This is a genomic window from Pseudomonas sp. SMV7, assembly GCF_052041995.1.
Taxonomy (GTDB): domain Bacteria; phylum Pseudomonadota; class Gammaproteobacteria; order Pseudomonadales; family Pseudomonadaceae; genus Aquipseudomonas.
The window spans coordinates 1-55720 of the sequence record NZ_JBKGGT010000010.1 but is presented as its reverse complement, the minus strand read 5'-3'; the positions used below and the strand labels follow the sequence as shown (position 1 = coordinate 55720).

53 protein-coding genes (1 of these 53 cut by a window edge) are annotated in these 55720 nt (G+C 64.4%); 26 read left to right on the top strand and 27 right to left on the bottom strand.

All coding sequences use genetic code 11. The annotated features are described in order from the left end of the window. Window positions 1–258 carry the end of an iron-sulfur cluster carrier protein ApbC gene (gene apbC, locus ACLEJP_RS14135; RefSeq protein ID WP_440807257.1) on the top strand. Its footprint begins 837 nt before the window's first position, so 258 of the gene's 1095 nt are visible here — the last part of the coding sequence; its start codon lies off the left edge, out of view; its stop codon occupies window positions 256–258. 98 nt (window positions 259–356) lie between these two features. Here the strand turns inward: apbC and ACLEJP_RS14130 are convergent, their stop codons facing one another. After that, a complete protein-coding gene (locus tag ACLEJP_RS14130; RefSeq protein ID WP_003254922.1) occupies window positions 357–566 on the bottom strand; it encodes a cold-shock protein in 210 nt (69 codons plus the stop codon). Between the two features lie 329 nt (window positions 567–895). Here ACLEJP_RS14130 and dcd point away from each other — a divergent pair, with 329 nt between their 5' ends. Together dcd and ACLEJP_RS14120 are read left to right on the top strand one after the other, a co-directional pair. Then, a complete protein-coding gene (gene dcd / locus ACLEJP_RS14125) occupies window positions 896–1462 on the top strand; it encodes a dCTP deaminase (protein ID WP_003254920.1) in 567 nt (188 codons plus the stop codon). A 93-nt stretch (window positions 1463–1555) separates the two neighbouring features. Beyond that, a complete protein-coding gene (locus ACLEJP_RS14120; RefSeq protein ID WP_225778982.1) occupies window positions 1556–1783 on the top strand; it encodes a hypothetical protein in 228 nt (75 codons plus the stop codon). A 6-nt stretch (window positions 1784–1789) separates the two neighbouring features. On the opposite strand, the gene pdeM is transcribed toward ACLEJP_RS14120, so the two are convergent. The 5 genes from pdeM to ACLEJP_RS14095 all read right to left on the bottom strand — a co-directional run bounded on the left by pdeM (window position 1790) and on the right by ACLEJP_RS14095 (window position 8880). Beyond that, window positions 1790–2443: a ligase-associated DNA damage response endonuclease PdeM gene (pdeM, locus tag ACLEJP_RS14115; RefSeq protein ID WP_440807254.1), complete on the bottom strand. Its 654-nt coding sequence runs from the start codon at window positions 2441–2443 to the stop codon at window positions 1790–1792. Further along, a complete protein-coding gene (locus tag ACLEJP_RS14110) occupies window positions 2440–4893 on the bottom strand; it encodes a ligase-associated DNA damage response DEXH box helicase (protein ID WP_440807251.1) in 2454 nt (817 codons plus the stop codon). The genes pdeM and ACLEJP_RS14110 overlap by 4 nt, the downstream gene beginning before the upstream one ends. A 66-nt stretch (window positions 4894–4959) precedes the next feature. After that, complete coding sequence (locus ACLEJP_RS14105) at window positions 4960–6075, bottom strand: succinylglutamate desuccinylase/aspartoacylase family protein (protein ID WP_440807248.1); 1116 nt, start codon at window positions 6073–6075, stop codon at window positions 4960–4962. A gap of 133 nt (window positions 6076–6208) precedes the next feature. Continuing rightward, on the bottom strand, window positions 6209–7867 hold the full coding sequence (locus tag ACLEJP_RS14100) for an ATP-dependent DNA ligase (protein ID WP_440807246.1): 1659 nt from the start codon (window positions 7865–7867) through the stop codon (window positions 6209–6211). After that, complete coding sequence (locus tag ACLEJP_RS14095) at window positions 7864–8880, bottom strand: ligase-associated DNA damage response exonuclease (RefSeq protein ID WP_440807243.1); 1017 nt, start codon at window positions 8878–8880, stop codon at window positions 7864–7866. The genes ACLEJP_RS14100 and ACLEJP_RS14095 overlap by 4 nt, the downstream gene beginning before the upstream one ends. Before the next feature lie 231 nt (window positions 8881–9111). On the opposite strand from ACLEJP_RS14095, the gene ACLEJP_RS14090 reads away from it, so the two are divergent. Next, complete coding sequence (locus tag ACLEJP_RS14090; protein ID WP_440807242.1) at window positions 9112–9561, top strand: type II toxin-antitoxin system HicB family antitoxin; 450 nt, start codon at window positions 9112–9114, stop codon at window positions 9559–9561. A 44-nt stretch (window positions 9562–9605) separates the two neighbouring features. Here ACLEJP_RS14090 and ACLEJP_RS14085 read toward each other — a convergent pair whose 3' ends face one another. Together ACLEJP_RS14085 and ACLEJP_RS14080 are read right to left on the bottom strand one after the other, a co-directional pair. Continuing rightward, window positions 9606–12047, bottom strand: a complete 2442-nt coding sequence (locus ACLEJP_RS14085) for a penicillin acylase family protein (protein ID WP_440807240.1) — start codon at window positions 12045–12047, stop codon at window positions 9606–9608. Between the two features lie 85 nt (window positions 12048–12132). Next, entirely contained in the window at window positions 12133–13506 is a 1374-nt protein-coding gene (locus tag ACLEJP_RS14080; RefSeq protein WP_440807238.1) for a PLP-dependent aminotransferase family protein, read from the bottom strand. A gap of 155 nt (window positions 13507–13661) precedes the next feature. On the opposite strand from ACLEJP_RS14080, the gene ACLEJP_RS14075 reads away from it, so the two are divergent. After that, window positions 13662–14882, top strand: coding sequence for an MFS transporter (locus ACLEJP_RS14075; RefSeq protein ID WP_440807236.1), 1221 nt, complete (start codon window positions 13662–13664; stop codon window positions 14880–14882). On the opposite strand, the gene ACLEJP_RS14070 is transcribed toward ACLEJP_RS14075, so the two are convergent. Genes ACLEJP_RS14070 through ACLEJP_RS14055 form a run of 4 tightly spaced genes read right to left on the bottom strand, consistent with a single transcriptional unit; the run spans window position 14860 to window position 16523 of the window. Beyond that, window positions 14860–15057, bottom strand: a complete 198-nt coding sequence (locus ACLEJP_RS14070) for an SEC-C metal-binding domain-containing protein (protein WP_003258907.1) — start codon at window positions 15055–15057, stop codon at window positions 14860–14862. The genes ACLEJP_RS14075 and ACLEJP_RS14070 overlap by 23 nt on opposite strands. A gap of 7 nt (window positions 15058–15064) precedes the next feature. Further along, a complete protein-coding gene (locus ACLEJP_RS14065; protein ID WP_440807233.1) occupies window positions 15065–15547 on the bottom strand; it encodes an LEA type 2 family protein in 483 nt (160 codons plus the stop codon). A gap of 2 nt (window positions 15548–15549) precedes the next feature. After that, window positions 15550–16026: a YchJ family protein gene (locus ACLEJP_RS14060; protein ID WP_225778972.1), complete on the bottom strand. Its 477-nt coding sequence runs from the start codon at window positions 16024–16026 to the stop codon at window positions 15550–15552. A gap of 2 nt (window positions 16027–16028) precedes the next feature. After that, window positions 16029–16523 carry a DUF6231 family protein gene (locus tag ACLEJP_RS14055; RefSeq protein WP_440807230.1) on the bottom strand — a complete coding sequence of 165 codons (495 nt, stop codon included), beginning with the start codon at window positions 16521–16523 and terminating at the stop codon, window positions 16029–16031. A 158-nt stretch (window positions 16524–16681) separates the two neighbouring features. Here ACLEJP_RS14055 and ACLEJP_RS14050 point away from each other — a divergent pair, with 158 nt between their 5' ends. The 4 genes from ACLEJP_RS14050 (at window position 16682) to ACLEJP_RS14035 (ending at window position 19309) form a co-directional block, all read left to right on the top strand. After that, entirely contained in the window at window positions 16682–17374 is a 693-nt protein-coding gene (locus tag ACLEJP_RS14050) for an OmpA family protein (protein ID WP_289130291.1), read from the top strand. 90 nt (window positions 17375–17464) lie between these two features. Further along, window positions 17465–18184, top strand: a complete 720-nt coding sequence (locus tag ACLEJP_RS14045) for an OmpA family protein (RefSeq protein ID WP_440807228.1) — start codon at window positions 17465–17467, stop codon at window positions 18182–18184. A 98-nt stretch (window positions 18185–18282) separates the two neighbouring features. Then, window positions 18283–18558, top strand: a complete 276-nt coding sequence (locus ACLEJP_RS14040; protein ID WP_440807227.1) for a DUF1145 domain-containing protein — start codon at window positions 18283–18285, stop codon at window positions 18556–18558. Then, entirely contained in the window at window positions 18551–19309 is a 759-nt protein-coding gene (locus ACLEJP_RS14035) for a collagen-like protein (RefSeq protein WP_440807224.1), read from the top strand. The genes ACLEJP_RS14040 and ACLEJP_RS14035 overlap by 8 nt, the downstream gene beginning before the upstream one ends. A 62-nt stretch (window positions 19310–19371) precedes the next feature. Here ACLEJP_RS14035 and ACLEJP_RS14030 read toward each other — a convergent pair whose 3' ends face one another. Beyond that, the gene (locus ACLEJP_RS14030) at window positions 19372–19836 is read right to left on the bottom strand and encodes a CopD family protein (RefSeq protein WP_225778966.1); all 465 of its coding nucleotides are present in this window, start codon (window positions 19834–19836) and stop codon (window positions 19372–19374) included. Window positions 19837–19934: 98 nt separating this feature from the next. Between ACLEJP_RS14030 and dinG the strand changes: the two genes are divergently transcribed. The 5 genes from dinG to pdxH all read left to right on the top strand — a co-directional run bounded on the left by dinG (window position 19935) and on the right by pdxH (window position 27423). Further along, window positions 19935–22079: an ATP-dependent DNA helicase DinG gene (gene dinG / locus ACLEJP_RS14025; protein WP_440807221.1), complete on the top strand. Its 2145-nt coding sequence runs from the start codon at window positions 19935–19937 to the stop codon at window positions 22077–22079. Between the two features lie 79 nt (window positions 22080–22158). Next, window positions 22159–24393 carry a beta-agarase gene (locus ACLEJP_RS14020; RefSeq protein WP_440807220.1) on the top strand — a complete coding sequence of 745 codons (2235 nt, stop codon included), beginning with the start codon at window positions 22159–22161 and terminating at the stop codon, window positions 24391–24393. 141 nt (window positions 24394–24534) lie between these two features. Continuing rightward, window positions 24535–25680, top strand: coding sequence for a serine hydrolase domain-containing protein (locus ACLEJP_RS14015; protein ID WP_289130280.1), 1146 nt, complete (start codon window positions 24535–24537; stop codon window positions 25678–25680). 99 nt (window positions 25681–25779) lie between these two features. After that, the gene (locus tag ACLEJP_RS14010) at window positions 25780–26757 is read left to right on the top strand and encodes an OmpA family protein (RefSeq protein WP_440807216.1); all 978 of its coding nucleotides are present in this window, start codon (window positions 25780–25782) and stop codon (window positions 26755–26757) included. Window positions 26758–26775: 18 nt separating this feature from the next. After that, window positions 26776–27423 (top strand): pyridoxamine 5'-phosphate oxidase, encoded by a 648-nt coding sequence (gene pdxH, locus ACLEJP_RS14005; protein WP_440807213.1) that lies wholly within the window; start codon window positions 26776–26778, stop codon window positions 27421–27423. Window positions 27424–27534: 111 nt separating this feature from the next. On the opposite strand, the gene ACLEJP_RS14000 is transcribed toward pdxH, so the two are convergent. Next, window positions 27535–27768: a hypothetical protein gene (locus tag ACLEJP_RS14000; protein ID WP_289130271.1), complete on the bottom strand. Its 234-nt coding sequence runs from the start codon at window positions 27766–27768 to the stop codon at window positions 27535–27537. A 147-nt stretch (window positions 27769–27915) separates the two neighbouring features. Between ACLEJP_RS14000 and ACLEJP_RS13995 the strand changes: the two genes are divergently transcribed. Beyond that, the gene (locus tag ACLEJP_RS13995) at window positions 27916–28380 is read left to right on the top strand and encodes a glycine zipper 2TM domain-containing protein (RefSeq protein WP_009684613.1); all 465 of its coding nucleotides are present in this window, start codon (window positions 27916–27918) and stop codon (window positions 28378–28380) included. Between the two features lie 70 nt (window positions 28381–28450). Here the strand turns inward: ACLEJP_RS13995 and nhaA are convergent, their stop codons facing one another. The 8 genes from nhaA to ACLEJP_RS13955 all read right to left on the bottom strand — a co-directional run bounded on the left by nhaA (window position 28451) and on the right by ACLEJP_RS13955 (window position 37449). Further along, window positions 28451–29626, bottom strand: coding sequence for a Na+/H+ antiporter NhaA (gene nhaA, locus ACLEJP_RS13990; RefSeq protein ID WP_440807211.1), 1176 nt, complete (start codon window positions 29624–29626; stop codon window positions 28451–28453). A 251-nt stretch (window positions 29627–29877) separates the two neighbouring features. Continuing rightward, window positions 29878–31485 (bottom strand): NAD(P)/FAD-dependent oxidoreductase, encoded by a 1608-nt coding sequence (locus tag ACLEJP_RS13985; RefSeq protein WP_440807209.1) that lies wholly within the window; start codon window positions 31483–31485, stop codon window positions 29878–29880. Window positions 31486–31588: 103 nt separating this feature from the next. Then, window positions 31589–32263: a COG3650 family protein gene (locus ACLEJP_RS13980; RefSeq protein ID WP_440807208.1), complete on the bottom strand. Its 675-nt coding sequence runs from the start codon at window positions 32261–32263 to the stop codon at window positions 31589–31591. 241 nt (window positions 32264–32504) lie between these two features. After that, window positions 32505–33206 carry an ABC transporter ATP-binding protein gene (locus ACLEJP_RS13975; RefSeq protein WP_013973921.1) on the bottom strand — a complete coding sequence of 234 codons (702 nt, stop codon included), beginning with the start codon at window positions 33204–33206 and terminating at the stop codon, window positions 32505–32507. Next, window positions 33207–33974 carry a high-affinity branched-chain amino acid ABC transporter ATP-binding protein LivG gene (gene livG / locus ACLEJP_RS13970; protein WP_170031819.1) on the bottom strand — a complete coding sequence of 256 codons (768 nt, stop codon included), beginning with the start codon at window positions 33972–33974 and terminating at the stop codon, window positions 33207–33209. Next, entirely contained in the window at window positions 33971–35227 is a 1257-nt protein-coding gene (locus ACLEJP_RS13965; protein WP_289130253.1) for a high-affinity branched-chain amino acid ABC transporter permease LivM, read from the bottom strand. The genes livG and ACLEJP_RS13965 overlap by 4 nt, the downstream gene beginning before the upstream one ends. Then, entirely contained in the window at window positions 35224–36147 is a 924-nt protein-coding gene (gene livH, locus ACLEJP_RS13960; protein ID WP_025340356.1) for a high-affinity branched-chain amino acid ABC transporter permease LivH, read from the bottom strand. Before livH ends, ACLEJP_RS13965 begins: the two co-directional genes overlap by 4 nt. 186 nt (window positions 36148–36333) lie before the next feature. After that, window positions 36334–37449, bottom strand: coding sequence for a branched-chain amino acid ABC transporter substrate-binding protein (locus ACLEJP_RS13955; RefSeq protein ID WP_440807205.1), 1116 nt, complete (start codon window positions 37447–37449; stop codon window positions 36334–36336). Window positions 37450–37807: 358 nt separating this feature from the next. Here ACLEJP_RS13955 and ACLEJP_RS13950 point away from each other — a divergent pair, with 358 nt between their 5' ends. Both ACLEJP_RS13950 and ACLEJP_RS13945 read left to right on the top strand, forming a co-directional pair. Further along, window positions 37808–38119, top strand: a complete 312-nt coding sequence (locus ACLEJP_RS13950; protein ID WP_289130246.1) for a DUF2288 domain-containing protein — start codon at window positions 37808–37810, stop codon at window positions 38117–38119. Window positions 38120–38305: 186 nt separating this feature from the next. Beyond that, window positions 38306–39193, top strand: a complete 888-nt coding sequence (locus ACLEJP_RS13945) for an NAD(P)-dependent oxidoreductase (protein ID WP_440807204.1) — start codon at window positions 38306–38308, stop codon at window positions 39191–39193. Here ACLEJP_RS13945 and ACLEJP_RS13940 read toward each other — a convergent pair. Further along, the gene (locus tag ACLEJP_RS13940) at window positions 39093–41354 is read right to left on the bottom strand and encodes a putative bifunctional diguanylate cyclase/phosphodiesterase (protein WP_440807202.1); all 2262 of its coding nucleotides are present in this window, start codon (window positions 41352–41354) and stop codon (window positions 39093–39095) included. The genes ACLEJP_RS13945 and ACLEJP_RS13940 overlap by 101 nt on opposite strands. Before the next feature lie 244 nt (window positions 41355–41598). Beyond that, window positions 41599–44445, bottom strand: a complete 2847-nt coding sequence (gene rapA / locus ACLEJP_RS13935) for an RNA polymerase-associated protein RapA (protein ID WP_440807199.1) — start codon at window positions 44443–44445, stop codon at window positions 41599–41601. Window positions 44446–44620: 175 nt separating this feature from the next. On the opposite strand from rapA, the gene ACLEJP_RS13930 reads away from it, so the two are divergent. The 7 genes from ACLEJP_RS13930 (at window position 44621) to ACLEJP_RS13900 (ending at window position 49483) form a co-directional block, all read left to right on the top strand. Then, the gene (locus ACLEJP_RS13930; protein WP_289130236.1) at window positions 44621–45316 is read left to right on the top strand and encodes a M949_RS01915 family surface polysaccharide biosynthesis protein; all 696 of its coding nucleotides are present in this window, start codon (window positions 44621–44623) and stop codon (window positions 45314–45316) included. A 65-nt stretch (window positions 45317–45381) separates the two neighbouring features. Next, a complete protein-coding gene (locus tag ACLEJP_RS13925) occupies window positions 45382–45708 on the top strand; it encodes an aspartate-semialdehyde dehydrogenase (RefSeq protein WP_440807197.1) in 327 nt (108 codons plus the stop codon). A gap of 68 nt (window positions 45709–45776) precedes the next feature. Continuing rightward, entirely contained in the window at window positions 45777–45938 is a 162-nt protein-coding gene (locus ACLEJP_RS13920) for a hypothetical protein (RefSeq protein WP_440807194.1), read from the top strand. A 135-nt stretch (window positions 45939–46073) separates the two neighbouring features. Continuing rightward, the gene (ccoM, locus tag ACLEJP_RS13915; RefSeq protein ID WP_289130230.1) at window positions 46074–46190 is read left to right on the top strand and encodes a cytochrome c oxidase subunit CcoM; all 117 of its coding nucleotides are present in this window, start codon (window positions 46074–46076) and stop codon (window positions 46188–46190) included. A 235-nt stretch (window positions 46191–46425) separates the two neighbouring features. After that, window positions 46426–48414 carry an FUSC family protein gene (locus ACLEJP_RS13910; protein WP_440807191.1) on the top strand — a complete coding sequence of 663 codons (1989 nt, stop codon included), beginning with the start codon at window positions 46426–46428 and terminating at the stop codon, window positions 48412–48414. Then, on the top strand, window positions 48401–48607 hold the full coding sequence (locus tag ACLEJP_RS13905; protein ID WP_440807188.1) for a DUF1656 domain-containing protein: 207 nt from the start codon (window positions 48401–48403) through the stop codon (window positions 48605–48607). Before ACLEJP_RS13910 ends, ACLEJP_RS13905 begins: the two co-directional genes overlap by 14 nt. Window positions 48608–48619: 12 nt before the next feature. After that, on the top strand, window positions 48620–49483 hold the full coding sequence (locus tag ACLEJP_RS13900) for an efflux RND transporter periplasmic adaptor subunit (protein WP_440807186.1): 864 nt from the start codon (window positions 48620–48622) through the stop codon (window positions 49481–49483). An 87-nt stretch (window positions 49484–49570) separates the two neighbouring features. Here ACLEJP_RS13900 and ACLEJP_RS13895 read toward each other — a convergent pair whose 3' ends face one another. Continuing rightward, window positions 49571–50329 (bottom strand): SDR family NAD(P)-dependent oxidoreductase, encoded by a 759-nt coding sequence (locus ACLEJP_RS13895; RefSeq protein WP_440807184.1) that lies wholly within the window; start codon window positions 50327–50329, stop codon window positions 49571–49573. A 112-nt stretch (window positions 50330–50441) separates the two neighbouring features. Between ACLEJP_RS13895 and ACLEJP_RS13890 the strand changes: the two genes are divergently transcribed. Together ACLEJP_RS13890 and ACLEJP_RS13885 are read left to right on the top strand one after the other, a co-directional pair. After that, window positions 50442–51350 carry a LysR family transcriptional regulator gene (locus ACLEJP_RS13890; protein WP_440807181.1) on the top strand — a complete coding sequence of 303 codons (909 nt, stop codon included), beginning with the start codon at window positions 50442–50444 and terminating at the stop codon, window positions 51348–51350. Window positions 51351–51472: 122 nt separating this feature from the next. Then, entirely contained in the window at window positions 51473–51802 is a 330-nt protein-coding gene (locus ACLEJP_RS13885) for a DUF2025 family protein (protein ID WP_440807178.1), read from the top strand. Between the two features lie 19 nt (window positions 51803–51821). Here ACLEJP_RS13885 and ACLEJP_RS13880 read toward each other — a convergent pair whose 3' ends face one another. After that, window positions 51822–54407 carry a bifunctional diguanylate cyclase/phosphodiesterase gene (locus tag ACLEJP_RS13880; protein WP_440807176.1) on the bottom strand — a complete coding sequence of 862 codons (2586 nt, stop codon included), beginning with the start codon at window positions 54405–54407 and terminating at the stop codon, window positions 51822–51824. 134 nt (window positions 54408–54541) lie between these two features. After that, window positions 54542–55438 (bottom strand): formate/nitrite transporter family protein, encoded by an 897-nt coding sequence (locus ACLEJP_RS13875; RefSeq protein WP_440807175.1) that lies wholly within the window; start codon window positions 55436–55438, stop codon window positions 54542–54544. Window positions 55439–55720 lie beyond the last annotated feature (282 nt).

Here is a 55720-nt window from a genome sequence, read left to right as displayed (position 1 = left end):
GGCCATGCCGAGCACCTGTTCGGTGAAGGCGGTGGCGAAAAGCTGGCCAGCCAATATGGTGTCGACCTGCTGGCCTCGTTGCCGCTGTCGATGCTCATCCGCGAACAGGCCGACAATGGCAAGCCGACCGCCATCGCCGAACCGGAAAGCCAGATCGCCATGGTCTACCAGGAACTGGCGCGCCAGGTAGGGGCGCGGATCGTGCTGCAGGAAGCGGCTGCACCGGCGATGCCGAGCATTACCATCAGCGAGGATTGACCTGCCAGGCCGAGGCCAGGCGCCTCGGTCATTCTTTCAGGCATGAAAAAACCCGCCGGAAGGCGGGTTTTTTTTGAAAGCTAAAAAGCTCGATCGACTTAGGCGATCTGAACTTCTTCAGCCTGCATGCCTTTCTGGCCGCGGGTAGCGACGAAAGTAACAGCCTGGCCTTCTTTCAGGGTTTTGAAGCCGTCAGCTTGGATGGCTTTGAAGTGCACGAACAGGTCATCGCCCGACTGAGGAGTGATGAAGCCGTAGCCTTTCTCATCGTTGAACCACTTAACAACACCGGATTGACGGTTGGACATTTTTCTGTCTCCTTGGACAATTTGATAACGGTCAGGAAAAACCCTGCCCGGGACTGAGCGCAAAGAGAGCAGAAAATTCAGCGATGGGCCGATCAGGATCGTGCATCAAACTAGAGATTCTCGGTGTCACGTGCAGCACAGTGGCGTCACCTTACCCCACTTTCCGCAACCTGCCAATGGTCAGAAGGCGCTTTAGGCGAATTCGGATCGACGGCGGCGCGAACCCCCGCCCGGCGCGGGATGAGGCATGGAACTTTAACCTGGGCGCAGGGACCGGTAAGATGCGCGTCTGGTTTTTCCCCCTCGCAACTCTTCTAGGACACCCCGCCATGAGCATCAAATCGGACAAGTGGATTCGCCGCATGGCGCAGGAACACGGCATGATCGAACCGTTCGTCGAGCGCCAGGTGCGCGGCGAGCAGGACAACCGGGTGATTTCCTTCGGCGTCTCCAGCTACGGCTACGACGTACGCTGCGCCGACGAATTCAAGGTGTTCACCAACATCAATTCGGCCACCGTCGACCCGAAGAACTTCGATGCCGGTAGCTTCGTCGACATCAAGAGCGACGTCTGCATCATCCCGCCGAACTCGTTCGCCCTGGCGCGCACCGTCGAGTACTTCCGCATTCCACGCGACGTGCTGACCATCTGCCTGGGCAAAAGCACCTACGCCCGGTGTGGCATCATCGTCAACGTCACCCCGCTGGAGCCCGAGTGGGAAGGCCACGTGACCCTGGAGTTCTCCAACACCACCACGCTGCCGGCGAAGATCTACGCCAATGAAGGCGTGGCGCAGATGCTGTTCCTGCAGTCCGACGAAGAATGTGAAGTGTCGTACAAGGACCGCGGCGGCAAGTACCAGGGCCAGCGGGGCGTCACCCTGCCGCGTACCTGAGCCGACAGGCGCGGGGAATTACCCGCGCCTTTGGCACTCCAACAGGGTAATGCCGGTGCGCACGATGCGCAGCGGCCTTGTCAGGAGCAGCCAATGAAACTCCATCCCGCAATCAGTGCCAAGCTGGCAGTCCTGCAGCCCAACCATGTGGGGTTGTTGTCCTGGTCACTGCTGGCGCACCCGCTGCCGATGCAGGCGGGGGGCGTGCCCCACCAGCCTGACCCCGATACACCACAGCCGCCGGAGCCGGGCGAAACTCCGCCCATGGAGCCGGGCGAGCCGACCCTGCCTGACGAACCGCCTCCGGGGCCTGTCGCCTGAACGTCGCTAAATTGCCCATACCCGCCCTGCGCCGGCGAGGTACACGCGGCTGGTGGCGGTGGGGGCGATTTCCCAGCCCCCGGTGAATTCACCGAACGCCGGCAGCAGGCTCACCTGGCCATCGATCAGGAAGCACGGCAGGCGCAAGCGCTGCCGCGCCTTGCCACGCAGGACGAAGACCGGGTGGACATGGCCTGCCAGTACCGGGTGGGTCGGGTGAGGTCGCGGTTCGTGCTGTAGCGCGAAGGGTTCCAGCAGCCAGGGTTCGTCCATCACTTCGATGCCGAGCGAAGCGGGTGGATCGCCGACGTTGTGGTCATGGTTGCCGCGTATCAGCACGATCTTCAGCGTCCTGTGTTGTTCGCGCCACGCCTGCAGCCTGGCCAGCGTCGCTGGCGCCCTGGCTGCGCGCGCATGCAGGAAGTCGCCCAGGATGATCAGTTGCTCGCATGCCTGCGCGGCCAGCAATGCATCCAGGCGGGCAAGCGTCGCTGCCGTGGTGCCACGCGGTACCGGTTGGTGCAGGGCACGATAGCTCGCCGCCTTGCCGATGTGCACGTCCGCCACCAGCAGGGCGCGGCGTGCCGGCCAGTAGATGGCCTTGTCGGGAAGCAGCCAGAGCTGCTCGCCACAGTGCTCGATGGACAGCAGGCCGGTCATTCACCAGTACCCGCTGCACGTTCCAGCTCGGCGACCATCCGTGCAATCCGGTCCGCCAGTTTCTCCGTGCTCAGGGTCTCGCGCATGCCCTCCACCAGCAAGGCAAACGCCAATGGCCCCGGCCGCTTCAGCAACTGCAGGTCGAGCCGCAACCGCCCCATTTTCAGCAGTTGCCGATGCAGGCGCTCGATCTCCAGTTCTTCGTTCAACACTTCGTCCCGCGCCTGGCCCAGCAGCAAGTTGCCAGCGTCATGCTTGCGGAAGACCTCGTAAAACAGGCCACTGGAGGCCTGAATCTGCCGCAGGCTTTTCTGCGCCGCCGGGTAGCCGCCAAACACCAGCCCGGCAATCTGGGCGATCTCGCGAAAACGCCGCAATGCCATTTCTCCCGCATTGAGGCTGGCCAGCACATCGTCCAGCAGGTGCTCGGTAGCCAGTGCCTGCGGCAGATGGGTCGCCCAATCCACCTGGCCGGGGCTGAGCAGCTCGAACCCATAGTCGTTGACGGCGATCGAAACCGACAGCGGCTGTACGCGGCTCACCCGCCAGGCAATCAGGTTGGCCAGGCCAAGGTTGGCCATGCGCCCGGCAAACGGATACAGGAACAGATGCCAACCCTGGCGGGATCTGAAGGTTTCGGCCAGCAGCGTGTCGATGGCAGGCAGCGCCGACCATTGTGCCTGCAAGGCCAGCAGCGGGCGTGCTGCACGCATTTCCGGGCCCTCGAAACGGCCGTGCGCTGCTGCATCGAGCTGCTCGACCAGGGCGTCGGCCAGTTCGCTGGAAAGCGGCATGCGGCCGCCGTTCCAGCGGGCAACCGCGGCCTTGCGTGCGCTGCTGCGGCGTACGTAGGCGGTCATGTTCTCTACACGCACCAGTTCCAGCACACGCCCGGCGAACACCAAGGTATCGCCAGGCCGCAAGCGGGCGATGAACGCCTCTTCGACGCTGCCCAGCGCTTTGCCCCCGCCGCCCTTGCTCCAATACTTGAGCTGCAGGCTGGCGTCGCTGACGATGGTGCCGATGCCCATGCGGTGACGGCGTGCCAGGCGTTCGCTGGCAACCCGGTAAACGCCGTCGGCCTGGCGCTCGACGCGCTGGTAATCGGGGTAGGCGCTGAGCGAGCTGCCACCATGGCAGACGAAGTCCAGCGCCCATTGCCACTGGCTGTCGTGCAGCGCCCGAAATGCCCAGGTGCTGCGTACCTCTTCGAGCAACAGTTCGGCGTGAAAGCCACTGCCCAGGGCCATGCTGACCAGGTGCTGCACCAGCACGTCCATGCACAGGCGTGGCGAATGACGGGCCTCGATGTGCCCGGCGGCCAGGGCCTGCCTGGCGGCGGCTGCCTCCACCAGTTCCAGGCTGTGGGTGGGCACCAGGGTAACCCGCGAGCGTCGCCCCGGTGCATGGCCGGAGCGCCCGGCCCGCTGCATCAGGCGGGCAATGCCCTTGGCCGAACCGATCTGCAGCACGCGCTCGACTGGCAGAAAGTCCACGCCCAGGTCCAGGCTGGAGGTGCAGACTACCGCTTTCAGGCTGCCCTGCTTGAGGCTGCGCTCGACCCAGTCACGTGTCTCACGGGCCAGTGAGGCATGGTGCAGGGCGATCAGCCCGGCCCAGTCGGGGCGCGCTTCGAGCAGGGCCTGGTACCAGAGTTCGGCCTGGGCCCGGGTGTTGGTGAACACCAGGCAACTGCTGCTGGCATCGATCTCCCGGCTGACCTGGTCGAGCATTTTCAAGCCCATGTGCCCGGCCCACGGAAAGCGCTCGATGGCCGTAGGTAGCAGGGTATCGACCTGCAGCGGTTTGTCTTGCCGGCCTTGTACCAGCAAACCACCCTGAGGCAGCAATACCTCCAGCGCATGCTGCAGGTTGCCGAGGGTGGCGGACAGGCCCCAGGTGGGCAGGCCCGGGCGCCAGCGGCGCAGGCGGGCCAGGGCCAGTTGCAGTTGTACCCCGCGCTTGTTGCCCAGCAGTTCGTGCCATTCGTCCACCACTACCAGGCGCAAGGTGGCGAAGTCGTCGCGGGCCTGTGCGCGGGTCAGCAGCAGGGTCAGGCTTTCGGGGGTCGTGACCAGCACGCTGGGCAGGCGCCGCGCCTGGCGGGCACGTTCGGCACTGCCGGTATCGCCGCTGCGCACGCCCACGCTCCACGGCAAGCCGAGCTCGTCCAGCGGCGCCTGCAGGGCGCGGGCGGTATCGGCGGCCAAGGCGCGCATCGGCGTGACCCACAGCACCTGCAACGGCGCGGCCTGTCGCCCCTGGGCTTCGGCCTTGAAGGCGCGCAGCGCGGCGAGCCATACCGCGTAGGTCTTGCCGGCGCCGGTACTGGCATGCAGCAGGCCGGATTCGCCGCGTGCCACGGCAGCCCAGACACGGCGCTGGAAAGCGAACGGCTTCCAGCCACGCTGGGCGAACCAGGCAGTGGCGAGGTCGGTGACGGCGGGCATGGGGCAGGGGTCCTTGGCGGGCTGTGTCTCTACAGACAACCCGCCAGCTGCAATGGTTTTACCTGGTCAGTTAGCCAGCAGGTAGCCGCTGCGGCACACCTGCTCGCCGGCCACGTGGGCGATGACCATGCCGGCGGTAGCCATGCGCCGCACGCTGCGCGCATACAGCAGGCCCGGCTGCTGGTTGCGCACGGCGGTCACCCGGTCGCTGAGCGGGTCGATGACTTCGGCTATCAGTTGGCCAGCCTCGAGGGTTTGCCCAGGCTTTGCGTGGTACACCAGCAGCCCGCCCAATGGCGCCACCACGGGTTCGACCGCGGCCAGGGGTGTAGCCGGGTTGCGCAACGCGGGCAGGGCAGTGGCGGCACCTTCGATGACCCCCGTGTGGGTCAGGAAGTCGAGAAGCGCCTGGCAATCCTTGCTCGCCAGCTCATGGCTGACATCGGCCTGGCCACGCAACTCGACCGTCACCGAGCAGCAGCCCAGCGGGATCGGGAAGCGCTTGCCGAAGCGCTGTTGCAACTGCCACCAGACCAGGCTGAAGCATTCATCGAACGACTGCCCGCCCGAGTCGGTGGCCAGCAGGCTGGCCTGCGCGCCCAGGTAGCGCGCCAGCGGTTCGATCTGCGGCCAGGCGTCTGGCGTGGTGTACAGATGCTCCACGGCTTCGAAGTCGCAGTGCAGGTCCAGCACCATGTCGGCATCGCAGGCCAGGCGTTGCAGGATCAGGCGCTGGGCCTGCAGCGGCGTGCGCGCCGGGTGCGCGTCCAGCCCGCGGCGCAGGTACTCGCGGATCAGGGCGAGGTTATGGTCCGGGTCTTGAGTCAGGTGTTCCTCGATCTGGTCGCCGATGCTATCCGACAGGTCGACGAAGTTGCGGTTGAAGTTCTCGCCGCTTTGCAGTTCGAAACGCCCCAGCGGTGCGTCCAGCAGCACCTGTTCCAGGCCGACCGGGTTGGCCACCGGTACCAGGATGACCTCCTGTTGCAGCCGGCCTTGCTGTTCCAGTTCGGCCAGGCGGCGCTTGAGGTGCCAGGCCACCAGCATGCCGGGCAGTTCGTCGGCATGCAGCGAGGCCTGGATATACACCTTGCCGCCACCGCGTGGGCCGTAGTGGAAGCTGTGCAACTGGCGGGTGATACCCGGAACGGGGGAAAGCAGGTCGTGGGTTGAATGGTGCATGGTCGTCCTGATTGCGTGGCGAAAACGGTCTGCGACACGGGTCGGCACACAGATAGAAGCATAGATTCCGTGACTGCGCCTCATCCGCTACCTGTTGGACGAGCGCGTGGGCTTCTTTGCGGTCCGAATCGTCTCAAGCCAGCAGTGCCTGCAGGGTCGCCAGGTCATCCGCCTCTTCAACCGGCTTGTCCAGCCGCCAGCGCAGCATCCGCGGGAAGCGCACGGCGATGCCACTCTTGTGCCGCCGGGACAGGGCGATGCCTTCGAAGCCCAGCTCGAACACCAGCGTCGGCGTCACGCTGCGCACCGGGCCGAAGGTTTCGACCGTGGTCTTGCGGATGATGGCATCGACCTTGCGCATCTCGTCGTCACTGAGCCCTGAGTAGGCCTTGGCAAAAGGTACCAGCGCCCGCCCCGGGGTGCCGGCCGGCGCGTCCCATACGGCGAAGGTGTAGTCGCTGTACAGGCTGGCCCGCCGGCCATGGCCGCGCTGGGCGTAGATCAGCACGGCATCGACGCTGAACGGGTCGATCTTCCATTTCCACCAGGTGCCCATGTCCTTGGTCCGCCCTACGCCATACAAGGCCTCGCGCTGCTTCAGCATCAAGCCTTCCACCCCCAGGCTGCGTGACTGTTCGCGCTGGCGGGCAAGGTCGGCCCAGTCCGTGCCCACGAGCAGGGGCGAGAGTACCACGGGTGCCAGTGGGTGCTCCTCAAGCACCTGCTCCAACTGGCGGCGGCGCGCGTGCTGCGGCCGGCTGCGCCAGTCTTCGCCTTGCCATTCCAGCAGGTCGTAGGCCTGTAGTACTACCGGCGCATCGCTCAGCAGTTTCTTGCCCAGGGTCTTGCGGCCCAGGCGCTGCTGCAACAGGGCAAAGGGCTGTACCGCCAGTTCATCCGCCGAACTGCCCGGTTTCCACACCAGGATCTCGCCATCCAGCACGACCCCGTCGGGTAATGTCTGCGCCAGGCTGTGCAGCTCGGGGAAGCGCTCGGTGACCAGTTCCTCGCCACGCGACCAGACCCACAGCTGGCCTTCGCGCTTGACCACCTGGGCGCGAATGCCGTCCCACTTCCATTCGATCTGCCATTCGCTCGGTGGGCCGAGCAGCGCATCGAATTGTTCGCTCGGCACTTGCAGCGGGTGGGCCAGAAAGAACGGGTAGGGCTGGCCACCACGCTGGTCATGTTCATCGTCTGATGCCGGGGCGACCAATTGTTGGTAGCGGGCGGCAGTGGGGCGGTGACTGATGTCGGTGTAGCCGACCAGACGCTGGGCCACGCGTTTGGCATCCAGCCCGGCCAGTTGCGCCAGGGCGCGTGTGACCAGCAGCTTCGAGACGCCAACGCGAAAGCTCCCCGTGATGAGCTTCAGGCACAGCATCAGGCTGGGGCGGTCCAGCTGTGCCCACAGCGGCGGCAGGCGTTGCTGGAGCTGTTCGACGGGCAGGCCGCGCAATGGCAGCAAGTGCTGTTCGACCCAATGGGCCAGGCCATCGTCGCCCACCTGATGGCTTTCCGGCACCAGCAGGGAAATGGTTTCGGCCAGGTCGCCAACGGCCTGGTAGCTTTCCTCGAACAGCCAGTCCGGCAGCCCCGCCAACTTACAGGCCAGCTCGCGCAACACGCGGGTAGGCACCAGCTGGCGCGGGCGACCACCGGCCAGGAAGTATACCGCCCAGGCGGCATCTGCAGCCGGGGCGGTGCTGAAGTAGTCACGCAAGGCTTGCAGCTTGGCGGCGCTGGAGGTGGTCGCATCCAGCCTCAGGTACAGGTCGGCGAACGCTTTCATGCGTCTGGCTCCACGGCGACAGCTTCGTCTTCCTCGCCGTATTCGGTCGCGAAGGCCCGGGCATCGAGGCCTTGTTCGTTCAGATAGCGCACCAGTACGTTGACTGACCCGTGGGTGACCATCACCCGTTCCGCGCCGGTCTGGCCGATGGCCCAGAGCAACCCCGGCCAATCGGCATGGTCCGAGAGCACGAAGCCACGGTCCACTCCGCGCCGTCGGCGGGTGCCGCGCAACAGCATCCAGCCACTGGCGAAGGCATCGCTGTAGTCGCCGAAACGGCGCATCCAGCTGCTGCCACCGGCCGATGGTGGGGCCAGGACCAGCGCCTGGCGCAGCAGCGGGTCGTTGCGCGGGATATCACCGGCGTAGCGGGTCTCTGGCAAGTAGACGCCAGCCTCCCGGTATACCCGGTTCAGCGGCTCTACGGCGCCATGTACGAGGATCGGGCCAATGCTGGCGTCCAGCCCGTGGAGGATCCTTTGCGCCTTGCCGAAGGCGTAGCAGAACAGCACGCTGGCTTTGCCCTGTGCGCAGTTGGCCCGCCACCAGGCGTTGATGGCGGCGAAGATCTCGCTTTGGCTGGGCCAGCGGTAGATGGGCAGGCCGAAGGTCGATTCGGTGATGAAGGTGTGGCAGGGCACCGGTTCGAACGGTGCGCAGGTGGCATCGGGTTCTACCTTGTAGTCACCAGAGGCAACCCAGACCTCGCCCTGGTATTCCAGGCGCACCTGCGCCGAGCCCAGCACATGCCCGGCCGGGTGCAGGCTCAAGGTTACGCCATGGTGCAGCAGGCGTTCGCCGTAAGGCAGGGTCTGCAAGTTGATGTCCTGGCCCAGGCGGCTGCGCAGGATGCCGGCGCCGGGGCTGGCGGCCAGGTAATGGCCATTGCCGATGCGGGCGTGGTCGCCGTGGCCATGGGTGATCACGGCTCGGTCCACGGGCCGCCACGGGTCGATGTAGAAGTCACCGGGCGGGCAGTACAGGCCTTCGGGGCGGGCGATGACGAGGTCCATGGCAGGCATGCTGGTTGTCGAGGGTACTTGTTAGGAGCTTGGGACTGTCTCGAGAGTTCGAAAGGTTTTATCAAGCGAAATGGACTACGCGCCTTTCAGAAATGCCGAAAGGCCTTTCGCAGTTAACTGTGTGGTCAGGGGTAATCGCCAGACGATTTTCCCCGACCACGGCGCGAAGGAAATAAGCGAAGGCCTGAGACGAAAGATCCTCAAAGACTTGGGATTGAAAGCATGAAGGGTTTAGAGGAACACGTGATGATATTCGAGTATCCGGTAGTCGTTCACCAGGAGCAGGGCAGTGTCTGGGTGAGTTGCCCCGCTGTGCCTGAGATGGCCTGCGCTGGTGACACTGTGGAAGAAGCACTGTTCGATGCGGTGGACGCCTTGGAGTCCGCGCTTTCATTCTATGTAGATCAAAGGCAGGCTATCCCGCTACCGGCAACGCCAACGGCAGGTCAACCCGTCGTACGTCTGCCAGCCCTGACGGCTGCGAAGGCGGCGTTATGGAACATCATGGTGGCCCAAAAAATCAGCAAGACCGAGATGGCGCGCCGACTAGGGGTGAATCGCCCCCAAGTCGACCGTCTGATCGATCTGTTGCACCGCTCCAAGATCGAGCAGGTCGAACACGCCCTGCATATGTTGGGGCAGCGGATCGAGCTTTCGGTCGTAGCTGTTTAGTGCAATGCCTGAGCCGCCCCAGTTGGCGGCTCAGGCCGTCTGGGTTACTTGCCAGGCACCAGCGTCAAACGCTGATTGCCATACGCCCGGCCGAAGTTCTGCTGCTGCAGCGGCAGGCTCATGAAGCGCCCCTTGAACCAGGCATCCAGCCCGTCACTGTAATGGGCGCTGGCCGGGTTGCCGGACTGTCCGCTGCTGGTCAGTACCTGCAACGGCTCGGCCTGGCCGAAGTCGACGATCATCCGTGCCGAGGCCGGCAGGCGGGTATCGAAGTCGCTGCCCCAGGCGTAGGGCGTCAAAGCCAGGGTGGTGAAATCACCACCGGCAGCCTGTGGCGATCGGCTGATGGCATCGCCCAGGCCGTGGTAGGCCGGTGCCGGCCAGCGGTACTGGTGCAGCTTGCCCCACTGCCAGGCGCGGCGGTCGGCCCCCAGCTGCGTGGTACCGGCATCGATGGCGCCAGCCAGGCTGCGCGCCAGGATGGCCGGCTTGTCTTCCTTCTGCGGGGTGTTACGGTCATCCCAGAACGGGCTGTCGTCGCGTCCCAGCAGGTGGTCAGCCTGCGCCGAGAACGACAACCGCGCATTGCTGACGAAGGCCTGCCAGGCCGGGCCGGATTCCGGGCCGAGGTCGTCGAGGAAGGTCTGTCGCGCCACTTCCTGGAGGAACAGTTGGTACAGGGCGGCATCGGCCGACACCGGGCTCAGGCGGCCGTCGAAGGCCTTGAGCCGGGCCAGTGCGTCGCGGGCCTTGTCACGCTGTGCGGCGGGCAGGGCATCGATCGCCTGCTGCAGCGGCTGGGCCATGCCCGGGGCATCGAACACCTGCTTGAGCTTGTCGGCCAGCAGGGTGACCTGGTCATTCTGCAGGGCCATCAGGCTGCGGCTGTCGTGGCGGCCATTGCCGGCCAGTTGCGCCAGGCGTTCGGCCCGCTCGGGGTAGTACCAGGTGCTGGACAGCTGCATGCCATAGCCGCGCGGCAGGCTGCGCTGGTTGGCGTGGCCGATCCAGCCGGCTGGCGGGTCCTGGTCGTAAGGGTGCAGCATCGGGTCGGCAAAGCCGTCCCAGTCGTAGCGCCCGTCCCAGCCCGGCGATGGCAGCAGGCCCTGGCCTTCGCGGCGGTTGGGGTAGCGGCCGCTGACTTGCCAGCCGATGTGCTCGGGCTCGGCGAAGACGAAGTTGAGGGCGGCGGCAGTCACTTCACGGGTGCTGTCGAAGGCGCGCTCCACGCTCTGGGCGCGGGTCAGGTCGAACAGCGCGTCGAGGCTGCGATCTTCCTTGAACTGCGGCAGGTTCAGCGCCAGGCCCAGGCTGGCATTGCCCGGTTGCGCCAGCAGGGTGCCGTGGCGCGTGTCGTACATCACTTCGCGCAGCGGGCGCTGGCCGCGGACGAAGAAGGTTTCGCTACGGGCGCGGGCCGGCAGCCATTTGCCGTCGGCCAGGTAGCTCACCTGGCCGCCCTGGTGGCGCAGTTGCTCCAGATACAGGTCCTGGTTGTCGGCCATGACCGCGCTGCTGCTCCAGGCCAGCTTGCCGTTGTATCCGGCCAGCACGATGGGCAGGCCGGGCAACGACAGCCCGGCGACCTGATACTTGCCGGTATGGATCTGCACCGGGCTCAGGGCCCAGGCGGCGCGGCTGTCGCTGGCCAGCAGGCTCTTGCCACTGCGGCTGCGTTGTGGCGCCAGGGCCAGGTTGGCCGAACCGGGGCTGCCCAGCAGGTCGAGGTCGGCCAGCTTCTGGCTGGCGGCGGCCAGGGCTGGCAGGCCCGGCAACTGGCTGGCCAGGTTCAGGCCCTTGAGCTTGTCCACCTCGGCTTCGGCCAACGGCTCGTCCGGGGCACCGGGCAACAGCCAGGCCAGCTTGTCGCTGCCGGCTTTCTGCGCCAGGACCAGGGCGCTCAGTTCTTCCTGCAGGTTCACCGACTGGCTGAAGGCGTACAGGCTGAAGATCAGTGCCGAATCCTCGGGCTTCCAGTATTCCGGGCGATAACCACTGCTGGCCAGGCTGGCGGGCAGCCGGTCGCGGTAACGGAACAGGTAAGCGTTGACCCCACGTGCATACACCTCGAAAAAGCGCTTGAGCCGTGGCGATGCTTCGGCGTACTGCTGGGCGGCGCTCTGCTTGAGGTTGGCAGCGCGCATCAGCCGGTCGATGTCCAGCGCGTCGCTGCCGGCCAGCTCGGCCAGGCGGCCTTGGGCGAGCAGGCGCATGGCGACCATCTGTTCGATGCGATCACCGGCGTGCACGTAGCCCAGGCTGAACAGGGCGTCATGGAAGCTGCTGCTTTCGATCAGCGGCGCACCCATGGCGTTGCGCCGTACCGAGACGTTCTGTGCCAGGCCCTTGAGCGGCTGCACACCGCTGGCCGGTGGCACGCTGTCCTGATAGCCGCCCGTCTGGCAGCCGGCCAGCCCGAGCATGCCGAGCAGCGTGGCAGCGGTTGCGAACCGCGGGCGGAAGGGAGGAAAGGCGGGGGCGGCCATGACAAGGGCTCCTGCAAGGCGTGGCGGGTTTGGAAAGGCGCTAAGGTAGTAAGCGCGCAGGCGCCGTGCAAGGTCCCCGGGCGCTTTATTTGCCAGCGCCGGTACAAACCTTGAAGTGCATGGCCAAAGCATCGGAAAAATGCGTGCAGTTGATGCGTGCATGGCCTTGATAGTCCCGGGTCACGGCGAAGGCCGAGCCCGGCATCAGGAGCACCTTGTGCTGCTCCAGGCGCTGCATGAACGGCTGCAGGTCGGCCAGCTCAGGGTGATAGACCCACAGGAACATGCCGCCTTGCGGCGTTACGTCGAACTGCCAGCCACGCGCGCGCAACAATTGCTGGGTTTGCGCCTGCTGGCGGATCATGCGCTGCTGCAGGTCTTTCATGTGCCGGGCATAGGTGCCATCGGACAAGATGGTGTTGACGAAACGTTCGCAAAACGCTGGCACGGCAACGCAGGTCAGCAGCTTCAGGCGCGTCAGGGGTTCGATCAGCGCAGCCGAACAGGCGATGTAACCAACGCGCAGTGACGCGGACAGGCACTTGGAGAAACTGCCGATGTAGATGACCCGCTCGAGGTTATCCAGTTCGGCAAGGGTCTGGCGTACGCCGGGACTGAAGTCGCCATACACGTCATCCTCGACGATCAGAAAGTCGTGCTCAGTGGCCAGGCGCAGGATGTTGAAGGCACTGTGCGGGCTGATGTTGCCGCCGGTCGGGTTATGGAAGTTGCTGTTGCAGAAGAATGCCTTGACCTTGTGCCTGCCCAGGTGGGCTTTCATGTCCGCCACGTCCGGCCCGTCCTGGGTACGCCGCACGCCGAGCACATGGCCACCGGCCAGCTGGATCAGCTTGATCAGGTTGCCATTGCCGGGCTCGTCGACGAATACGTGGTCGCCAGGCTTGATCAGCAACCGCGCGACCAGGTCCAGCGCTTGCGTGGCACCCAGGGTGGTCAGCAACTGGCTTGGCCGGGCCTCGATACGGGTCAGGCGCTGCAGGTGCATGCACAGTTGCCTGCGCATGGGCAGGTAGCCCTGGATGTCGCCATATTCCGCCAGCGAGCTCTGCTCCAGCCGCGCGGTGCGGCGTATCGCCTTGGCCAGCAGCTCGGTGTCCCGCCAGGCCGGTGGCAGCCAGCCGCTGCCGAGCTTGGTGTAGTGCCGGCCACTTTGCAGCAGCGTGAACAATGGGTCGTCGGCCATGCTTGCCGGGGGCTCGGCAGGGCCGCTGTCTGGTGTACCTGGCTGGCGGCTGCTGCAGGCGACAAAGTAGCCGCGGCCTGGGATGGCGGTCAGCACACCTTCGCTGACCAGCCGGGCATAGCTGGAGACGACATCGTGGTAACTGCAGTCGGCCGCCGCGGTCAGCTTGCGGATGGACGGCATGCGCTGGCCAGGCAGCCACTCACCGGCTTCGAGGCGCTGTTTCAATTGGTCACGCAGGTTGTTCGGGCGCATGGCGGATCCGCCGACTGTTAGAAAAAACAGCCTAACAGTTAACCGGAAAGTGCGTCGACTGTTTGCATTTCAGGGCGCGGCAGGTGCCACCATTCACCCGTCGGCGCCATTACAGGGTGCCGGATACCGACCGTCCAGCCACCTGAGCACATGCCATGTCGAGCACACTTCCGCGGCGCACCTACCTGTATTTCACGGCGCAATCGATCAACCTGACGACTGCGGTCATGTCGGTGACCATGGCCGCCACTGTCGGGGCGGCGCTGGCGCCTGCCAGCACCTGGTCCACGGTGCCTTACGGTTTCCAGTTCCTGTGCATGATGCTGGCCACCTACCCGGTCTCCAGGCTGATGAGCCGAATCGGCCGCAAACGCGCATTCATGCTCGGCTCGATACCGCTGGCCGTATCCGGTATCAGCGGTTACCTGGCCGTGCAGGAACAGCACTTCGCGACGCTGGTGATCAGCCATTCGGCGCTGGGTATCTACATTGCGTTCGCCAACTTCAACCGTTTCGCCGCTACCGACAACCTGGCGCAACAGCTCAAGCCCAAAGCGCTTTCCCTGGTCGTGGCGGGCGGGGTGATTGCCGCCGTGGTCGGGCCGGCACTCACCGAATGGCTCCGTGACGTTGACGGCTATCCACTGTTCGCGCTGTGTTACGCCGCCTTGCTCGGCCTGGCAGCAGTGTCCTTGCTGGTCGCGGCCTGCCTGCCCGGCGATGGCGCACGGGCCAGCCTGGTGCAGGTGGAAAGACCGGCCGGCGCAACCGCCGCACCGCTCGGCCCGGTGCTGGCCGTGGCCATGGCAGTGGCTGCGCTGGGATATGGGGTCATGAATCTGCTGATGATCCAGGCGTCCCTGCACATGGAACACATGCGGGAGGACTTCGCCGACGTGCGCCTGGCCATTCAGTGGCATGTGGTCGCCATGTTCGCACCCTCGTTCTTCACGGGGGCGATCATTCACCAGATCGGGATCAGGGCGACCATCTGCGCCGGCCTGGGGCTGTTGATCGGCTGCGCAGCCATGAACCTGGGGTCGCACAGCTACGCCATGATGACCCTGTCGCTGATCGCCCTTGGCCTGGGCTGGAACCTGACCTACGTGGGCGGTGGGGCGTTGCTGGCGCAAGCGCTGCAGAACAGCCCGTCAGCCATGCAGATGCAGGGGAAGAACGACCTGGCCATTGCCCTGTTCGCGACCGTTGGCGCTTTCAGCCCGTCGCTGTTGCTGGGCACGCTCGGCTGGGACGCGACCAATGCCATCTGCATGGCGCTGTGCATGGTGCTGCTCCTGGCCGCCGGCTACGTACTGCGCGGCCCGGAGCCGGGGCGCGCAGCTGCGGTTCAGGTCAGGCGCCGTGGCACTTCTTGAACTTTTTCTGGCTACCGCACGGGCAGGGGTCGTTACGGCCGACGTCCTTCAGGGCGTTGCGTACCGGCTCCTGGTGGCCGTGGTTGCAGTGCGGGCCGTGGACGTGGCCATGATCGTGGTGGTGATCATGATCGTGGTTGCAGTCAGGGCCATGAACGTGGGGTTGCTGGGACATTGCGGGGTTACTCCGGGTGATGATCGCCGGGGATTATCTCACCACTGCGCGACAAGTGCAGGTCTCGATGCAGGAGCAACCCGGTCGCCAGTTCAGCCTGCAGGCTGTAATGCAGCGGCTGGCCGCTCTTGAGCAGCTTGGCCAAAGGTTTCAGGTGCTGCCACAGGTTGGTCCGCGCGGTGATCTTGAAGGTGCGTCGGGCATGCCCGCCAACGCTGCGCCACAGGCTGGTTTCATCCTGCACCAGCAGCAGCTCGTTGAGGCGTATGGCGTACGACAGGTTGCGGATGAACAGGCGGCTGTCATTGGGGTTGTCGACTTGCAGGTGCAGCACGAACTCCTGTTCCAGCAACCGGGCCTTCACCGTCTCGACTTCGACCAGGCGTACCTCGGGTTCGCGCCAGTCGCCGCCGCCCCAGCTGCTGCAACCCGCCAGCAATGCCAGGCAGGCGAGCAGCGGGCCGAGCAGCAGGCGGGCGTGGGCGTTCATGCTCAGCTACCTACATAGCTGGCGCAGCATTTCTTGAACTTCTGGCCACTGGCGCAGGGGCAGGGGTCATTGCGCCCGGCCTTGAGCCCGACCGTCGGGTCGATGAAGTACCAGCGCCCGGCATGCTGGACGAAGGCCGAACGTTCGCGGTGCTGGTGATCGCCCTCCTGGTCGTGCCAGCGTGCGGTGAAGGTCACAAAGGCATGCTCAGGCTGGCCACCCAACACCTCCGCCGCTTCGACCTCCAGGCCAAGCCAGGTGCTCTGGGCACTCCAGGCGGCCATGGCGGCACGGTCCAGGCCGGCTTGCTGGGCCGGCAGGGTGGTGGCCACCAGGTAGTCGACCAGGCCCAGCACATAGGCACTGTAGCGCGAGCGCATCAGCGCCTGGGCATCCGGCGCCGGGGTACCGGCATGGTAGTGCCCGCAGCAGGCGTCGAGCAGGTTGCCACTGCCGCAAGGGCAGACCGAGACACTCATCTTCACCACCAGTACTTGCCAAAGTTTTCAGGGTTGGCCCAGAACTTGGCGTTGAGCCAGTCCGGTACCTGCTTGTAGTCGTGTAGATCATAGGTGAACAGGCTCAAGACCTGCTCACCACGGCAGAATTTCTCGCTGGCCGACAGGGCCAGGGCGAAAAAGTCGGTGTCCTGCCAGCCACAGGCGGCCAGGTCGGCCAGCACTGCAACCCGGCTGGCATTGAGATTACGCACGCCGCCGAGCAGTTCCAGGCCCGTGCGCTTGGGCAGATGCTCCAGGCAGTCCACCAGCAGCGCCAGGTCAAAGCGCTGGGCCGCAAGTTCGGCCGGCAGCGGGCCAGGGGCTGCGCTGGCGATGGTCACCTGCGGGTGCGCCTGGGCGAAGGCGTCCAGGGCCGGAAAGCGCGCGCCCACCAGCAGCAGGCGTTGCGGGGTGAAGCGCTCGAGCAGGGCGGCCAGGGCCTGCTGCGGCGTGCGCTGGGAAAAGCGGTCGTTCATTGCAAGTCCTCTTCAAGTCGTCCAAGACTAGCGGGCCACAGCGTGTGGGCAAAGAGGCATGTGACCGCGTCGTGGCTTATTGCTGGCAGGGATCGAATGCGCGGTCTTTACTCCGAGAGATCGGCCTTATGCCGATTCCCCCTAGGAGAAGCAATGAAATGAGCATAGTACGCACAGCGATACCCCTGGTCCTGCTCACCAGTGTGTTGACTGGTTGTGCAGGTTTGCAAAAGACCGACTGGCCGAAATGTGCCGCCGTCGGGGGTGTAGGCGGCGCCGCCCTGGGCGCTATCGAAAGTTCCAGCTGGGCTGGCTGGGGCGCGTTGCTGGGCGGTGGCCTGGCGGCAGGCTACTGCTGGTCCCATGGCGATGGTGACGAGGATGGCGATGGCGTGCCCGACAGCCGCGACAAGTGCCCCGGCACTCCGCGCGGTGTGCAGGTGGATGCCAACGGTTGCCCGCCTGAGCCGGCGCCAGTGGTCGAGGAAGTGGTGGTGCAGAAGGAAGAAGTCATCGTCATCCGCGATGTGCACTTCGAATTCGATTCTGCCCGCCTGACTGCCAGTGACAAGGAGCGCCTCAATACCATTGCCACCCGCCTGAAACAGGAAGCACCGTCCGCCCGCCTGAGCGTCAGCGGCCATACCGACAGCGTCGGCTCCGACAGCTACAACCAGAAACTGTCCGAACGCCGGGCCCACGCGGTAACCGACTACCTGGTCGAGCGCGGCGTGCCGCGCAGCAGCTTCGTGTCGGTGGTCGGGGCGGGTGAAACCCAGCCGGTAGCGGACAACGCCACGGCCGACGGGCGCGCCATGAACCGCCGTACCGAGATCAAGATCCAGCGGTAGGGCGGCACGCGCCCGTGCCTTGAGCCGTGGCACGGGCGCGTCCTCACTGGCCAGGCGCAGCGCGTGGCCAATGACACAGGAGCGTTCAGCATGAATGTGACGTCGACGGCGGCGCTACCGTTGTTGGTGGCTGCCAGCCTGCTCGCGGGTTGCGCCAGCCGCAGCGATGGCAGTGCGCCGCTGAACCAGAGGACCTGGCCCCTCTGCAGCCTGCTCGGCGGCCTGGCCGGTGGTGGCCTGGGCGCCATCGAAAGTTCGGCCTGGGCGGCTGGCGGCGGTGCCCTTGGCGCCGTCACCGGAGGCCTGGTCTGTTACGCCCAGGATGGCGATGAAGATAACGACGGTATTTTCGACCGCCGCGATCACTGCCCCGATACCCCCGGCGGGGTCCCCGTCGACCACATGGGCTGCCCATTGAAGCAGTACCCCGCAACGCCACCGGTCAGCGAGCCTGAGCCCTCGCCGGAGGTGGTCATCCTGGATGACAACGGCGCGGTGATGTTCGCCTTCGATTCCGCCGAGCTGACGCCAGCGGCCCAGCAGCGCCTGCAAGGCCTGGTGACGAGACTCGCTTCGCCGACGGTGGCCAAGGTCCGGGTGATCGGCCATACCGACAGTGTCGGCTCCGACAGCTATAACCAGGTGCTTTCCGAACGCCGCGCTGGCAGCGTCGCCGAGTACCTGATCGGCCAGGGGCTGGCGCCGGGCAAGGTCACCAGCCAGGGGCGTGGCGAAAGCGAACCGCTCGCCGACAATGAAAGCGAGGAGGGGCGCGCGCGCAACCGACGGGTGGAGCTGCATCTCAACTGAGCGGTGCTGGCGCCTGCCTTGGCATTGCAGTTAATGTGCTTCGCACGGCGCGCTCGAATGGGCGTCTCGACATAACAACAATCCATCAGGGGCGGGGTATGAAGTTCATCCTGGGCTTGGGCAAGGTCCTGACAGTCGCATTCTGGGGCGTGGTGTTATTCAACCTGTTGCTGCCACAACCCTTGCCTTTCAATCTGCTGATCAATGCCGCTGGCATCGCCCTGCTGGGCCTGCACCTGCTTGAAGTGCTGTTCTTCAATGGCAGCTTGCGCGGGCGCAGCCACCGCTGGTTCGATCGGTTGCAGATCTTGCTGACGGGCATCTTCCATGTCATGTCCATTCCCCGTGCGCAGGAGGCGCCGCGAAATGCGTAATCTGATGTTGCTGGCCATGCTGGCCGTTCCACTGGCCCAGGCCGAGAGTCTCGAGGTCGCAGCCAACTCCATGCTGCGCCTGCCCGACAAGTCGGCCAGTGTGCACCTTGCGCAGTTGCGTGTCGCCGACGCCGCCACCCTGCTGCTGCCGGCCACCTTGGCGGAACTGAAGGTCGACCAGCTGGAGCTGGGGCGGGATGCGCGTATCGCCATTGCACCCTCCGACAGCCCGCTGCTGATCGAAGCGCGTAGCGCGCGTCTGGCCGAGGGCAGCGAATTCAGTGCACCGGGGGCGGCGGGTACGTACCAGCGGGCAGCCCGCTCGGGGCGGAGCCTGGAGCTGAAGCTGACGGAAGTGGACGCGGAGCGGCTGCTGATCGATGCCCGCGGTGGTGCTGGTGCGCCCGGGTACGTGGGGCTCGATGGCGCCAATGGCCAGGCCGGTGGCTGCACCTGGGGCCAGGCCAGCCGCGGTGCCAACGGCGATGACGGTGGCAACGGCCATGATGGTGCACCGGGTGGGCGCATTCGCCTGAGCGTGCCGCAGGGCTTCCCGCAGGAGCGCATCGTGGTGCGCCTGGACGGCGGCGCAGCGGGCAAGGCCGGGGCGCCAGGCAAGGCAGGCAAGGGCGGGGCCAGCAAGGGCTGCCTGGTGTACAGCACCGAGGCGGGCGCCAATGGCCGGCCGGGGCAACCGGGGCAGCCAGGGGCGGCGGGGGCAACGGGTGAGTTGATCCTGCAACGCCTGTAGAAGCCCTACCGCATGCCCTTGCAGGAGCGGCGATGGGCTGCTCCTGCAGGGGGCGTATCCTGTCAGATCACCAGGCGCGAGCTGGCCACGGCGACGACCGCCAGGCCGAGCAGCAGGTTGATCCCCACCATTCGCCGGATCCGCCCGAGCACCGCTGCACCCGCCGGCCAGTCCTCGGCCTGCACCGCCGCTTTCAGCTCGGGTAGCAGCAACGCCTGCACGCGCATGAACAGGGCAAACATCGCGATACCACCACCGATCATCACCTGCACATACTTCGGTGCGGTCTCGAAGCCGCTGAAGCGCATGTGCAACATACCGATACCGCTGATCGCCAAAATCGCCACGGCCAGCCAGACCCAGCCGAAGAAACGTCGGAAAACTTCCACCCACAAACGCAGCCGCGCAGGCCCTTCCAGGGCTGCAACCGTGGCCGGGCGCAGAACCAGCCAGGCGAAGAACATGCCGCCGACCCACACCAGGGCGGCCAATACATGCAATGTGTAAGGCAGGGCAAAGGCAAGCATCCGGATCTCCATGCGGCATAAAGGGCAATAGCGGGGTATGATAGCCGCCCCATGCGAAACACTGAAAATATATCCAGCCCGCCGGGCGCCTGCAGACCATGATCAGCAACGAACTCAAAGCCACCATCCAGGGCGCCTACACGCGTTTTCTCGAAGCCAAGGGCCTCAAGCCGCGCTATGGCCAGCGCCTGATGATCGCCGAAGTGGCCAAGGTGCTTGGCGACATCGCCTGCGACGACGAAGGCCGCCGCGCCGGCGAACCCGCCGTGGTGGCGGTGGAGGCGGGCACTGGTACCGGCAAGACCGTGGCCTACAGCCTGGCGGCCATTCCGGCCGCCAAGGCCGCCGGCAAGCGCCTGGTGATCGCCACGGCTACCGTGGCGTTGCAGGAGCAGATCGTGTTCAAGGACCTGCCCGACCTGATGCGCAGCAGCGGGCTCAACTTCAGCTTCGCCCTGGCCAAGGGCCGCGGTCGCTACCTGTGCCTGTCCAAGCTCGACATCCTGTTGCAGGAGGGGCATGCCCAGTCGGCCACTGCCCAGCTGTTCGAGGAAGAGGGCTTCCGCATCGAAGTCGACGAGCGCAGCCAGAAGCTGTTCAACAGCATGATCGAGAAGCTTGCCGGCAACCGCTGGGACGGCGACCGCGACAGTTGGCCTGAAGCCCTGGAGGACCAGGACTGGGCGCGCCTGACTACCGACCACAGCCAGTGCACCGGTCGCCATTGCCCGAATTTCCAGCAGTGCGTGTTCTACAAGGCGCGCGAAGGCATGGGCAAGGTCGACGTGATCGTCACCAACCACGACATGGTCCTGGCCGACCTGGCGCTGGGCGGCGGTGCGGTGCTCCCCGACCCGCGCGACACCCTGTACGTGTTCGATGAAGGCCACCACCTGCCAGACAAGGCCATCGGCCATTTCGCCCACTATTCACGCCTGCGCTCCACTGCCGACTGGCTGGAGCAGACCGCCAAGAACCTGACCAAGCTGCTGGCCCAGCACCCGCTGCCCGGTGACCTGGGCAAGTACATCGAGCAGGTGCCCGAGCTGGCGCGGGAAGTGCGTACCCAGCAGCAATTCATGTTCACCCTGTGCGAGCAGGTTGCCGATTTCCGCCCCGGCGAGGACAACGAAGGCCGGGAGCGCCCGCGCTACCGTTTCGAAGGCGGCGTGGTGCCGGAGCAGATCCGCGAAGTGGGCATCGAGCTGAAAAAGGGCTTTGCCCGTCTCAATGACCTGTTCACCCGGCTGGCCGACCTGCTCAAGGAGGGCATGGACGGCGAGGTCAACATCGGTATCGCCAGCCACCAGGCCGAAGAGTGGTACCCGCTGTTCGGCAGCCTGGTCACCCGCGCCCAGGGCAACTGGGAACTATGGACGGCCTTCACCGCCGAAGACCCGGAAGACAGCCCACCCATGGCGCGCTGGCTGACCCTGGCCGAGAGCGGGGCGCTGTTTGATATCGAGGTCAACGCCAGCCCCATCCTGGCCGCTGACATGCTTCGTCGCAGCCTGTGGAACGTTGCTCACGGCGCGTTGGTGACCTCGGCGACGCTGACCGCGCTGGGTAAGTTCGACCGCTTCCGCATGCGCTCGGGCTTGCCGCGCGATGCGGTCACCTGCGTGGTGCCCAGCCCGTTCGTGCATGGTGATGCCGGCCTGCTGCGGGTCCCCGACCTCAAGGCCGACCCGCGCGACGCGGCGGCGCACACCGCAGCGATCATCCGCGAGTTGCCCAACATCGTCGAGGATGCCCGTGGTGCGCTGGTGCTGTTCTCCTCACGCAAGCAGATGCAGGACGTGTTCGATGGGCTGGACCGTGACTGGCGCAAACTGGTGCTGATCCAGGGCAACCTGTCCAAGCAGGAAACACTGAACAAGCACAAGGCGCGGGTCGACGACGGCCAGCACAGCGTACTGTTCGGCCTCGCCAGCTTTGCCGAAGGGGTCGACCTGCCGGGGGCCTATTGTGAACACGTGGTGATTGCCAAGATCCCCTTCGCCGTGCCCGACGACCCGGTCGAAGCCGCATTGGCGGAATGGATCGAGGCCCGCGGTGGCAACCCGTTCATGGAAATTGCCGTGCCCGATGCCTCGCTGCGGCTGATCCAGGCCTGTGGCCGCCTGCTGCGAACCGAACAGGATCGCGGCGTTATCACCTTGCTTGATCGGCGTCTGGTCACCCAGCGCTACGGCAAGGCTATTCTCAATGCGCTGCCGCCGTTCCGGCGGGAGATTTCCTGACTGCCGGAGCAGTTGCTCCGGCGCGTTGTCCATTCCTCTGTCGTGGGCCATGAGGGCCCTGAAGGAGAGCCCAAGCCTTATGGTCCGCCGCACCCTGCCCGCCGTAATCGCCCTGTTGTTCAGTTCACCCTTGCTGGCGGGGCAGCAGACGCTCTTCAGCTTCGTGCGCCCGGCCTCGGTGGTCAATGTGCAGACCGAGGATGCCGGCCTGCCTCAGTACAATGCGGAGCAGACGGCTGAAGGCGAGGTGTTGCGGCGGGTGGTGTTCAACCCGGCCCAGCGGCCGACGCTGCGCCTGAGCCCGCAAAGCGGGGTGTGGGACTGGTCCGCTGGGCAGTTCCTGACCTTGCGCCTGCAAAGCGCAATGGATTGGGCGCTGACCGTGGATGTCACGGTGCAGGGCAGTGATGGCCGCACCTTGACCAGCCGCATCGACTTGCCGGCCGGCCCGGCCCAGACCGTGATGGTACCGTTGACGGCCAGCTCGCCGCTCAGCCAGGGCATGCGCGCCGGCCCACCGATGCCCTGGAGCCATGAGGGCCAGCGCCTGTTGCTGGCCAGCAGCGCCGGGGCGCTAGACCTCAGGCAAGTGGCCTCGGTCAGCTTGAGCATCCCCAGCCCCAAGGTGGCGCAGAGCTTGCTGATCGAGCGGGTGGGCATCCAGGATGACGACCAGGCTTACCAGGCGGCCTACCATGAGCTGATCGACGCCTATGGCCAGTCCACTCGTGGCCACTGGCCGGAAAAGGTTGTCAATGACGAACAGCTCAAGGCGGCTGATGCGCGCGAGCAGCAACAGCTCAAGGGCTGGCTGGCAGAACGTGGCAAGCAGCAACTGGATGCCTACGGTGGCTTGCTGGCCGGGCCGGCGTTCGAGGCCAAAGGCTTCTTTCGCACCGAAAAGCGCAACGGCCGCTGGTACCTGGTAACACCGGACGGGCACCCGTTCTACTCGTTGGGGGTGAATGCCGTCGCCGCAGATGGCGGGCGCACCTACATCAGCGGGCGTGAAGGCATGTTCAAGGCGTTGCCGGGTACAGGTGATGCACTGGCCGCCTTCTATGGCGAAGGCAACAACGACGACGGCAATGCCTCGTCGCAAGGGCGCAACTTCAAGCAGGGACGCTGGTTCGACTTCTATGCCGCCAACCTGCAACGCACCTATGGCAAACCCTGCCCGTCCGCAGCAGACGGGCAACCGGCCAGTTGCCCACCGCTGGTGCTGGATGCCGCTCGTTGGCAGGGGCACGCCCTCGACCGCCTGCAAGCCTGGGGTTTCAACACGCTCGGCAACTGGAGCGAGCCGGCCCTGGGCCAGGCCAGGCGCATGCCATACACCTTGCCACTGTCGATCGTGGGCGATTACGCCAGCATCAGCACTGGCATGGACTGGTGGGGGCGCATGCCCGATCCGTTCGACCCGCGTTTTGCCATGGCCACCGAGCGTGCCGTGGCCATCGCCGCCCGCGATCACCGTGACGACCCCTGGCTGATCGGCTATTTCGCCGACAATGAACTGGCCTGGGCCGCCCCTGGCGGTGACCCCAAGGCCCGTTACGGGCTGGCTTACGGCACGTTGCGCCTGACCACCGATGTGCCGGCCAAGCGCGCTTTCCTCAAGCAACTGCGCGACAAGTACCGCAACCAGGAAGGGCTGTCCAAGGCCTGGGGTATCGAACTGGCTGCCTGGGAACTGATGGAGGATCCAGGCTTCGAAGCGCCGCTGCCGAACCCCGAGCACCCGGAGATCGAGCGCGACTACCAATATTTCCAGCAGGTGTTTGCCGATACCTACTTCAAGACCATTGCCGACTCGCTGAAGTGGCATGCGCCGAATCACCTGCTATTGGGTGGCCGTTATGCCCTCAGCACACCCGAGGCGCTCAAGGCCTGTGCCGAATTCTGCGATGTGCTCAGCTTCAACTTCTATACCCTCAAGCCGCAGGATGGCTACGACTTCGCCAGCCTGGCCGAGCTGGACAAGCCGGTGCTGGTGTCGGAATTCCAGTTCGGCTCGCGTGATCGCGGCCCATTCTGGCCGGGGCCGCTGGAGCTGGCGCGGGAAGAAGACCGTGGCCCGGCCTACGGCAATTTCCTCAAGGCGGCTCTGGCACAGCCGATGATTGTCGGCGTGCACTGGTTCCAGTACCTCGATCAACCGGCCAGCGGGCGGCTGCTCGATGGTGAAAACGGCCACCTCGGGCTGGTGGCAATCACCGATATGCCGTATCCGGGATTCGTCGAGGCCGTGCGCAAGAGCAACCTGCAGGCCATGGGCCAGCTGCGCGCCGAGCTGGAGAAGCCTGCCCCATAGCTCAGCCAGGCCTGCGCAGGAGCGTGGTGCGTCTGGTTGCACCATTCGTCGCGACCACCCAGCCCAAGCCAGTTTGCAAAACGCCAAACTACTGAAACAATGCACACCATTTTTCGGAAATGGTCGTACGGAGAACAGCGGGTGCAGATCCAGGGTCACTATGAGCTGAAGTTCGAAGCGGTGCGCGAAGCCTTCGCTGCCCTGTTCGATGATCCCCAGGAGCGTGGCGCCGCGCTGTGCATCCAGGTCGGTGGCGAAACCGTTGTCGACCTGTGGGCCGGCAGTGCCGACAAGGATGGCCAGCAGGCCTGGCACAGCGACACTATCGCCAACCTGTTCTCCTGCACCAAGACCTTCACTGCGGTAACCGCCCTGCAGCTGGTCGGCGAGGGCAAGCTGGCCCTGGATGCCCCGGTGGCCAACTACTGGCCCGAGTTCGCCCAGGCTGGCAAACAGGCAATCACCCTGCGCCAGCTGCTCAGCCACCGCGCCGGCCTGCCGGCCCTCCGCGAGTTGCTGCCGGCCGAAGCCTTGTACGACTGGCAGACCATGGTTGATGCCCTGGCCGCCGAGACGCCCTGGTGGGCGCCTGGCACCGAGCACGGCTATGCCGCCATTACCTACGGCTGGCTGATCGGCGAGCTGATCCGTCGTGCCGACGGCCGTGGCCCTGGTGATTCGATCGTGGCCCGTACTGCGCGCCCACTGGGGCTGGATTTCCATGTCGGCCTGGCGGACGAGGAGTTCCACCGCGTGGCGCATATCGCCCGTGGCAAGGGCAACCCCGGGGACGCAGCGGCGCAGCGCCTGCTGCAGGTCACCATGCGTGAGCCCGAGGCGCTGTCGACACGAGCCTTCACCAACCCGCCGGCAATCCTGACCAGCACCAACAAGCCGGAGTGGCGGCGCATGCAACAGCCGGCGGCCAATGGCCATGGCAACGCGCGCAGCCTGGCGGGCTTCTATGCCGGGCTGCTGGATGGCAGCCTGCTCGAATCCGAGCTGCTCGATGAACTGACCCGCGAGCACAGCCTCGGCCAGGACCGCACCTTGCTCACCCAGACCCGTTTCGGCCTGGGCTGCATGCTTGACCAGCCCGAGGTGGCCAATGCCACCTTTGGCCTCGGCGCGCGCGCCTTCGGCCACCCTGGCGCCGGCGGCTCGGTCGGTTTCGCCGACCCGGAGTACGACGTGGCCTTCGGTTTCGTGGTCAATACCCTGGGTCCTTACGTGCTGATGGACCCGCGAGCCCAGCATCTGGTGCGCGTACTTGCAAGTTGCCTTTGATCGGGTAGTGCGGGTATTGCCGCATGCCTTTGACTATCCTCAATGCCAATGCCTGAAGCGTGTAGGCAAAATTTCTTTCTATTTCATGGTGTATCGCTGATGTCTTCACATAAAACCTTAGCACTCGCCTTGTGCCTGACCGCTGTCACCGGCTGCGCCAGTCACTCCCAGGACGCCTCGAAGGACAGCGGCTCGAGCTGGTGGCCCTTCGGTTCGGACAAGGTTGCCGAGCAGGAAGTGAAGCAAGCCGTGACTGAAAACGTCGCCAAGACCGACGCCAAGTCCGAAAGCTCCAGCCGTTGGTGGTGGCCATTCGGTGCTGAACAGAAGCAGGCCAAGGGGCCGGTGGTACCGAAGATCGACGAGAAGGCCACCCAGGCCTGGCTGGACGAGTACGAGCCCAAGCTGCGTGAAGCGATCAAGGGCAGCAAGCTGGAGCTCGAGCGTCGTGACAACGTGCTGGCCGTAACCATTCCGGTGGACGGCTCGTACAACCCTGACCGCCCGAACATGCTGCTGCCGATGACACTGGGCCCGATTACCCGCGTGGCCAAGACCGTCGAAGGCGACGCCAAGACCGCCGTGCTGGTGCTCGGCCATGCCGACAGCAGCGGTGTCGCTGCCGCCAACCAGAAGCTCAGCCTGGAGCGCGCCGCTTCGGTGTCGGCCATCTTCCGTCTCAGCGGCCTGCAGCGCGACCGTCTGAACCTCAAGGGCATGGGTTCGGTCATGCCGCGCGCCGCCAACGACAGTGCCGAGGGCCGCGCCTTGAATCGCCGCGTGGAAATGCTGCTGACCCCGCAGAACACCATGGTTGCCCTGTTGGCCAAGTACCAGCAGGCGGCCCCGGCCCCGGCGCCAGCCTCGATGGTGGCGGTGCAGGATAGCAAGGCGCCAGCCGCCAAGGCTGCCGACAGCAAGCCGGCGGCCAAGGCTGCGGCGAAGAAGCCTGTAGCCAAGGCCAAGGCGCCAGCCAAGACCACCGCCAAGAAAAAAGCCGCGCCGGCCAAGCCTGCGGCCAAGAAAGCTACCGCTGAGAAGAAAGTAGCTGTCAACAGCCCTGCGAAGACCAACTGATCGTCAAGGAACGCAGCAATGACTCAATCCCTGGCTGATATGCGCCGCGACTACACCCGTGATGGCCTGGCCGAAGCCCAGGCCCCGGGGGAGCCGTTCGCCCTGTTCCACCAGTGGTTCGCCGATGCGGTGAAAACCGAGCAGGCCCCGGTGGAAGCCAATGCCATGACCCTGGCCACCGTCGATGCCGACGGCCGCCCCCATTGCCGCGTATTGCTGCTCAAGGGGCTCGATGAGCGTGGTTTCACCTTCTTCACCAACTACGACAGCGCCAAGGGCCAGCAATTGTTGGCCAACCCCTACGCCGCCATGACCTTCTTCTGGCCGGCGCTGGAGCGCCAGGTGCGCATCGAAGGGCAGGTGGAAAAGGTCACGGCCGAGGAATCGGACGCCTACTACCAGGTACGCCCTCTGGGTAGCCGCCTGGGGGCCTGGGCATCGCCGCAGAGCCGGGTGATTGCCGGTCGTGAGGAACTGGAAAGCCTGGTCAAGGCTACCGAGGCACGCTTCTCCGACACCCAGCCGCATTGCCCGGAACACTGGGGCGGGTACCGCTTGCTACCTGAGCGGGTCGAGTTCTGGCAGGGCCGGGCCAGCCGGTTGCATGACCGGCTGAATTACCGCCTGGTCGATGGGCAATGGCAGCGGGAACGCCTGGCGCCCTGACATTCAGGGGCCGCCTTGCGGCCCTTTCACGATGTGGGGTGCAGCCCGGTTCCCTGTAGGCGCGGCCTTGTGTCGCGATGGGCTGCGCAGCCGCCCCGACAACCGCCCGGACTACCCCGGATACCCCGCCGCCTCGCGCTCCAGCCACCCCGCCAACTGCTTGCGCTGCACCTTCTCCAGCCGTGCCTGTTCCAGCTTTTGCAGCATGTACGCGCGCTTGCCAGGGTCCGCACCGGCCAGCGACAACGCCAGGTCACGGTCTATCCAGTGGCGCATGCGCACATACAGCCAGCCGTGGAAGTACAGCCCCGCAACGGTGGTGACCACGACGATGAAGTAATCCATGGCTATCCTTGGTCTCAATTGAAAAGGCATCGGCGCAGCCACGCTGGCTGTACCTCGGCTGAATGAAAACAATTTTATGGCGCATGTACCGTGACAGTCGTCAACGTGCAGCGTCTAATACGCATCTGACTTATGGAGACATTACCCATGCGTAAATCCGCTTTGCTGGTGGCGACCTTCACCACCATGTCGTTGTTGCTGGGTGGCTGTGCCTCTAGCCTGACCGGTGACAGCTACTCCCGTGATGAGGCCCGCCGCGTGCAGACCGTGCGTATGGGCACCATCGAATCCCTGCGCCCGGTCAAGATCGAGGGTACCAAGACCCCGATCGGCGGTGGTGCTGGCGCCATCGTGGGTGGCGTGGCCGGCAGCGCCGTGGGTGGTGGCCGTGGCAGCATCGTCGCCGCCGTGATCGGTGCCGTTGCCGGTGGCCTGGCCGGTTCCGCAGCTGAAGAAGGCCTGACCCGCACCCAGGGCGTGGAAATCACCGTACGTGAGGACGACGGCAGCATGCGTGCCTATGTCCAGGCCGTGCAGGAGAACGAAATCTTCCGCGTTGGCGACCGCGTGCGCATCATGACCGTCGACGGTACCAGCCGCGTCTCGCACTGACCGTAGCGCAACCAGAAAAAACCCCGACATGGCTGCGCGCCAGTCGGGGTTTTTTCATGCTGTGGCCAGGTCAGCTAGCGCTGGGCTTGCGGCTGGCCATGGCGGTTACGGCGTAGCCGAACACGGCAGCAAGGAACGAGCCGGTCAGAATACCCATGCGGTCCATGCCGGCGAACTCGCTGCTGCCTGGCACGAAGGCGAGTGAGCCAACGAACAGGCTCATGGTGAAGCCGATGCCGCAGAGGATCGCCACGCCCAGTAACTGGCCCCAACTGGCGCCAGCAGGAAGAGCGGCCAGGCGCAGTTTGATGGCGACCCAGGTCAAGCCGAAGACGCCCACGGTCTTGCCCAGCAGCAGCCCTACGGCGATGCCCAGGGGCACTGGGTGAACGAAGCTGTCCAAGGTCATGCCTGCCAGCGATACACCAGCATTGGCGAAAGCGAACAACGGCAGGATGGCGTAGGCGACCCACGGGTGCAGGGCGTGTTCCAAGGCGTGCGATGGCGAACGTTCGCCATGGCCAGTGCGCAGCGGGATGCACAATGCCAGGGCAACGCCAGCCAGCGTGGCGTGCACGCCGCTCTTGAGCACGCAGACCCACAGGACCAGGCCCACGATCATGTAAGGCCCCAGCTTGACCACGCCAAGCCGGTTCATTGCCACCAATACCACCAGGCAGGCCGCGGCCAGCAGCAGCGACACGCTGGACAGGGTGCCTGAGTAGAACAGCGCGATGACGATGATCGCGCCCAGGTCATCGATGATCGCCAAGGTCATCAGGAACAGTTTCAGCGATACCGGCACGCGCTTGCCCAGCAGGGCCAGCACACCGAGGGCGAAGGCGATGTCGGTGGCGGTGGGAATTGCCCAGCCGGCCACCGCTGCCGGGTTGTCACGGTTGATGAACCAGTAGATCAGTGCCGGTACCACCATGCCGCCCACGGCGGCGGTAGCAGGCAGGATCACCTGGGACGGCCTGGACAGGTGGCCGTCGATCACTTCGCGCTTCACTTCCAGGCCGATCAGCAGGAAGAACAGCGCCATCAGGCCGTCGTTGATCCACAACAGCAGCGGCTTGGCAATCTGCAACGCGCCTACCTGAACGGCGACGGGCACGTCGAGCAGGCCGCTGTACAGGTAGGACAGCGGCGAGTTGTTGATGACCAGGGCCAGTACGGCCGCAGCGATCAGCAGCAGGCCGCTGGCGGCCTCGAGCTGCAGGAAACGGGTTAACAGGCTACGCACGGGCTATAGGCTCTCCATGGGCAGTTTACGGATGGAACGGGCGTACACCCTAGCCTGTGAAGTTATGCTTTAAAACAAAAACTATATTCTTTTTTGTTATATGTTGTTGCTGGGCTGGGCTGGAGGAAGCCTAGATGCAGAATGGGAAAGGTGGGGCAGGGAAAATCTGATGTTTTCTCGGGTTTTTCTTGCGCCCGTGAGGGGCCGTTCGCGGGTTGGCCCACGAACGAGCCCTCACAGGCCATGAACCGTCAGAGGCCGAGCATATCCCGCGCCACCGCCTCGGCAATGCGAATACCGTCGACACCTGCCGACAGAATCCCGCCCGCATACCCGGCGCCTTCACCCGCCGGGAACAGCCCCTTGAGATTCAGGCTCTGGAAGTCGTCACCGCGGGTGATGCGCAATGGCGATGAGGTACGCGTCTCGATCCCGGTCAACACTGCATCGTGCAGGTTGTAGCCCTTGATCTGCCGGTCGAATGCCGGCAATGCCTCGCGGATCGCCTCGATGGCGAAGTCTGGCAGGCTTGGCGCCAGGTCACCCAGGGTCACGCCTGGCTTGTAGGACGGCTCGACACTGCCCAGCGCGGTCGAGGGCCGGCCGGCGACGAAGTCGCCAACCAGCTGCGCCGGGGCCTGGTAGTTGCTGCCGCCCATCACATAGGCATGTGCCTCCAGGCGCTCCTGCAGCTCGATGCCGGCCAGCGGGCCGCCGGGGTAGTCGCGTTCGGGGTCGATACCCACTACGATCCCGGAGTTGGCGTTGCGCTCGTTGCGCGAGTACTGGCTCATGCCATTGGTAACCACCCGGCCTGGCTCGCTGGTGGCGGCGACCACGGTGCCGCCTGGGCACATGCAGAAGCTGTACACCGAACGGCCATTGCTGGCGTGGTACACCAGCTTGTAATCGGCAGCCCCGAGTTTCGGGTGGCCGGCGTATTTGCCCAGGCGCGCCTTGTCGATCAGCGTTTGCGGGTGCTCGATACGGAAACCCACCGAGAACGGCTTGGCTTCCATGTACACGCCCTTGGCGTGCAGCATGCGGAAGGTGTCGCGGGCACTGTGGCCCAGGGCCAGTACCACATGGCGCGAGTGCAGTTGCTCACCGCTCTCCAGCACCACGCCGGTCAGTTGGCCGTCGTCGATCAGCAGGTCGGTGACCTTCTGCTGGAAGCGTACCTCAGCACCCAGGGCGATCATGTCCTGGCGCATCTGCTCGACCATGCCGGTCAGGCGGAAGGTGCCGATGTGCGGCTTGTTGATGTACAGGATTTCGTCCGGCGCACCGGCCTTGACGAATTCTTCCAGCACTTTGCGGCCGTGGTGTTGCGGGTCCTTGATCTGGCTGTACAGCTTGCCATCGGAGAAGGTGCCGGCGCCGCCTTCGCCGAACTGCACGTTGGACTCGGGGTTGAGCACGCTCTTGCGCCACAGGCCCCAGGTGTCCTTGGTGCGCTGGCGCACTTCCTTGCCACGTTCGAGGATGATCGGCCTGAAGCCCATCTGCGCCAGCAGCAGGCCGGCGAAGATGCCGCACGGGCCGAAACCGACCACGATCGGGCGTTCCTGCAGGTTGGCCGGGGCCTGGCCGACGAACTTGTAGGTCACGTCGGGTGCCGGGCCGATGTTGCGATCGTCGGCGAACTTGCGAAGCAGCTCGGCTTCGTTGCTGGCTTCCAGGTCGATGGTGTAGATGAACAGCAGCTCGCTGTTCTTCTTGCGCGCATCGTAGCTGCGCTTGAACAGGTTGAAGCTGAGCAGTTGCTCGTCGCGGATGCCCAGGCGCTGGACGATGGCTTCACGCAGGGCTTCGTCGGGATGGTCCAGGGGCAGCTTCAGTTCGGTGATTCGTAGCATGGCAGGGTCCAGTATCCCGGCCATGGGCGGCCGGCGGCTTTACACAAACCGCCAAGTATAAGCTGTTCGCCACCCCGACTGGCAGGATAAAAGCGCCCGGCGATCAGTTGTCGCGTGCGCCGCCGTAGTAACCGCAGCCCTGCAAAGTCTTGCCGTCGATGCGCAGTTCGCTGCGCAGGTGATAGATGGCGCCGGTGGCGCTGTCCACGCAGCGTTGCGGCGCGGCCCACAGCTCCACGTGCTGGCCGTTGGCTTCGCTGGTCAGGGTCAGGCCGCCGCCGGGCACCTGTTCTTCCAGGAACGGCAGGGGCAGGGGTTGCTGACCGATGCGGTCGAGCACCATGCCCTTGCCACTGGCCTTGATGTCCCAGCCCGGCTCGTGGCCGTTGGCGCGCAGGGTCAGCTGTTTGAAGTTGGGGTCTTCACAGGCGCGGATGGAAGGTTCCAGGCGATACAGCTGACGCACTTCCAGCTGGCCGTCGGTGCTGGCCTGCTTGCTGCCGGTGAGGCGCCCACGGACATCGGCGAACAGCTTGTCGTTGGCGTCCTTGGCCAGGTTGGCGGCTTCCTGCAGGATGCCGGTGGCGGCGACGTCGTTGATCACGAAGGTGCGGCTTTCGCTGCACGGCTTGAACAGCAGCTGGCCACCAGCGGCGCGCAGTTCGCCCTGCATGCGCGTGGTGCCGATGTTCGGGTCGCTGGGGGCGTTGGCCATGAGCTGGCAACCACCAAACAGGGGCAGCAGGGCACTGAGCAGCAGGGTAGGGGTGAGGCGCATGGGGCGGGCTCCGGGGGATCTTTGCCGTGAAAGCTGGCCACGTTACGCAGGCTGGGCGGGGATCTCAAGTTTTTGCTAAGCCTGTACCGGCCTCTTCGCGGGCTTGCCCGCTCCCACAGGTACGGCACGGGCTTTGAGTACTGTGCGGTGCCTGTGGGAGCGGGCACGCCCGCGAAGAGGCCAGTCCAGGCGATACAAAATCAGGCAGGCAGAAAAAAGGGCCCGAAGGCCCTTTTTCCGATCAACCCCCCAGGTACGCGTCGCGCACCTTCGGGTCGGTCAGCAGTGCTTCACCCGTTCCCTGCATCACCACCCGGCCGTTTTCCAGCACGTACGCCCGGTCGGCGATCTTCAATGCCTGGTTGGCGTTCTGCTCCACCAGGAACACGGTCACGCCATCACGGCGCAGCTGTTCGATGATGTCGAAGATCTGCTGGATGATGATCGGTGCCAGGCCCAGCGACGGCTCGTCGAGCAGCAGCAGCTTGGGCTTGCTCATCAGCGCCCGGCCAATGGCAAGCATTTGCTGCTCGCCACCGGACATGGTGCCGCCGCGCTGGATATAACGCTCCTTCAGGCGCGGGAACAGCTGCAGCACCTTGTCCAGCTGCTCCTGGTAATCACCCTTGTCGGTGAAGAAGCCGCCCATCGCCAGGTTTTCCTCGACGGTCAGGCGGGAGAACACGCGGCGGCCTTCCGGCACCACCGCGATGCTCTTGCGCATGATATGCGAGGACGGCTGGCCGACCAGTTCTTCGCCCAGGTACTTGATGCTGCCACTGTGCGCCTGCGGCGAGCCGCACAGGGTCATCAGCAAGGTCGACTTGCCGGCACCGTTGGCACCGATCAGGGTGACGATCTCGCCCTGGTTGATTTCCACATTGACGCTGTGCAGCGCCTGGATCTTGCCGTAGAAGGTGGAAACGTTCTCGAACTTCAGCATTTACGCTTCCCCCAGGTAGGCTTTGATCACATCAGGGTTGTCGCGGATCTCTTCCGGCGTGCCGTGGGCCAGGGGGGTGCCCTGGTTGATCACCACGATATGGTCGGAAATGCTCATCACCAGCTTCATGTCGTGCTCGATCAGCAGCACGGTGACGTTGTGCGACTCACGCAGGTAGGCGATCAGTGCCTTGAGGTCTTCGGTTTCCTTCGGGTTCAGGCCCGCTGCCGGTTCGTCGAGCATGATGATGCGCGGCTGGGTCATCATGCAGCGGGCGATTTCCAGGCGGCGTTGCTGGCCGTAGGCGAGGGTGCCGGCGGTGCGGTTGGCGAATTCGGTCAGGGCGACCTTTTCCAGCCAGTACTGCGCGCGTTCCATGGCCTCCTTCTCGCTGCGACGGAAGCTCGGGGTCTTGAACAGGCCGGCGAAGAAGTTGGTGTTCAGGTGGCGGTGCTGGGCAATCAGCAGGTTTTCCAGTGCGGTCATTTCCTTGAACAGGCGCACGTTCTGGAAAGTCCGCACCACGCCCTTGCGGGCGATCTGGTGGCCGGCCAGGCCCTGGATCGGCTGGCCATCGAGCAGGATGGTGCCGCCGCTGGGCTTGTAGAAGCCGGTCAGGCAGTTGAACACCGTGGTCTTGCCGGCGCCGTTCGGGCCGATCAGTGCCACCACCTGTTTTTCCTTGACGGTCAGGCCCACGCCATTGACCGCCAACAAGCCGCCGAAGCGCATGCTCAGGCCGCTGACTTGCAGAATTTCACGGCTCATCGATGCAGCTCCATGTGTGGTCGTTGCATAGGCAGCAGGCCTTGCGGACGCCAGATCATCATCAACACCATCAGCGCACCGAACATCAGCATCCGGTATTCGCTGAACTCACGCATCAGCTCTGGCAGCAGGATCATCACGATGGCCGCGAGAATCACGCCCAGCTGTGAACCCATGCCGCCGAGCACGACGATGGCGAGGATGATCGCCGACTCGATGAAGGTGAACGACTCCGGCGTCACCAGGCCTTGGCGCGCGGCGAAGAAGCTGCCGGCGAAACCGGCGAAGCAGGCACCCAGGGTGAACGCCGAAAGCTTGATCACGGTCGGGTTCAGGCCCAACGCACGGCAGGCGATCTCGTCTTCGCGCAGGGCTTCCCAGGCGCGGCCTATCGGCATGCGCAGCAGGCGGTTGATCACGAACAGTGCCAGCAGGGCCAGCAGCAGGGCCACCAGGTAGAGGAAGATGACCTTGTTGATCGAGTTGTATTCCAGCCCGAAGAACTCATGGAAGGTCTGCATGCCCTCGGCGGCACGGCGTTCGAAGGTCAGGCCGAAGAACTCCGGCTTGGGGATGTTGCTGATGCCGTTGGGGCCGCCGGTCCAGTCGGTGAGGTTACGCAGGAACAGGCGGATGATCTCGCCGAAACCGAGGGTCACGATCGCCAGGTAGTCACCGCGCAGGCGCAGCACCGGGAAGCCGAGCAGGAAGCCGAAGGTAGCGGCCATCAGGCCGGCGATCGGCAGGCACACCCAGAAGCTCCAGCCCAGGTAGTGCGAGAGCATCGCGTAGCTGTAGGCGCCAACGGCGTAGAAGCCGACGTAGCCGAGGTCGAGCAGGCCCGCCAGGCCGACCACGATGTTCAGGCCCAGGCCCAGCAACACGTAGATCAGGATCAGCGTGGCAATGTCGACCGCACCGCGCGAACCGAAGAACGGCCACACCAGCGCTGCGACGATCAGGCCCAGGATGACGTAGCGCTGGGTCTTCGGCAGGGTCAGGTAGTTGCTGACGGCCGGCGGGATCAGCTTGCGATCCGAACGGCGGCCCATCACCGCGCTCCACTGCTTGTCGAACAGCACGCGCAGGAACATCAACACCGAACACACGGCGATGATACTGATGGTGAACGAACCCTGGCTGTGCACCGCCAGGCTGATGCCGTCGATGCTCAGTTTCAGGCCCAGCACCGGGAAGGCCACGGCCCAGACCAGCAAGGCGCTGAAGAACGCCTGTTTGAGATTTCTGTTCATACTTTTTCAACCTCCGGGCGGCCCAGGATGCCGGTCGGCCGGAATAGCAGGACAAGAACCAACAAGCCGAATGCCACCACGTCCTTGTACTGGTCGCCGAAGATATCGGCACCGAACGCTTCGGCCACGCCCAGCACCAGCCCGCCGAGCATGGCGCCCGGGATGCTGCCGATGCCACCCAGCACCGCCGCGGTGAAGGCCTTCAGACCCACCAGGAAACCGGCGTTGGGGTTGATCACCCCGTACTGCATGCTCAGCAGCACGGCCGCCACCGCCGCCAGGGCGGCACCGATGACGAAGGTGAGGGCGATGATGTTGTTGGTGTTGATGCCCAGCAGGTTGGCCATCTTGATGTCCTCGGCACAGGCGCGGCAGGCGCGGCCCAGGCGGGAACGGGAGATGAACAGGGTGAGGCAGGTCATGGCCACCAGGGTGACCACGAACACCAGGATCTGCATGTAGCTGATCAGGACTTCTTCAGCACCGCCTGGCCCGAAGGAGAAGCTTCCGGGGATCAGGTTGGGGATGGACTTGTCCTTGGAGTCCTGCGACAGCAAGACGGTGTTCTGCAGGAAGATCGACATGCCGATGGCGGAAATCAGCGGGATCAGGCGGTTGCTGTTGCGCAGGGGGCGGTAGGCAACCCGTTCGATGCTGTAGCCATAGGCACTGGTAACGAAGATCGTCGCGACGAAGGCGACGGTCATCAGGATCGGCAGCGAATGGATACCCATCATGGCCAGGCCCGCCAGGGCGATGAAGGCCACGTAGGAACCGATCATGTACACCTCGCCGTGGGCGAAGTTGATCATGCCGATGATGCCGTACACCATGGTGTAGCCGATGGCGATCAAGGCATAGGTGCTGCCAATGGTCAATCCATTAACCAGTTGTTGGAAGAAATGGTAGATCTCAGGCATTACAGCGCTCCTAAAAACCTGATTTGCATTTCGCTGGCAGGGGTACCGCCAGGAAACCGCGGGTGACGGTTTTAAGATTTTCAGGTGAACCCGCCCCCGGATCGCGGGGATCAGGCCCATGAACCTCGTAAAACAAAGCCCACTGCTCGCACAGTGGGCTTCTACGGTCAGCTATTAGTCACGCAGTTACTGAGGGGAGACTTCGGTCTTCGGCTTGCCGAAGTGCCATTCGTAGACCACGAACTTGAAGTCTTTCAGGTCGCCTTTCTCGTCGTAGGACAGGTCGCCGGTCGGGGTCTTGAAGGTACCGTTGTGGATGGCCTCGGCCACCTTGTCGGTGTCTTCGGACTTGGCGGCCTTGATGCCCTGTGCGATCAGTTCGACAGCCGAGTAGGCCGGGAACACGAACGGGCCGCTTGGGTCCTTGCCGTCAGCCTTGATGGCCTCGACGATCTTCTTGTTCGCAGGGTCCGCGTCGAACGACTTCGGCAGGGTCACCAGCAGGCCTTCGGAGGCGTTCTGGGCGATCTGCGAGATGGAGTCGTTACCCACGCCTTCCGGGCCCATGAACTTGGCTTTCAGGCCTTTTTCCTGAGCCTGGCGCAGGATCAGGCCCAGCTCTGGGTGGTAGCCGCCGTAGTAGACGAAGTCGACGTTGTTCTGCTTGAGCTTCTGGATGATCGAGGAGAAGTCCTTGTCACCGGCGTTCAGGCCTTCGAACACCGCAACCTTGGTGCCCTTGCCTTCCAGGGTCTGCTTGACCGCGGTGGCGATGCCTTCACCGTACTGCTGCTTGTCGTGCAGTACCGCAACCACTTTCGGCTTGACGTGGTCGGCGATGTAGTTGCCGGCGGCCGGGCCCTGGGCGCTGTCCAGGCCGATGGTACGGAAGATCAGCTTGTAGCCACGGGCGGTGATTTCCGGCGAGGTGGCGGCTGGGGTGATCATGATCACGCCCTCGTCTTCGTAGATGTCGGACGCAGGCTGGGTGGAGCTGGAGCACAGGTGGCCGATGACGAACTTGACGCCGTCGTTGACCACTTTGTTGGCGATTGCAACGGCCTGTTTAGGATCGCAGGCGTCGTCGTATTCCTTGGCTTCGAGCATCTTGCCATCCACGCCGCCCGCGGCGTTGATATCCTTGATGGCTTGCTTGGCGCCGATGAACTGCATGTCGCCGTACTGGGTCACAGGGCCGGTCTTGGGGCCTGCGATCCCGATCTTGATGGTATCGGCGGCAAACGAATGGCTGGCTACCCCGGCCAGAACCATTGCGGCGAACAGCTTGGAAATCTTGATCATAGTGCTCCACTCATTCTGTTGTAATTCTTATAGTCCTGGCGGCCAGGGCTACAGACCGGGCGGGATTTGCGGCGTGGCCATGCCAACGCGCAAGCCCACCTTCCCCCGGAACATGTCCCGGAACTGTACCGGTACAGTGTAGAGCGCTGTCCAAGCGCTTGAAAAGCGTTCGAAAAGTGCCTGTTTCCTGGGTTGTCGCTTGATCGACATAAAGATACAAAAAGGCGCCATCAATCTGCCTGCATCTACGACCCCGCCCCATAAATTCGGGGTCAATCGACCAAATTACATATTTGAAACCGGGTTTTTCTGCAAAAATGCCGGCCTTTTTATCGACCGACTTTTGCGGAAACCGCCCATGACTGATCACACAAGCACCCTCTATGCCAAACTGCTTGGCGAGACGGCAATCATCGAGTGGAAAGCACTGGAGCGTTTCTGGGCCAAGGGTGACCTGATTTGGGTCGATCCAGGCCTGGACCTGATCACTGTTGCCGAGGCGATGGCCGAGAATCGCAGCGAGATCTTCGCCAAGTGGCGTAGTGATGGCACTGTCGGCCCGGTGACTGCCGAGCAGGCTCAGGACCTGCAAAGCCGCGATCCAGAGATCTGGGCGGTGGTGGTTTCACCGTTCATCGTGATCCAGGTGAAGCGTCCGGCCGACGCATGATCGTTTTTGGTGCGCAAAAATGCGCAGCAGCTCCGTTATGGTGCTCGAGGGCGCTCAGGGCGGGTAGAGGTAAGTAACAATTCGGCGTGGCGGTAACAGTTTACGGGATGCGTAATGCCCACCAGTCTGCCAGGCGAAGCGCAATCGTGCAGCCTGGATGATGTTCGAACTAGCCAGGAGTGATTGATGAGCACTGAACTACCTTCGCTTGGGTTCGCCGGGATCGGCCTGATGGGCCTGCCCATGTGCCGGCGCCTGCTCGCCGCAGGCTACCCGCTGACGGTGTGGAACCGCAGCCCGGACAAGTGCGTCGCGCTGGTCGCCGCTGGCGCGCGCCTGGCCAGCAGCCCTGCCGAACTGTGCCGCAACAGCGATATGGTGTTGCTGTGCCTGGCCGACACCGCTGTCGTGCGCGAGGTAGTGTTCGGCGAACAAGGCATTGCCCAGGGTGGGCGCAGCGGCCAGTTGCTGGTCGATTTCTCCAGCCTTGAACCTACCGCTACGCGGGAGATGGCCGCCGAGCTGGCGGCGTTGAGCGGCATGGCGTGGCTGGATGCGCCAGTATCTGGCGGCACCCCGGGTGCCGAAGCCGGTACCTTGGCGATCATGGTCGGTGGCGCGGCGGCGGACCTGGAGCGCGCGCGCCCGGTGCTGGAGGTACTGGGCCAGCGTGTGACGCACATGGGCGCGGTGGGGGCAGGCCAGGTAACCAAGGCCTGCAACCAGATGATCGTGGCCTGCAATGCCTTGGTCATCGCCGAAGTGGTTGCATTGGCGGAACAGTCGGGGGTGGATGCGACACTGATCGCCGAAGCACTGGCGGGCGGCTTTGCCGATTCCAAGCCACTGCAGATCCTCGCGCCACAAATGGCCGAAAGCCGCTTCGAGCCGATCAAATGGCATGTGCGTACGCTGCTCAAGGATCTCGATGGCGCGGTCAGGTTTTCCCGTGAGCAAGGCTCGGCGACGCCACTCAGCGGCCTCGCTGCCCAATTGATGCGCTTGCACGCAAGCCAGGGGTACCTGCAAAAAGACCCGGCGACTCTGGTGGAACTGTACCGCAGCAAGGGTTGAGCACATTGCTTTGCTGCGGCAGCCGCTGCAGCAACTGCAATTCGGCCAGCGGCGCAGGGCGACCCAGCAGGTAGCCCTGCAGGTAGTCGCAGCCTTGGGTTTCGAGAAACCTGGCCTGTTCGCCAGTCTCCACGCCTTCGCTGACTACCTGCAAGTGCAGGGTATGCGCCATGACGATGATCGCTTGCACGATCTCGCAGTCCTTCTGGCTACCCGGCACATCCTGCAGGAAGCTGCGATCGATCTTCAGCACGTCGAGCGGCAGGCGCTTGAGGTAGGCCAGCGAGGAGTAACCGGTGCCGAAGTCGTCGATCGACAGGGCCACGCCCAGGTCGCGCACCCGCTTGAGCAGGCTGACCGTGCGCTGGATATCGCCCATCAGGGCGTTTTCGGTCACCTCCAGTTCCAGTTGGCAAGGTGCAAGCCCGGCCAGGAGCAAGGCCTTTTCCACCTCGTTGGGCAACTCGTCATGACTGAGCGTGACGGCCGAACAATTGACCGTGACCTTGAGGTTGCTGCCGCCCCGGTGCTGCAGGCTGGCCAGTTCGGCACAGGCGTGGCGTAGTACCCACAGGTCAAGGTCGATGATCAGGCTGTTGGCTTCGGCAATGCCGACGAAGCGTTCAGGCCCGAGCAGGCCGTGCTGCGGATGCTGCCAGCGTACCAGGGCTTCCAGTTTGGCGATTTGCCCACTGCGCAGGTCGAAGATCGGCTGGTAGTGCACGCATAGCCCGCGCTCTTCAAGCAGGGCCAGGCGCAGTTCTTCTTCCAGTTGCAACGCCAGGGAGGCGCGGGTTTTCAGGGTGTCGTTGAAGAAATTCACGCTGTTGCGCCCGCTGCCCTTGGACTGGTACAGCGCCAGGTCGGCATGCTTGAGCAGTTCCTCGGCGCTGGTGCCATCATCCGGAAAGATGCTGATACCAATGCTGGTGGTCATGACCAGGCGTCTGCCCCCCAGTTCGATGGGCGCTTTCATCCGCAGCATGATGCGCTGGGCCAGGTGGCGGGCTTCGTCGCGGTTATTGAGGCTGGTCACCACACAGAACTCATCGCCGCCAAAGCGTGCGACCAGGTCGTGGCTGCGGGTGGCAGCCCTGATGTGGTTGGCGATGGCCTGAAGCAGCTGGTCGCCGGCGTGGTGGCCAAGGCTGTCGTTGATACGTTTGAAATGGTCGATGTCGAGGAACATCACCGCCAGGCTGCCTTGAGTGGCCTGGTGTTCGGCCAGGCGTTCGGCAAACACCTGGTTGAAACCGCGACGGTTGACCAGGTTGGTCAGGGCGTCATAGTGTGCGGCTTGCTGCAGCGACGCGCGGGCCTGGTCCAACTGGTTGAGCAGCACGTTGACCCGGCGCAGATCGTGCTCCTTGCTTTGCAGTTTCTTGTCGGCCAGCGCGGCGCTGACGCTGGCAGCGCTGATCAACAGGGTCATGAAGCCGATGCCCAGCCCCAGTTGCAGGCTGTTGTCACCGGAGGGCAGGCGCAGGGCCGTGTCGGCCGGGATGACCAGGGTCATGGCCGACATCGCGGTGAAGTGGGTGGCGACGATGCCAGCGGCCATCAGCAGGCTGGCGCCGTACTTCATGGCCTGGTGCAGGGTGCCGTTGCCGTGGCGGAAATAGCGGGCCAGGCACAATGCTGCCAGGCTGGTGAGCAGGGCAATGCTGGCCGCGGCGAGGAGCAGGCCGGTCTGGTAGTACTGGCGCGCGCCGGTTTCCAGGGCGGCCATGCCGACGAAGTGCATGAGGATGATGCCCAGGCCGATCAGCACTGCGCCTTGCAGGTGATGGTGTGCCTGCATCCGCTGGCGACCGAGGCTGTGCATGGCCAGCCAGGCGACCGCCAGGGCTATCAACAATGACAGGATGGTCAGGGAAACGTCGTAATGCACTTCCAGCGGGGCCCGGAAGGCAAGCATGCTGATGAAGTGCATGGCCCAGATGCCACCTGCCAGGCAGCAGGCGCCAAGCAGGGTCCATCGTCGACGGGAGGTGAGGTTTTCACTGTGGGACTGGCGCTCGGCCATGTCCAGAGTGGCGAAGCAGGCCGCACCAGCGACAAGGTAGGCGAGCAGGACCAGGACCGGTTCATGCCGACAGTCGATGACGATGCGCCCGGTTGCCGGCAGGTCGACGAACAATTGCAGCCCCAGCCATTCCATTGGATGCCTCTTGATCGAGTTTCCAGTCGTCTGCGCCAATCCTGTGCAGACTGCCCAGAGGCAGTATAGGAAGAGGTATTTAACCCTTCCCGACTAATGGCACTTTGCTTCTAACGATTTGGTTATCAACCTGATCGCGATGGGGAATATATGCGCGTCGGCCTGCGGCACGCGGCCCTGTGGGGCAATAACCGCACTGACTGGCACCGGCTTCGTCGGTGCCAGTCAGTGCGCTCCAAGCTACCTAGCCAGCCACCAGCACGCGGATGGCTTCCAGGCGCAGGGCCGCTTTTTCCAGCATCGCCAAGCCTTCTTCACGCTGCTTGCGCAGCGCCTCGATCTCGCTGTCGCGCACGCTCGGGTTCACCGCTTGCAGCGCGACCAGGCGGGCCAGCTCTTCGTCGGCCTCCGCCGCCAGGCGGCGCTGGGCTTCGGCCACGCGCTCGACGTGGGCCGGCAGGACTTTGGCCTCGCCACTGCTGATGCGCTTGGCCAGCACGTCGCGCTGGGCCTGGACGAACTTGTTGGCGCTGGCGCGCGGTACGCTTTCGAGCTGGTCGTTGAGGGTTTCGAAGGCCACGCGGGAAGCCAGGTCGTTGCCATTGGCATCGAGCAGGCAACGCAGAGCAGCCGGGGGCAGGTAACGGCCCAGTTGCAGGCTGCGTGGCGCCACCACCTCACTGACGAACAACAGCTCAAGCAGCACGGTACCCGGCTTGAGCGCCTTGTTCTTGATCAGCGCCACGGCGGTGTTGCCCATCGAGCCGGACAGCACCAGGTCCATGCCGCCTTGCACCATGGGGTGTTCCCAGGTGAGGAACTGCATGTCCTCGCGTGACAGCGCCTGGCCACGGTCGTAGGTAATGGTCACGCCTTCGTCGTCACCCAGCGGGAAGCTGGCGTCGAGCATTTTCTCGCTCGGCTTGAGGATCAGGGCGTTCTCGGAATGGTCTTCGCTGTCGATGCCGAAGGCGTCGAACAGGGTTTCCATGTAGATCGGCAGGGCGAACTGGTCATCCTGTTCGAGAATGGCCTCGACCAGTGCCTGGCCTTCACCGCCACCGCCGGAGTTCAGCTCCAGCAGGCGGTCACGGCCAGTGTGCAACTCGGCTTCCAGGCGTTCGCGCTCGCTGCGGGCATCGGCCACCAGCGCATCCCAGGCCTTGCTTTCGCCGTTTTCCAGCAGCGGCAGCAGGCGTGGGCCGAACTGGTGCTGCAGGGCGTTGCCGGTCGGGCAGGTATTGAGGAAGGCGTTGAGGCCTTCGTGGTACCACTGAAACAGGCGTTCCTGCGGGCTGCCTTGCAGGTAAGGGACATGCAACTGGATGGTGTGCTTCTGGCCGATACGGTCGAGGCGGCCGATGCGCTGTTCCAGCAAGTCCGGATGCGCTGGCAAGTCAAACATCACCAGGTGATGGGCGAACTGGAAGTTGCGGCCTTCACTGCCGATCTCGGAGCAGATCAGCACCTGGGCGCCGAACTCTTCGTCGGCAAAGTAGGCGGCGGCTCGGTCGCGTTCGAGGATGCTCATGCCCTCATGGAACACCGAAGCCGGGATGCCGGAGCGCACGCGCAGGGCGTCCTCCAGGTCCATCGCGGTCTCGGCATGGGCGCAGATCACCAGCACCTTGGTGCGCTTGAGCATCTTCAGGGTGTCGATCAGCCAATCGACGCGTGGGTCGAAACGCCACCAGCGCTCGTCGTCGGCCACCTCGCCCTGGGCCTGGAAGGCGACTTCCGGGTACAACTCGGCATGCTCGCCGGCTGGCAGGTCGCGGTACTGTTCGGGTGTGGCCAGCGGGTAAGGGTGCAGCTGACGCTCCGGGAAGCCCTGGATGGCCGCACGGGTGTTGCGGAACAGCACACGGCCGGTGCCGTGGCGGTCGAGCAGCTCGCGAATCAGGCGTGCGCTTGCCTGGGTATCGCCGTCGCTGACGGCGGCCAGCAGGGCTTCGCCCTCGGCGCCGAGGAAGCCCTGGATGGTGGCGTGGGCCTTGGGTGACAGGCGGCCTTCGTCGAGCAGTTCCTGAACGGCTTCAGCCACCGGGCGATAGTGTTCACTCTCGGCGCGGAAGGCCGCCAGGTCATGGAACCGGTTGGGATCGAGCAGGCGCAGGCGGGCGAAGTGACTGTCCTGGCCAAGCTGTTCGGGGGTGGCAGTGAGCAGCAGAACGCCCGGAATCACCTGCGCCAGTTGTTCGACCAGGCCGTACTCGGCACTCACCTGGTCTTCGTGCCAGACCAGGTGGTGGGCTTCGTCGACCACCATCAGGTCCCAGCCGGCGGCGAACAGCGCATCCTGAGCCTTTTCGTCGTCGACCAGCCACTCCAGGGCCACCAGCGCCAGCTGGGCATCTTCGAACGGGTTGCTGGCATCGCTTTCGATGAAACGCTCGGCGTCGAACAGCGCCACCTGCAGGTTGAAGCGACGGCGCATTTCCACCAGCCACTGGTGCTGGAGGTTTTCCGGCACCAGGATCAGCACGCGGCTGGCGCGGCCCGATAGCAGCTGGCGGTGGATCACCAGGCCGGCCTCGATGGTCTTGCCCAGGCCCACTTCGTCGGCCAGCAGCACGCGCGGCGCGCTGCGGTCGGCCACTTCGCGGGCGATGTGCAACTGGTGGGCGATGGGCTGGGCGCGGCAGCCGCCCAGGCCCCACAGCGCCGATTGCATCTGCTTGCTGGTGTGCTGCAGGGTGTTGTAGCGCAGGCTGAACCACGACAGCGGGTCGATTTGCCCGGCGAACAGGCGGTCGCTGGCCAGGCGGAACTGGATGAAGTTCGACAGCTGGGTTTCCGGCAAGGTGCGCGCCTGGTTCTGCCCGTCCAGACCGTGGTAGACCATCAGCCCGTCGATGTCCTCGACCTCGCGCACAGTCAGCTTCCAGCCTTCGAAGTGGGTGATCTGGTCACCGGGCGAGAAGCGTACGCGGGTCAGCGGCGCATTGCGCAGGGAATATTGGCGGGTGTCGCCAGTGGCCGGGTAGAGCACGGTCAACAGGCGGCCATCCTGCGCCAGGATGGTACCCAGGCCGAGCTCGGCTTCGCTGTCGCTGATCCAGCGTTGCCCCGGTTGATACTGCTGCGCCATACTGCCTGAACTCCCGCGATGAAAAAGCCGATTATGTTAACGGATCGGCCGGTCGGACCAAAGTGCCGAGCGCACCGAAAGATGCGCAAATGCCGCAACAGGCCCCCACAGGTCATGCAACAGTCTAGTCGCTTCATCGCCCATACCGTGTTGCTGAAGAGGGCCTCGGATCGCCATGTCTGCCAAGCACCGCTGGTTGCGTACTTCGATAGCCGTGGGCAGCCTGGTGCTGCTGGTCGCCTGCGAGCAGGAAAACTTCAAGGCCTTGCCTGCCATTCCGATGGAGCAGCTCGAAGTGCTGGGGGTGCAGACGCCGATCAAGAGCGTGCATTTTCGTGACCGCGACGGTGAAGGCCTGCTGGTGCTGAGCCGCAGCGATGGCCAGGCCAGCGACCCGGAAAGCGAACAGGAAGTGGACAAGGTGGTACTCAAGGCCACGTTGTATGGGCGCAGCGCCGAAAACGACGCGTTCAAGGCGCGCTGGCAGATCGAGCAGGAAACCAGCTGCCCGGGCCTGGATCTGGATGTGGATTTCTACAACGACGTCAGCGATGTCAGCGACCTGAACAAGGACGGTGTCGCCGAGGTGACGGTCGCCAGCCATGCCTTCTGTGGCGGCGGCATCGACCCGCACGACATCGCCATCGAAATGCGCGAAGGGCAGGCCAGTTACACCATCACCGGCCAGTCGCTGATCACCCCGGCAGGTGAAGAGCCGATCGGCGGTGAACGTGCGGACAGCGCCTCGCTCAAGGGCGCACCGCAGGTGCTGCGCGAGCACATGGACGCGGTCTGGCAGCAGGTGTACAAGCGGCCCTGGAGCGAGGTCAGCCCGCCAGCCGACGACGACGCTGACGACGAAGCCGAATGAAAGTTGTCCATGCTTTCAAGGTAAGTCTGCGTCTGCCGATACAGAGGGCATAGGGGAGAACGTCCATGTTGCCACCGATCATTCCGCTCAGTGCCGCTCCGGTGACTTCACAACAGGATCCGGTCAAGCCGACCCCCGATATCAAGCCGGTGGTACCGGCGCAGCCTGCATCCGGGGAAAGTGCCATCGACCTCAAGCGTCAACGGGACCCGGAGGAGCAGGCACTGCTGCTGCGCGAAGAGCAGCGCCGCCAGCAACGCCGGCACAAGGGCAGCGACGAGCGCTACAGCGCGATGCCGGGCGACGAGGTCAACGCCGACAACACCGTGCCGGTAGCACCGTTGATGGGCGAGCACGTACGCCAGGGGCTGCTGGTGGATATCGAAGTCTGACGTGGGGCTGGTCAGCGACAGCGCCTGGCTTCATCATGCACGTCTCAGTTAATCGTCGAGCCCACCCCATGAGCCAGGACAACCTCATCGATTTCGAGGCCGAACGCGCCAAGCGCGCCCATGACCTCAAGGAAAAGCGCCTGAACGAAATGCGCAACGCATTCGAGCAGGCCCTGCCATTGAGCACCAGCAAGAAAAAGAAGCCCAAGGGCAAGCCGAAGAAGCGCTGAAACTTGACGCAGGTCAACCCTGCACCCGCCTTGCGTGCCCGGTCCCGGGCACTATTGACACCGATCAATTTTCCCGCCCCTGACATTGGTTAACGTGCACCCATCGGACAACGGCAAACGAATGGGGAGGCCAGCATGTTCTTCGACAATGTGGTTATCGCCGGGGTGGTAACGGTCGGGTTGATGTTTGCATTCTTTGCCGGTCTGGGCATTTTCATCTGGAAGGACGCGCACAAGCGCAAACCGCGCTGACCTTCCAGGTACACGAGCACGCAAGGCATTTGGGGCGACTTCGGTCGCCCATTTTTTTGCCTGCGATAAGGTGCCGCCAGGGCGTGATTCGTGTGAGAGTGGCCTGGCTCACGAAAAGGCCAGGGCAGAGGGACAGTCAACCATAAAGATGATTAGCTAGCTAATTAATAGGTTTCGCTTTATTCTTGTTCCCGTTGTCTATCTTTGAACAAGTCATCCCCGCAAGGTCCGCCTCGTGCCTATCACCCTCCAGGCCCTGTTCGCCCCCAGCAGCCTCGCCCTGAAGTTCGCCATCAAGACCCTGCTTGGTGGCGGCCTGGCATTGTGGCTGGCGATGCGCTGGGGCCTGGAACAACCAGCCTGGGCGTTGATGACCGCCTTCATCGTCGCCCAACCACTGTCGGGCATGGTGGTGCAGAAGGGCCTGGCGCGGCTGGCGGGGACCTTGGTCGGCACGCTCATGTCGGTACTGTTCATCGGCCTGTTCGCCCAGGCTCCCGGCCTGTTCCTGCTTACCCTGGCGCTGTGGCTGGCCCTGTGCACCGCCGCTTCCACCCAATTGCGTAGCGCCTGGGCCTATGCCTTCGTGCTGGCCGGCTACACCGCCGCGATCATCGCCCTGCCGGCCATTGACCACCCGTTGCAGGTGTTCGACCAGGCCGTCGCACGCTGCACCGAGATCTGCCTGGGAATCTTCTGTGCCACCGCCAGCAGTGCACTGCTCTGGCCCATGCGCGTCGAACAGCAACTGGGCGGGCAGGCCCGCCAGGCCTGGCAGAATGGCCTGCAGGCTGCGAATGCCATGCTCGGCGGTGAGGACGAGGCGCGCAAAGGCTTGCTGGAGAGCCTGGGGCGTATCGTTGCCATCGACAGCCAGCGCGAACACGCCTGGTTCGAAGGCAGCCGTGGGCGCCAGCGTGCCCGCGCCATTCGTGGCCTGAGCCAGAAACTGATGGTACTGCTGCGCATTTCCCGCTCTGTGCGCCGACAATGGCGACAACTTGACGAACACGAGGCCGGACGCCTGGCGCCTTGGCTGGAGCAGGTGCGGGCATTGCTGGACAAGCCCGAGCCGCCCAGCCTGCTGGTGCTGCGCCAGCGCATCTGGGACGCAGCCCATGATGAACAGATCAGTTCGGCAGAGCACTATTGCCTGGCGCGTATGGCCTTGCTGCTGGATTACGCCATGGCCGCCAGCCAGGCGCTGGAGGATGTGGAGGCGGGCAGGGCGCCCAAGGATGTGGCCCAGGGCCTTGCAGTGCATCGCGACTGGTCGCTGGCCCTGCTGTTCGGCTCACGCAGCGCGCTGGCCTTTCTGGTAATGAGTGGCTTCTGGCTGGCCACGGCGTGGCCGTCGGCACCCGGTGGGCTGGTGCTGACCTGTGTGGTGTGCAGCCTGTTCGCCAGCCGTGAGAACGGCGCCCAGATCGGCCTGAGCTTCTTGCGCGGAATCTTCCTGGCGATACCTGCGGCGTTTCTGGTCGGGCAGATACTGTTACCGCAATGGAGCAGCTTCGCCATGCTCTGCCTGGGCATGGGCGTACCGCTGTTTCTGGGGGCACTGGGCATGGCGCATCCACGCACCGGGGCCACCGCCACCTCCTATTGCCTGCACTTCATCGTGCTGGTTTCGCCGCTTAATGCCATGCAGTTCGGTGTGGCCACGTTGCTCAACAGTGCCTTGGCCATGCTGGTCGGGGTATCGGCAGCGGTAATGGCCTTCCGCTTGCTGGTGTTTCGCCATCCGGCCTGGTTGGGCCGACGCCTGCGTGCAGCGACCCAGAGTGACCTGGCGCGCCTGACCCGGCGCGACCTGCGTGGCGCCGACACCTGGTTTGGTGGGCGTATGGCCGACCGCCTGATGCAACTCGCGCGGCATGCCGGCGAACTGCCCGATAGCGAGCGCAAGCGCTGGGATGACGGCCTGCACGGGCTGGATATCGGTGATGAACTGGTGCACCTGCGCATGTGCCTGGCCGTTGCCCAGGCCCCACTGGGCCAGGCCGAGCGCGATTACCTGCAGCAGCTGGAAGCGGTACTGGCCAGGGGGCCGGCGCCCGGGCGTGGTCATAGCCTGGATGCCACCAGCGAGGCATTCATAGCTGCCCTGCGCCGGCTGCCCTCGAGCGACCCGCTGCGCTTGGCCGAAGGAGCAGTGTTGCAATTGCAGAAAAGCTGGCGCAAGTGGTGCCACTGGCAGGAGGAAGCCCATGGGGTTGCGTGAATGGGAAGTCGGCGGCGTGCTGTTCAGCCCGTTTCTGGTCTATGTGGTGCTGGCACTGATACTCACCGGCGTGCTGCGCCTGGTGGTGCAGGCCACGCCGTTGGGGCGCTGGATCTGGCATGAAGCGCTGTTCGATGCGGCGTTGTTCGTTTGTGTGCTGTTCCTGGTGGTGCGACTGCTGGGAACTCTATAAAGGAGTGTTTCGATGCGTGCGGCCGTACGTACTCTGGTGACCTTGTGTGTGGTGGCCCTGGCCGTGTTCGCCGGCTACCAGCTGTGGCAGTACTACATGCTCACGCCGTGGACGCGCGACGCCCGGGTGCGCGCCGATGTGGTGGTGATTGCTCCGGATGTATCGGGCTGGGTACGCGAGCTGAAGGTGCATGACAATCAGCAGGTCAAGGCAGGTGACCTGCTGATGACCATCGACCGCGAACGCTTCCAGGCGGCTTTCGACCAAGCCAGCGCGGTGACCGAGACCCGCGCCCAACAGTTGCGCTTGCGTGAACGCGAGGCGGCCCGGCGGACTGCCCTTGGGCCAGAGGCGATCAGTGCCGAGCTACGCGAGAATGCCCAGATCAATGCGGCCATCGCGCGTGGCGAATTGCACGAAGCCGAGGCGCAGTTGCAGATCGCCAGGATCAACCTGGCGCGCAGTGAGGTGCGCGCACCTCGCAGCGGGCATATCACCAACCTGCGGCTGGCCGAAGGCAACTATGTGAACGCCGGAGAGTCGGTGATGGCGCTGGTGGATGATTCAACCTTCTATATCCAGGCCTATTTCGAGGAAACCAAGCTACCGCGCATCCGCGTCGGGGACACGGTGAAAGTCTGGCTGATGGGGGCGGGCGAGCCGATGCAAGGGCATGTGGAAAGCATCAGCCGTGGCATTACCGACCGCAACAGCAACCCCGACAGCCAACTGCTGCCGGAGGTGGAGCCAACCTTCAACTGGGTGCGGTTGGCGCAGCGCATTCCGGTACGCATTCGCCTGGAGCAGGTGCCGCAGGGGGTCGCCCTGAGTGCCGGGATGACGGCGAGTGTGCAGGTGCATGAGGACCAGAAATAGGCCCCAGGCCGCGGCGCAGCCGTTTTGTCTCGCTGCAGCAGCGGCCTGGTGTCGCGATGGGCCGCAATGCGGCCCCAACTTCCCGGTTCAGAGGAACATTCCGCCCGACACCTCCAGCCGCTGCCCGGTTATCCAGCCATTTCCGTCTTCCAGCAACAGCGCAATCGCCGCGCCGATATCATCCGGCAAGCCCACCCGCCCCAGCGCCGTATTGCCGGCAATGTATTCATTCACCTGGCGGTTGTCCCTTACCACACCCCCGCCGAAATCGGTCTCGATTGCCCCCGGCGCCAGGATGTTCACCCGGATGCCGCGTGCGCCAAGTTCCTTGGCCTGGTAGCGGGTCAGCACTTCCATCGCCCCCTTCATCGCGGCGTAGGCGGCATACCCCGGCAGGGCAAAGCGCGCCAGACCGGTGGAGATGTTGACGATGCGGCCATTGTCCACCAACAGCGGCAACAGGCGCTGGGTCAGGAAGAACGGGCCTTTCAATTGAATGTTCAGCAACTGGTCGAACTGCGCCTCGCTGGTCTCGGTATACGGCACGTTCAGTCCGATCCCGGCGTTGTTCACCAGAAAGTCGAAACGCTCGCGACCGAACTGCTGTTGCAGGGTGCTTTCCAGGCGCTTGGCGAAGTCGGCGAAACTGCTGCTGTCGCCAACGTCCAGCTGCAGCATGGCTGCCTTGACCCCGGCCTGTTCCAGGCAGGCGACCACGCTCTGCGCTTCGTCCGCCTTGCTGTGGTAGGTGCCGATCACGTCGATACCGCGTGCGGCCAGGTGTTCGGCGGCGTTGCGGCCGAGGCCGCGGCTGGCGCCAGTGATGAGGGCGATCTTGCGGGTCATGGTGAGAACCTCCTGGTGAGTGGATGAGCACAGGTTATTGGTCAGCCGGGTGCTGATAAATCCAGAAAATATGGAAATACTGTTCGGCAAAACCGGATAGTCGGAGGCTCGGGTGAACAAGCTGGAGTTGTTGCGTACCTTTGTGCGGGTCAGTGAAGTCAGTAGTTTCACCTTGGCGGCGGAAAGCCTGGGGCTGCCGCGTTCGACCGTGTCGGAGCAGGTGAGGACGCTGGAACGCATGCTGGGTACGCAGCTGTTCAACCGGACCACCCGGCGGGTACGGACGACCCAGGATGGAGCCTTGCTGTACGAACGCAGCAAGGACCTGCTGTCGGGCATGGACGAGATCGAAAGCCTGTTCTGCGCTAACGATGCCGAGCTGGCCGGGCGCCTGCGCATCGACCTGCCGACCATGATGGCGCGTCGGGTCATCATCCCGCAGCTGCCGCAATTTCTGCAGCGCTTTCCGCGACTGGAGGTGGAGCTCAGTTGCACCGATCGCCAGGTCGACCTGCTGCGCGAAGGCTTCGACTGCGTGATGCGTATCGGCGCCCTGCATGATCTGGATGTCGCGGCGCGTCCGGTCGGGCAACTGAGCATGCGCAACTGTGCCAGCCCCGCCTACCTGGCCCGCTATGGCGTGCCCCGGACACTGCAGGACCTGGCCGCGCACCAGCTGGTGCACTATGTGCGCAACCTGGGCGGGCGCAGCGCTGGTTTCGAATACGAGCAAGGCAACCAGCTTCGCTACCAGGCCATGGCCGGTGTGGTGACGGTCAACAATGCCGAGGCGTATTCGGCCGCCTGCCTGGCCGGGCTGGGGCTGATCCAGGTGCCGGCGGTGGGCGTGGCCGAGCACCTCAAGCGCGGCGAGCTGGTTTCTGTGCTGGAAGACTGGCAGGCCCCGGCCATGCCGGTGTCATTGCTGTATGCCCGGCAACGGCACGTGCCGCGCCGGGTGCAGGCGTTCATGCAATGGTTGGGCGAGGTGCTGCATTCGCAGGTCGACGGCGCCGACTGAGCGGTTAAAACCGTGGCAATCGTGCGGCGGCTTGCGTTAGGCTTTCGCCCAGCAGTCGCCCGCAGAGGCGACCCTTTGCTGCCGGGCGTGCGTATCTTTCGATTTCATTGCGAGGTTACGTCATGGCCATCACTTCCCAGGACATTTGCAACGCTGCCGACCAGCTCAAGGGCTTTGTCGGGTACAACGGCAAGCGTGGCGTGCATATCGTGCGTTTTTCCGAAGACGCGTTCGGCATGGACGTGGCCGATGCCAGCATCACACCCTGTAGCGAGTTTGTCTGGCGACCGGCGCAGGGGCAGCGCATGGCGCTGTGCCGCGAACGGCTGGCGCTGTTGTTTGAGCAACATGTGGATGACCGCTTGAACATCGGTGAGCCGCTGCGTGCCTACATGCGCCGCCGCGACCTGCCGGAGATCGTCGCCGAGCGCAGCTTGCAACAAACTGGCTGAAGCGCCCGTAACGGCCGCGTTACAGGTACGGGGCGGGGCGCGCAGACGCCTGGTGCAACAACGCCCCGAGCCCCGCGCTGTCCAGTGGCCGGCTCAGGTAATAGCCCTGCACCTCATGGCAGCGGTCCTTCTCCAGCAGCTCGAGCTGCAGCTCGCTTTCCACCCCTTCGGCGGTCACCGTCAGCCCCAGCGCTTCGCCCAGGTTGATGATGGCCTGGACCACGGCGCGGTCGCTGCCGCTGGTGCTGCCGAGCCCGCCGATGAAACGCTTGTCGATCTTGATGCTGTCGAAGGGGTAGGTGCGCAGGTAGCCCAGCGACGAATAGCCGGTGCCGAAGTCGTCCATGTTCAGGCGTACGCCCAGCTCCTTGAGCGACAGCATGGTGCCCAACGCGCCTTCGATATCGTTGAGCATCACGTTCTCGGTAATTTCCAGTTCCAGGCGCTGGGCAGGGAGGGCGGTGTCCAGCAGGGTCTCGCGAACATCGGCCACCACATCGCTGCGCAGGAATTGCGCAGGTGACAGGTTCACTGACACCAGCACGTCGGCGGGCCAGTCGCGGGCGGTGCGGCAGGCTTCACGCAACACCCAGCGGCCCAACGCGACGATGATGTCGCTGTGCTCGGCCAGCGGGATGAAGGTGTCCGGCGCCAGCAGCCCTTCTTGCGGATGTTGCCAGCGCAGCAACGCTTCGACCGCGACGATGCGCAGGTCGCTGAGGCGGTAGCGCGGCTGGTAATGCAGTACGAACTCCTGATTGCGCAGGGCCCGGCGCAGGTCGTTCTCCAGCTGGCGACGATACTGGATCTGCTGGTTCATCTCGGCAGCGAAATAGCGCCAGGTATTCTTGCCATCGGCCTTGGCCTGGTACAGGGCAATGTCGGCGCAGCGGATCAGCTCACCGGCATCGAAACCTTGGGTGCGGGTCTGGGCTACGCCGATGCTGGCACCAACCTGCAAGGGTTGGCTGTCGAACACGATGGGTTGCTGCAGCAGTGTGATCAGGCGCGTGCAGAAGCTGTCGATCTCGCTGCGGTTGTCCATGCCGCTGAGTACCAGGATGAACTCGTCGCCGCCCAGGCGCGCGACCATGTCGCCATCGCGGGTGCTGTCGCGCAGGCGCGTTGCCACCTCCTGCAGCACGGCGTCGCCGGCGGCATGGCCGAGGGTGTCGTTGATCGGTTTGAAGTCATCGAGGTCCAGCAGCAACAAGGTCATTGGCGGCGAGTCGCTGCCGCGCAGCAGTGCCTGCTCCAGGTGCCGGGCGAGCTTGTTACGGTTGGCCAGGCCGGTCAGCGGGTCGTGCAGCGACAGGTGCTGGATGCGCGCATGGGCGTCGACTTCGTCGGTGATATCGCTGGCGGTACCGCGATAACCGACGGGCCTGCCGTCGTACCAGATGGCGCGGGCGGAGATCCGGCAGTAGCGGTTCTGGCCATTCTGGTCACGGTAGGTGCAGCGCAGGTTGGCCAGTTGCTGCGGGTCGGCCGTGCTCAGGGTATCCAGCCATGGTGAGAGCGGTGTGGTATCGCAGGCCAGCAACTGGTTGAGCGGTTGGCCGAGCCAGGCGTCCACCGGGTAGCCGGTGACACTGGCGAAACGTTGCGACAGATAGGTCAGGCGTTGGTGTCGGTCAGTTTCCCAGATCCAGTCGGACGCCGACTCAGCCACGGCACGAAAGCGCTGCTCGCTGGCCTCCAGGGCCTGGTTGCTCTGCTGCAGGCGGGCGAGCGTGAGGTCGATCGCCCGCGAACTGCGCAAGGCATGGCGGAACAGGTACAACATGACCAGGCCCAGTATCAGCAAGGCCCCGGCCAGCGGCGGCAGCACCGCATGCAACAACTGGTGACCCGGCAGCGGGTTGCTCCAGGACAGGTGGAAGCCGGTGTTGCCGAGGTCGATGTGCAGATGCTCGTGCGCCCCTGCATCATCCTTTTCCACGTGCAAGCCGTTCAGGCCGAAACCGCTGCCCAGCCGCGCCAGCTTGGCCTCGGTGAGCTGGTCGACGAACAGCATTACTGGCGCCTGGCTCACCTCGTCCTTGGTGACATCCCGGTCCGGACGCACCGCCGCGGCACTGAGTACGGCCGGCCAGCCATTGAACAGGACGAAGCGGCTGACCTGTTCACGGAGGATGGCCGCCGCACGGGCCTGGTCGATGATCGGCTGCAATGCCTCATCTATATAGTTACTGGCCGCCGCCTGGGTAGGCTGGCCTTTGAACAAGCCATAGGTGGTACGCGTGTCGTCCACCACGAATACACCTTCATAGCCGCTGGCGCTGTACAACGACTCGCCCACGTTCTTTTCTTCGTAGGCCCAATTCCAGTCGGTTTGCCCGACCAGGTGCTCGAACGCGGCATCCCACACCGCATAACTGGACAGGAACTGGCGCGAGGCGAGCAGCCGTTGCTCCAGCGCCTGGTTCGCCTGTACGGTACTGCGCTGGCGCTGCTGCTGGTCAAGCGTGCCCGCGATATTCAACAGCGCGCCGACGATAACCAGGCAGGCCAGGCCGAAAACGGCGCTGAAGCCGACGATGAGGCGGCGCACCTGGAAGCGTGGTGTGCGGCTGGCGGGTGCAAGGTTGGCGGTCCTGGCCATACGCGAGCGGCTCCTTCAGGAAGCCTCCCGCCAAGCATTCAGGAAGGAGGTTCAATCAGGATAGGCCAGCTTGAGCGCGGCAGCCTGGCCGCCGGCACAATTGCAGGCGACCTGGTGAACGAACGTGTTTCGGCTCATTGCTGGCCATCCTGGCGGCGACGGTCGCCTGCCGGGGTGTCTTGCAGTAGCCGCGAAGGCGGCTTGCCGCTGTCGCTGCGCACCTGCGCGTGGCTGATCAAACCGAAGATGAAGCTGCCACCGATGATGTTGCCGGCCAGGGTCGGCAGGGCGAATTCCAGCCAGAAGCTGCGCCAGGTTTCATCGCCGGCCCACACCAGGTAGGACACTTCGACCGAGCCAACCACGATATGGGTGAAGTCGCCGAGGGCCATCAGGTAGGTAATCATCAGGATGATCCAGATCTTGGCGTGCTCCATCGACGGAATCATCCACACCATGGTGGCGATCATCCAGCCCGAGACAATGCCTTTGGCGAACATCTGGCTGATGTCGTTGTGCATGACCTTGCGGCCTACTTCGAGGAAGGCAACGTCGGTCTTGCTGTCGAAGATCGGCAGTTCCAGCATGACCCAGGCCACCAGCAGGGTACCGGCCAGGTTGCCAAGCAATACCACGCTCCACAGCCGCAGCAGGCGCCCGAAGTTGGCCAGGGTAGGGGCGGTCATGACCGGCAGGACGGCGGTCAGGGTGTTTTCCGTGAACAGTTGCTGACGTGCCAGGATCACGGCCAGGAAGCCGGCGCTGTAGCCAATACTGGCGACCACCTGAGCGCTTTCACCTTGCGGAAGCCGGGCGTAGAAGAGGCCCATGGCCATGAGCGAGAGTCCCATCGACAAACCGGCAGCGAGGGCTGACCACCAGAGTGCTGCGAGGGTACGCTCCAGCTCCTGGTCGCCCTGGTAGCGAATGATCTCGTGCAGCACTGCTGCGCGGGGCGGTTGGTTCAGGCTGACTTCCTGCTCCTCATCCGCCGACAGGCCCGGGGTTTTCTCGCTTTGCGCATCGCTCATGGCCGCTCCGCTCCGTTGGGGGTGTTCCTTTACAGATTCGCGGCGCTTCCATTAGTTGCCGGCACGCCGCCGGCGCTGCAAGAAAGTTTTTTCAGATCAAGGTGTTGACTCTGATTTCAAAGCGCGTATTATTCGCCTCCTCGCAGCGATGAACGCTACGGGGAAGGCGGTAAGCTATTGAAGTTAAAAGGTTTCGAAAGGAACCGGACGTAAAAAACTTCGAAATAAACGCTTGACAGCCAATGAGGAAAGCGTAGAATGCGCGCCTCGGTTGAGACGAAA

Coding starts and splice junctions, on each gene's coding strand:
- ACLEJP_RS14130 (WP_003254922.1), bottom strand. CDS start 566: ATGTCCAACCGTCAATCCGGTGTTGTTAAGTGGTTCAACGATGAGAAA.
- dcd (WP_003254920.1), top strand. CDS start 896: ATGAGCATCAAATCGGACAAGTGGATTCGCCGCATGGCGCAGGAACAC.
- ACLEJP_RS14120 (WP_225778982.1), top strand. CDS start 1,556: ATGAAACTCCATCCCGCAATCAGTGCCAAGCTGGCAGTCCTGCAGCCC.
- pdeM (WP_440807254.1), bottom strand. CDS start 2,443: ATGACCGGCCTGCTGTCCATCGAGCACTGTGGCGAGCAGCTCTGGCTG.
- ACLEJP_RS14110 (WP_440807251.1), bottom strand. CDS start 4,893: ATGCCCGCCGTCACCGACCTCGCCACTGCCTGGTTCGCCCAGCGTGGC.
- ACLEJP_RS14105 (WP_440807248.1), bottom strand. CDS start 6,075: ATGCACCATTCAACCCACGACCTGCTTTCCCCCGTTCCGGGTATCACC.
- ACLEJP_RS14100 (WP_440807246.1), bottom strand. CDS start 7,867: ATGAAAGCGTTCGCCGACCTGTACCTGAGGCTGGATGCGACCACCTCC.
- ACLEJP_RS14095 (WP_440807243.1), bottom strand. CDS start 8,880: ATGGACCTCGTCATCGCCCGCCCCGAAGGCCTGTACTGCCCGCCCGGT.
- ACLEJP_RS14090 (WP_440807242.1), top strand. CDS start 9,112: ATGAAGGGTTTAGAGGAACACGTGATGATATTCGAGTATCCGGTAGTC.
- ACLEJP_RS14085 (WP_440807240.1), bottom strand. CDS start 12,047: ATGGCCGCCCCCGCCTTTCCTCCCTTCCGCCCGCGGTTCGCAACCGCT.
- ACLEJP_RS14080 (WP_440807238.1), bottom strand. CDS start 13,506: ATGCGCCCGAACAACCTGCGTGACCAATTGAAACAGCGCCTCGAAGCC.
- ACLEJP_RS14075 (WP_440807236.1), top strand. CDS start 13,662: ATGTCGAGCACACTTCCGCGGCGCACCTACCTGTATTTCACGGCGCAA.
- ACLEJP_RS14070 (WP_003258907.1), bottom strand. CDS start 15,057: ATGTCCCAGCAACCCCACGTTCATGGCCCTGACTGCAACCACGATCAT.
- ACLEJP_RS14065 (WP_440807233.1), bottom strand. CDS start 15,547: ATGAACGCCCACGCCCGCCTGCTGCTCGGCCCGCTGCTCGCCTGCCTG.
- ACLEJP_RS14060 (WP_225778972.1), bottom strand. CDS start 16,026: ATGAGTGTCTCGGTCTGCCCTTGCGGCAGTGGCAACCTGCTCGACGCC.
- ACLEJP_RS14055 (WP_440807230.1), bottom strand. CDS start 16,523: ATGAACGACCGCTTTTCCCAGCGCACGCCGCAGCAGGCCCTGGCCGCC.
- ACLEJP_RS14050 (WP_289130291.1), top strand. CDS start 16,682: ATGAGCATAGTACGCACAGCGATACCCCTGGTCCTGCTCACCAGTGTG.
- ACLEJP_RS14045 (WP_440807228.1), top strand. CDS start 17,465: ATGAATGTGACGTCGACGGCGGCGCTACCGTTGTTGGTGGCTGCCAGC.
- ACLEJP_RS14040 (WP_440807227.1), top strand. CDS start 18,283: ATGAAGTTCATCCTGGGCTTGGGCAAGGTCCTGACAGTCGCATTCTGG.
- ACLEJP_RS14035 (WP_440807224.1), top strand. CDS start 18,551: ATGCGTAATCTGATGTTGCTGGCCATGCTGGCCGTTCCACTGGCCCAG.
- ACLEJP_RS14030 (WP_225778966.1), bottom strand. CDS start 19,836: ATGCTTGCCTTTGCCCTGCCTTACACATTGCATGTATTGGCCGCCCTG.
- dinG (WP_440807221.1), top strand. CDS start 19,935: ATGATCAGCAACGAACTCAAAGCCACCATCCAGGGCGCCTACACGCGT.
- ACLEJP_RS14020 (WP_440807220.1), top strand. CDS start 22,159: ATGGTCCGCCGCACCCTGCCCGCCGTAATCGCCCTGTTGTTCAGTTCA.
- ACLEJP_RS14010 (WP_440807216.1), top strand. CDS start 25,780: ATGTCTTCACATAAAACCTTAGCACTCGCCTTGTGCCTGACCGCTGTC.
- pdxH (WP_440807213.1), top strand. CDS start 26,776: ATGACTCAATCCCTGGCTGATATGCGCCGCGACTACACCCGTGATGGC.
- ACLEJP_RS14000 (WP_289130271.1), bottom strand. CDS start 27,768: ATGGATTACTTCATCGTCGTGGTCACCACCGTTGCGGGGCTGTACTTC.
- ACLEJP_RS13995 (WP_009684613.1), top strand. CDS start 27,916: ATGCGTAAATCCGCTTTGCTGGTGGCGACCTTCACCACCATGTCGTTG.
- ACLEJP_RS13985 (WP_440807209.1), bottom strand. CDS start 31,485: ATGCTACGAATCACCGAACTGAAGCTGCCCCTGGACCATCCCGACGAA.
- ACLEJP_RS13980 (WP_440807208.1), bottom strand. CDS start 32,263: ATGCGCCTCACCCCTACCCTGCTGCTCAGTGCCCTGCTGCCCCTGTTT.
- ACLEJP_RS13975 (WP_013973921.1), bottom strand. CDS start 33,206: ATGCTGAAGTTCGAGAACGTTTCCACCTTCTACGGCAAGATCCAGGCG.
- livG (WP_170031819.1), bottom strand. CDS start 33,974: ATGAGCCGTGAAATTCTGCAAGTCAGCGGCCTGAGCATGCGCTTCGGC.
- ACLEJP_RS13965 (WP_289130253.1), bottom strand. CDS start 35,227: ATGAACAGAAATCTCAAACAGGCGTTCTTCAGCGCCTTGCTGGTCTGG.
- livH (WP_025340356.1), bottom strand. CDS start 36,147: ATGCCTGAGATCTACCATTTCTTCCAACAACTGGTTAATGGATTGACC.
- ACLEJP_RS13955 (WP_440807205.1), bottom strand. CDS start 37,449: ATGATCAAGATTTCCAAGCTGTTCGCCGCAATGGTTCTGGCCGGGGTA.
- ACLEJP_RS13950 (WP_289130246.1), top strand. CDS start 37,808: ATGACTGATCACACAAGCACCCTCTATGCCAAACTGCTTGGCGAGACG.
- ACLEJP_RS13945 (WP_440807204.1), top strand. CDS start 38,306: ATGAGCACTGAACTACCTTCGCTTGGGTTCGCCGGGATCGGCCTGATG.
- ACLEJP_RS13940 (WP_440807202.1), bottom strand. CDS start 41,354: ATGGAATGGCTGGGGCTGCAATTGTTCGTCGACCTGCCGGCAACCGGG.
- rapA (WP_440807199.1), bottom strand. CDS start 44,445: ATGGCGCAGCAGTATCAACCGGGGCAACGCTGGATCAGCGACAGCGAA.
- ACLEJP_RS13930 (WP_289130236.1), top strand. CDS start 44,621: ATGTCTGCCAAGCACCGCTGGTTGCGTACTTCGATAGCCGTGGGCAGC.
- ACLEJP_RS13925 (WP_440807197.1), top strand. CDS start 45,382: ATGTTGCCACCGATCATTCCGCTCAGTGCCGCTCCGGTGACTTCACAA.
- ACLEJP_RS13920 (WP_440807194.1), top strand. CDS start 45,777: ATGAGCCAGGACAACCTCATCGATTTCGAGGCCGAACGCGCCAAGCGC.
- ccoM (WP_289130230.1), top strand. CDS start 46,074: ATGTTCTTCGACAATGTGGTTATCGCCGGGGTGGTAACGGTCGGGTTG.
- ACLEJP_RS13905 (WP_440807188.1), top strand. CDS start 48,401: ATGGGGTTGCGTGAATGGGAAGTCGGCGGCGTGCTGTTCAGCCCGTTT.
- ACLEJP_RS13900 (WP_440807186.1), top strand. CDS start 48,620: ATGCGTGCGGCCGTACGTACTCTGGTGACCTTGTGTGTGGTGGCCCTG.
- ACLEJP_RS13895 (WP_440807184.1), bottom strand. CDS start 50,329: ATGACCCGCAAGATCGCCCTCATCACTGGCGCCAGCCGCGGCCTCGGC.
- ACLEJP_RS13885 (WP_440807178.1), top strand. CDS start 51,473: ATGGCCATCACTTCCCAGGACATTTGCAACGCTGCCGACCAGCTCAAG.
- ACLEJP_RS13880 (WP_440807176.1), bottom strand. CDS start 54,407: ATGGCCAGGACCGCCAACCTTGCACCCGCCAGCCGCACACCACGCTTC.
- ACLEJP_RS13875 (WP_440807175.1), bottom strand. CDS start 55,438: ATGAGCGATGCGCAAAGCGAGAAAACCCCGGGCCTGTCGGCGGATGAG.